Source organism: Sphingomonas sp. (assembly GCF_035944535.1).
Taxonomy (GTDB): domain Bacteria; phylum Pseudomonadota; class Alphaproteobacteria; order Sphingomonadales; family Sphingomonadaceae; genus Sphingomonas_B.
On record NZ_DASZBC010000011.1, the window covers coordinates 112,965 to 166,871 of the forward strand.

Genomic DNA, 53,907 nt, shown 5'->3' on the forward strand with positions numbered 1-53,907 from the left:
GGGTGAGGGCCAGCGAGCCGGACCTGGTGGCTCGGCTGACTGGAGCCGGCTTTTCGACGGGGCCCGGCGGCTATGTCTTGACCATCGGCGGCCGCTTCTAAGCCCCTTTCGCTTGACGCGCCCGGACGCGCGCTCCTATGTGCGCGCCCACGGAAACCTCCGTTGCGGCGATCGTAGCTCAGTTGGTTAGAGCATCGGTTTGTGGTACCGAGGGTCGCGGGTTCAAGTCCCGTCGATCGCCCCATTTTTACCAATCTTTTCGGGATGTTGGACGTGACTGCCTGGGACCTGCCAGACTTTGACGATCATGAAGGCGTGCACCTGTTCCGGGATCGCGCCAGCGGGCTGACGGCCGTCATCGCCGTGCATTCGACCGCGCTGGGACCCGCCGCGGGCGGCGTCCGCTTCTGGCACTATGGCGAAAAGGTCGAGGCGGTCACCGACGCACTGCGCCTGTCGCGGGGCATGAGCTACAAGAATGCGATGGCGGGCCTGCCCCTGGGCGGTGGCAAGGGCGTGATCCTGGCCGACAGGGCTGGCACCAAGACCCAGTCGCTGCTTCAGGCCTTCGGCAAGGCGGTCAACACGCTTGGCGGCGCCTATGTGACGGCCGAAGATGTCGGCATCTCAACCGACGACATGGTCGCCATCTCCAAGGAAACAAAGTTCGTCTCGGGCCTGCCGGTAGCGCAGGGCTCGGCCGGCGGCGATCCGGGGCCGTTCACGGCCTATGGCGTGTTCTTAGGCGTCAAGGCGGCAGTTAAGCGCGCGCTCGGCAAGCAGAGCGTGCAGGGCGTGCATGTCGCGATCCAGGGTGTGGGCAGCGTCGGCGGCGGGCTTGCCAAGCTGCTCGCCGAGGAAGGCGCGAAGCTGACTTTGGCGGATGTGAATGCCGAGCGGGCTGCAGCTCTGGCGCAGCAACTGGGCGGCGAGGCGGTCGCTTCGGACGAAATCCTGCGGGTGCAGGCGGACGTGGTCAGCCCTAATGCCCTGGGCGCGATCCTGACCGAGGACAGCATCGCCGCGCTGCAGGCGCCGATCGTCGCCGGGGGCGCGAACAACCAGTTGGCGACTCCGCAGGACGGCGACCGCATTCATGCCCGCGGCATCCTCTATGCGCCCGATTATGTGATCAACGCGGGCGGCATCATCAATGTGGGCCTGGAATATCTCGGCCGCGGCGATGAGGCCGAAGTGCGGTCGCGTATCCGGCTGATCCCCGACCGGCTCGAGCAGGTCTGGGCGGAGAGCGCGCATACCGGCGATCCCGCCGCACGCGTCGCGGACCGGATCGCGCAGCGGCTGATCGGCCGCGGCTGATTGTTTCGCTGGGGGTAAGGGCAAACCCGTGCTTCCGCAGGCTTGGCCGAGCAGCTAGACAGGCGCCCGCACATGCACGCCTTCGCCAATCCGACCCGCTTCCTGTCGATCGCCCGGCCGCTGACGCCGTGGCTGCTCGCTTTGGGTGCGTTGCTGTGCGGCTATGGCTTCTATGCCGGCCTGGCTCAGTCGCCGCCCGATTATCTGCAGGGCGAAAGCGTGCGGATCATGTACGTCCATGTGCCGGCCGCCTGGCTGGGCATGGGCGGGTGGATGGGCATTGCGATCGCGAGCCTGACCCAACTCGTCTGGCGTCACCCACTCGCCGGCGTCGCTGCGCGCGCGATCGCCGCGCCGGGCGCGCTGTTAACCGCCATCTGCCTGGTCAGCGGATCGATCTGGGGCAGCCTGACCTGGGGCACCTGGTGGCAATGGGACGGGCGTATGACGTCGATGCTCGTCCTGCTCTTCCTCTATTTCGGCTATATCGCGCTGGCGAACTCGAGCGACGAGAAGACCAGCGTCAGCAAGGCGACCGCGATCTTCGGGCTGATCGGAGCGGTCAACGTGCCGATCATCAACCGCTCGGTCGTGTGGTGGAATTCGCTGCACCAGGGCCCGAGCATCACCATGCGCGGATCGAGCATCGCGCCCGAAATATTGTGGCCGCTAGCCTTCACGACGCTCGGCTTCACCCTGTTGTTCGCGGCCGTGGTGCTGATGCGGATGCGTGCCGTGCTCGCCAGCGCCAAAGTCGAGGCGCGGCTGCGGAGGCTCGCCACCGCATGAACCAGTGGCCTTATATAGTTGTCGCCTATGCCCTGACTATTGGCGGCATGGCCGCGCTTGTCCTCGTCAGCTGGCTGCGCATGCGCAAGGCTGAATCGACGGCCGACACCCTCTCTCGTTCGTCCCGAGCGCAGTCGAGGGGCGCGGGTACAAGGTCCGAGCAGGCGCGCCTCGACGTCGCTCGGGACGAGCGGCTGAGTTCATGAAAGCCAAACACCAAAGGCTGACGCTGGCGCTCCTGGCCCTGGCGGCGCTGATCGGCGCGGGGCTGCTCGCGGCCTCGGCGCTGCGCAGCCAGGCGGCCTATTTCTATTCGCCTGCCGACCTGCAGCGCACACCGGTCGAAGCCGGCAAGCACATCCGGCTGGGCGGCATGGTCGCCGACAAGTCGATCGTCCGGGCAGCCGATGGCGTCACCATCGACTTTGTCGTGACCGACGGGCCGGCCGCGACTAGGGTCCGCTTCCGCGGGATTCCGCCCGACCTGTTCAAAGAGAATAGCGGCGTGGTTGCGGAAGGGGCGTTCGGGCCCGACGGCGTGTTCGTTGCCGACACCATCCTCGCCAAGCATGACGAGCGCTACATGCCGCCACAGCTCGAGCAGAAAGGCGGCGAGACGAAGCACAAAACGGAGAGCCTGCGCAAATGATCGCCGAAGCCGGTCTGGCCGCATTGTGGCTGGCGGCGGCGCTCGCGCTGCTGCAGCTGGTGATGGGCGCCGTCGCGCTGACGCCGGGACGGGCGGAGGCAGGTGCGGTCGTGCGGCCGGTTGCGATCGTGCAAGGGCTGCTGACGCTTGCCGCCTTCCTGCTGCTGATCTGGCTATTCGTGATTTCCGACATGTCGGTGAAGCTGGTCGCGAGCCACAGCAATTCGGCCAAGCCATTGCTCTACAAGGTGGCGGGGACCTGGGGGAACCACGAAGGCTCGATGCTTCTCTGGGTGACGATCCTGGGCGTAGCCGGTGCCGCCGTCGCGATCTTCGAGCGGCGCACCTCCGAGCGAATGATGATCGCGACCTTGGCCGCGCAGGCGGCGATCGGGCTAGGCTTTTTCGCCTTCCTGCTCTTCTCGTCCAACCCGTTCGAGCGGCTGATCCCGGCGGCGGCGGACGGCCAGGGACTGAACCCGCTGCTTCAGGACCCTGGCCTCGCCTTCCACCCGCCCACCCTCTATCTCGGTTATGTCGGACTTTCGGTCGCCTTCTCCTTCGCCGTCGGCGCGTTGGTGACGCGCGAAGTGAATGCCGCCTTCGCCCGTGCGATGCGGCCCTGGGTGCTCGCCGCCTGGATATTCCTGACGCTCGGCATCACGGCGGGCAGCTACTGGGCCTATTATGAGCTTGGCTGGGGCGGCTGGTGGTTTTGGGACCCGGTCGAGAATGCCTCGCTGATGCCCTGGCTCGCGGCGACGGCCTTGCTTCATTCGGTAACGGTGCTGGCGACGCGCGACAGCTTGCGGGCCTGGACGGTAATGCTCGCGGTTGTCGCCTTTTCCATGTCTATGGTCGGCACCTTCCTGGTCCGCTCCGGCATCCTGACCAGCGTCCACGCTTTCGCCGTCGACCCGGAGCGGGGCAGCTTCATCCTTGCTCTGCTCGCAATCTATATCGGCGGGGCGCTGGCGCTGTTCGGTCTGCGCATTGCGACGGTGAAGGAAGGGACGCAGTTCGATCCGGTCAGCCGCGAGGGGGCGTTGGTCGCCAACAACCTGCTGCTGTCGGCCATTCTCGGTATCGTCTTCGTCGGCACCCTCTATCCGCTCTTTGCCGAGGCCGTTTCGGGGGAGAAGCTGTCGGTCGGCCCGCCCTATTTCAACAGCGCGGCCGGGCCGATTACCCTGGTGCTGGTGGCTCTGATGGCGGCCGGGCCCTTGATGCGCTGGCGGCGCGACCAGTTCGCAATCGTGATCCGGCGGCTGGCCTTGCCAATCTTCGCGACTGCACTGGTGCTGCTGCTGGTCGTGATCTTCGCGCCCGGTATCGGCATTTTCCCGTTGCTCGGCCTGGTGCTGGCGATCGGCGTCGGCGCGGGCAGCATGGCGCCGCTCTGGGGCCGCAACCTGCGCCGGACGCCGCTCTTCACCTGGGGCATGGTGACAGCGCATCTGGGCATCGCCGTCGCGCTCGCCGGCATGGCCTGCGAGTCTGCTTTCACCAAGGAGGCGCTGGCGGCTGTCCGCATCGGCGAAACGCGCGAGGTCGGACCGTTCAAGGTGCGGCTGGACGCGGTCGAGCCGATCGCCGGGCCGAATTGGACAGCTCTTGAGGCGACCTTGGTCGCCACCCGTGGCAGTTCGACTGTCGTCATGAAGCCGCAGGCGCGTATGTTCCCGAACCCGCCGACCGAGACGAACGAGTCCGCCATTTCCACGCGATGGAATGGGCAGCTCTACACAGTGCTCGGCAAGCAGGATGAGGACGGCCGCTGGCAGCTGCGGCTGTGGTGGAAGCCGTTCGTGACTTTGATCTGGCTCGGGGGTGGCATGATCGCGCTTGGCGGGCTGCTGTCGCTGCTCGGCCGCGTGCGGCGGGAGCGCCGATACCACGACCGGATCGCCTACGCATGAAGCGCTTCTGGCTCTGGGCGCCGCTCGCCGGCTTCGTGATCTTCTTCGCAGTCGTGGCGTTCGGGCTGATCAGCCCCGCCGATCGTAAGATCGCCTCCAAGATGGTCGGCAAGCCCGTACCCGCCTTCGAGCTGCCGCCGGCGGTGCCGGGCCGCGACGGCCTCGCCGCGCGAGACTTCGGCCAGGGCCAGCCCCGGCTGCTCAACATCTTCGCTAGCTGGTGCGTGCCCTGCGTGGCCGAGGCGCCGGTGCTGATGGAGCTGAAGCGGCGCGGTGCGAAGATCGATGCTATCGCGATCCGCGACAAGCCGGAGGACGTCGCTGCATTCCTGGCCCGCAACGGCGATCCCTATGAGCGGATCGGTGCCGACACCGCGTCACGCGTGCAGCTGGCCATGGGCTCGTCGGGCGTGCCGGAGACCTTCGTCGTCGATGGCAAGGGCGTGATCCGCTACCAGCATATCGGCGACATCCGGCCGGAGAATGTGCCGGAGATATTGGCTGAGCTGGAGAAGGCGCGGTGATCCATCACCTTCACCGTTCGCTTCGAGCGCAGTCGAGAAGCCTGCGCCGAGCAAGGTCGAGGGGCGTATCTCGACTTCGCTCGATACGAACGGGACTGATTTGCCTTGCCTTCGTGACGAGCCCCGCACTCGCCGATTCCACCTTACCGGCCGCGGAATACGCGTACACCCAGCTCGCGGACCCGGCGAAGGAGAAGCAGGCGACGGAACTGATGGCGACGATCCGCTGCATCGTCTGCCAGGGCCAGGCGGTGATCGATTCCGACGCGGAGCTTGCCGGCGACATGCGCGCGCTGATCCGGACGCGGATCGAGGCGGGCGAGACGCCGGAGCAGATCAAGGCCTGGCTGATCGAGCGCTACGGCAACTACATTACTTACGCGCCGCCGCTGGAGCCGATCACTTGGCCGCTCTGGATCGCGCCTTTGCTGCTGCTCGGCATTGGCGCCTGGTTGGCGCGCGGGCGCTTCAGGAAGCATCGCTGATGGGCTGGCTGATCGTGATCCTGTTGACGCTCGCGACGGGCGCGGCGCTTTGGAAGTGGGGCAAGCTCCCGCGCTCTGCCTTCGAGCCCGTGGCGGCTGCTCTGCTGCTCGGCCTGGCCGGCTATGCGCTGCAGGGAAAGCCTGAGGTGCCCGGAAAGCCGGTGCAGCCGCGCGCCGAGGCCGTCCAGTTCGACGAAAAGCAGGCTGAGACTCGGGCTCAGATGGGGCAGCGTTTCGGCAGCGGGCCCAATTGGCTGGTTGCGGCCGATGGCGCGATGCGCGCCGGAGTGCCGCAGGCGGCGGTCACTTACATCAAATCGGGTCTCAAGGAGAATCCGCGCGATCCTGACCTGTGGGTGGGGCTTGGCAATGCGCTGATCGTGCACAATGGCGGCATGGTCTCGCCCGCTGCGACCTACGCTTTCCAGCGTGCCGCCGATATCGCGCCCGAGCATCCCGGCCCGCCCTTCTTCATGGGGCTGGCGCTCGCTCAATCCGGTCAGTTCCCGCAGGCCCGCGCAATCTGGTCCGAACTCCTTGCCCGCACCCCTGCCGATGCGCCCTGGCGCGCCGATCTCGAGGAGCGCCTAGCACAACTGCCGAGCTGATCTTCAATAATCGTTATTTCGAGGAGCGCAGCGACGAAGCAATCCACCCGTCACGCGTTGCGCTCGCAATGACGAAGAAAGGGCCTATAGAGAGAACGCCAGAGGGTCGGGCGGCCGCGTCTCCGCGTCAGCGGGGTCGAGGAAAGTCCGGGCTCCACGGAACGACGGTGCCGGGTAACGCCCGGCGGGGGCGACCCCAGGGAAAGTGCCACAGAAAGCAGACCGCCTTCGGCTTCGGCCGGGCAAGGGCGAAAGGGTGGGGTAAGAGCCCACCGCGGTCCCGGCGACGGGAACGGCATGGCAAACCCCACCGGGAGCAAGACCGAATAGGGGCGGCACATGGGCCAGGTTCCGGCTCGTCGCCCGGGTTGGTTGCTGGAGACCGTCAGCAATGGCGGTCCGAGAGGAATGGCCGCACACCCTGAACCTGGTTCAGGGGGACAGAACCCGGCTTACAGACCCTCTGGTACTTTCCCGATCTGAGGGACGAACGTCAGTGCGAGGAGCGCAGCGACGAAGCAATCCAGGCGCCGGCCGATCTATGGATTGCTTCGCTGCGCCCGCAATGACGATGTCAAAGATCAGGCGGGGCGCTTGACCAGCTGACCTTCGACCAGTTCGATCGCATGGTTGATGGCGGACTCGATCGACAGGAAGCTGGTGTCGAGCAGCACCGCATCGTCGGCCTGCTTGAGCGGCGCGGCCGAACGCGTGCTGTCGCGCAGGTCGCGCGCCTTAATGTCGGCGAGCACCCGGTCATAGCTGATCGTTCCGCCGGAGCGGACCAGTTCCTCATGGCGCCGCCGGGCGCGCACTGCCGAGGTCGCGCGCACGAAGAGCTTCGCGTCCGCATGGGGCGCGATCACCGTGCCGATGTCGCGCCCGTCCAGCACGGCGCCGCCCGGCTGGTTCGCGAAACGCTGCTGGCGTTCGATCAGGGCGGCGCGCACCGCCGGATGCGCGGAGACGACCGACGCCGCATTGCCGACCGTCCCGCTTTTCAGACGGAGATCGTCGAGCAGGGCATCGTCGAAATCGCAGGCGGCAAGCGCGTCCGTTTCGCTCGCCGGGTCGCCGCCCCGATCGAGCACAGTCTGTCCGACCGCCCGATAGAGCAGGCCGGTGTCCAGGTGTGGCAGCTTGTAATGGCGGGCGAGCGCGCGGGCGATGGTGCCCTTGCCGCTGGCGGCCGGTCCGTCGACGGCAATGATCATGGCTGGGGCTGCTGCAAGTCCGAGAGAAGCTGAGTGAAGCCGGGAAAGCTGGTGGCCACGGGGCTGATATCGTCGATCTCGACCGGCGCAAGGCTGTTGAGCCCCGCGACCGCAAAGCTCATCGCGATCCGGTGGTCGAGCCGCGACGCAACGGTCGCACCGCCCGCGAGCGGCTCGCCGCCGGAACCTTCCACGATCATGCCGTCGGGCAGTTCCTCGACCCGCGCGCCGATCGCACGCAGGCCCTCGGCCATGGTGGCGATCCGGTCCGACTCCTTGACACGCAGTTCATCGAGACCGCGCATGACTGTGCGGCCGTGAGCGAAGGCGGCTGCTACGAACAGCACCGGAAACTCGTCGATCATCGACGGCGCAAGTTCCGGCGGCACATCGATGCCGGACAGGCTGGAGAAGCAGGCGGTGATGTCGGCCACCGGCTCGCCGCCGACCTCGCGGGCGCTTGCAAAGGCGATCTCTGCGCCCATCATGCGCAGCACTTCGTACAGCCCGGCACGGGTTGGGTTCACGCCGACATTCTCGATGGTCACGGCAGAGCCTGGCACGATGAGCGCGGCGACAATCGGGAAGGCGGCGGAGGAGGGGTCGCCGGGAACCACGATCTGCTGCGGCCGGAGCTCGGCCTCGCCTCGCACCCGAATGTGGCGCTCGCCACTCTCGTTCTGGACCGTCAGCTCGGCCCCGAAGCCGGCGAGCATCCGCTCGCTGTGGTCGCGGGTCGGCACCGGCTCGATCACGCGCGTGATCCCGGGCGCGTTGAGCCCGGCAAGCAGCACCGCGCTCTTCACCTGTGCCGAAGCGACCGGCAGGCGATAGACGATCGGAACCGCCGGGCAGAGGCCGCGGAGCATCAGTGGCAGCCGTCCGCCCGGCGAAGCGGTCACGTCAGCGCCCATCAGCGAGAGCGGCTCGATAACGCGGTTCATGGGCCGGCGGGAGAGGGAGACGTCGCCAGTGAAGGTGGCGGTGATCGGATGGCTGGCGACGAGCCCCATCAGCAGGCGCGTCGAAGTCCCGCTATTGCCCATGTCGAGCGCCTGCTCCGGCTGGAGCAGCCCGCCGACGCCGACGCCCGAAACGGTCCAGATGGCGTCGGCCGATCGCTCGATCTGCGCCCCCATTGCCCGCATGGCGGCGGCGGTGGCGAGCACATCCTCGCCTTCGAGCAGCCCGTCGATCCGGCTTTCGCCGACCGCGAGCGCGGACAGCATCAGCGCGCGGTGGCTGATCGACTTGTCGCCGGGCACACGCGCCGTGCCGCTCAAGGGGCCCGAGCGCGCAAAGCTCATTCGCGTCGGGCTGGCGTGCAAACCGGGCGTTCCTATCTCTGGCAGCGGGAAAGCGCAGGGCTTTTGACAGCGCCCATCTGCTATGGCAAGGCGCGCCCGATTGCGGGGCATCGAGAGCCGATGCGCCGCCGTTTTTCTTTCTACGCCAAAATGCTCGGAGCAAGGCCACAGATGGTGAAGCCTGAATGGGGTTCGAAGCGCAGCTGTCCCAAGTGCGCGACCCGCTTTTACGACCTGACCAAGGACGATCCGGTCCAGTGCATCAACTGCGGCTATTCCTGGCTGCCCGAGCCGGTGCTGAAGTCGAAGCAGCCGCTGCCGTTCGACGCGCCCAAGAAGGAAGAAGCGAAGCCCGAGGACGATGCGGTGCTGGGCGCCGACGAGGATTTGGACATCGATGAAGGCGAGCCCTCGGTCGACGAGGAGGTCGATCTGGGCGGCGACGATGATCTCGGCGTCGACACTGGCGACGACAGCGACGAAAGCTGATTGATTTAGCCGATTGATTTCCGGGCGCCGCCCCGCTAACGGGCGGCGCTCAACCCGCCGGACCAGCCCGGCGGAGCAGGTGTGGGGCCGTAGCTCAGCTGGGAGAGCGTCGCAATGGCATTGCGAAGGTCAGGGGTTCGATCCCCCTCGGCTCCACCATTTCATCAGATCGATTGCCGATCATTGTGCGCAGCGAGTGTGCTCGGCAGCATCGGCGCATCGCGCCAGAGCGGAGGAACATCCCTTTAGGGGTGTCCCTCCGCTCAAGTTGCGGTTGGCCTGCGATTTCTGAGCTGCTAGGCCCAATGCGCACAGCAAGGCGCTCAGAGCCTCGTTGCGGTTGGCCTGCGATTTCTGAGCTGCTAGGCCCCAGCACAAAGCCAGTCGGAATGCGGATTAGTTGCGGTTGGCCTGCGATTTCTGAGCTGCTAGGCCCCCGGCGAGTAGAAACTCGCCCTGCAACTTGTTGCGGTTGGCCTGCGATTTCTGAGCTGCTAGGCCCGCGCAAATGTTCAGGTCGTTGAGGGAAGTGTTGCGGTTGGCCTGCGATTTCTGAGCTGCTAGGCCGCCCTGAACATAGGTCCAGTCCGCGCCTGAGTTGCGGTTGGCCTGCGATTTCTGAGCTGCTAGGCCGGATGTGCTGTCAAGTCTCTGATTTTCGGTGACGAAACAGCACATTCGGTCGAGCAGAATCGCACTTTCGTCTCAAAACATCGCCAGTTGATCCGGATTTTTCCGAGGCTTCTTGCGCCGCTGGCTCGAGAAGCGGACGATGTTTTCATATTGACGGTCCGTGAAGGTGAGGACGTGAACATCACCCTTTTCGGGCAGGTTGCGTTCGATGCGCCTGAGGTGCGTCTGGAAGCTGTCCTGACCGTTGCAGAAGCGCGCATAAACGGAAAACTGGCTCATTTCGAAACCTTCGTCGAGCAGAAACTCGCGGAACCTGGTGGCTTCTCGCGACTGCTTCTTCGTGCCTACAGGCAGGTCGAACATCACGAAGATCCACATCAGCCGATAGCCGCTGAGGTAGCTCGCCGGATCACCGTTCACGCCGCTTCCGCCAGCGTGGAACGCGGCAGGCTCGCCCACTCCATCGGGCCTGGCGGCTCGAACAGCGCCAAGGCAGGGGTTCCGGTTTCGAAGCTGCGGGCGAGCGACTGGGCCAAGCGTGCAGCAGCCAAGGCGACCGGCGAAGCCTCGCCGTCGATACGAAGGTCAAAGGCGATCAGCCGCGCAAAGCGCCTCTTGCTGCCCGGGTCGAGGGCGGTGACGCCTTCCTGCACCATTGCGTGCACGAGCGCGTCGACCAGGGGACGAAAGGGCTCCACCAGATCGTCGGCGAGCGCGAAGGCGTTGCCGCGGTTGGCATGATGGATGCCAATGGTGGGGTGGAGACCCGCGGCGATCACGGCCCGGGCCACCGATGCGCGCATCACGGCATAGCCATAATTGAGCAGCGCATTGGCGCCGGCCTGATCGCGGTCGCGCCGGAACTCTGTGCCCATCAACAGCGGCCAGTAGCGCTTCGCCGCCTGCGCCTCGATATTGTCCGGGTCTCCCGATCGCACGCGGCGCGCGAGGAACAGTAATGCGTCGGCCTCAGCCATGCCGCGCGCCTGCAGCAAGGCGGCTGATTGCGGACTTTCGCCATCACCACCAGCCGCCAGAGTTGCTTAGCAAGCGGGCGCGACGCGTTCCACTGCGCCTGCATGCGCGCACCCTGGGCGTGGTGGCCTTCCAGCGGCAGTGTCACGGCGACGGGGCTGTGATTGGTGCCACAGAACACGATCGGAGCGCCACGCTGGGCCAGCGCCGCGACCAGGTTCGCACTCCAGGTCGTGCCATGAGCGTGGACGATCAGCGCATGAATGTCGTCGAGCGCGATGCGGCCGACCTCCTCGCCTTCGGCCTTCACGACCATGAAGCCGCGATAGAGCGCCAGATGGCGCCCCTCGGTGGCGATGTCGACGATCCGGTCCATGCCCGCTCCCGCCGCAGAGGCTAGGCCATAAGGAGTCCGATGTCAGCGCGGGCCGGGATCGAAAATCCTCCCTAATGGATCAATCCGCACCTGGCGGGCCTTCAGGTTCTTCAGCCCGCCGGCTGACGACAGGATGTATTTAAACGGATCGAGGTCATTCGGCGCTGCGTCACGCGCCTTCAGCGCACCGGCTTCGTTGTGTGCGGCGAGAGCGATTGTGCCGATCGTGGAGAACTTTACGACGCGCACCAACTGGCGTTCGGCGCCGTCCTTTTCGATCGCGAGCATGTCGTTCTGGCGCAGGCTGAGCATCTTCTTGGCGGCGGGGTGGGGCCGGCGATCGGCAGCATCGCGGCGGTGCGCGTCGAACATGGAGACGATATCGGCGACCCAACGGCCATTCGGCAGCCGCCAGACATCGAAGCGGGCATTGGCATCGCCTTTGTACGCCTTGTAGGCACGGCCCTGCTTGTTGCGGATCGGAATGACGTTGAGGGGCTCGCGGACGCGGACCCGCCGCACATTCCTCTCCTTTCCAAACTTGGCGAGGGCCGCCTCGAAATCCTTGCCGGCGCGGCCGTCGGTCGCGCGGTGCAGCTCCGCGCGCAGCACCGGATCGGCGATCCGGTCCGAATTGGAGATATCTGCCGGCTTCAGGCTGGCTAGCGGCACACGGTGGACGACGATCGGCGTCTTGCCGTCGGCCGCTGTCTCGCCCGTCAACCCATAGGCGGTGTCGTTGTGCAGCCTCCCCGCAGTCACGTCTCGCGACTTGGGCGGAAGGCCCTTGCGGCCATGATCCGGCTTATGACTGACGGTGACGCGCTGCAGCTTGTCGTAAAGCTGCTCGCGAAACTTCGGCCCAGGCTGCGGCAGGTCCTCGAACAGGCGATCCAGGTCCTTGTCCTCGGCGCTGGCCGAAGCGCGGGCGATCTCCATCAGCAGACTTCGGGTGGTGACTGCGGTCACTGCCGCATCGATGGCGTGGTGACGGTGATCGAGCCGGTTCTTTGGCGCATTGCTGTGCCGGTTCTCGACGGCGCCGTAATTGTGATCGGGCAGCAGGCTGTTCAGGTCCCAGAGGCGGCGCAGCATCGCCGTCATCCGCCCCGGAATCACATAGACGCTGCCTTCTTCCTTGGTCGGGTAGAGCGAGGCGAGATAGCAGCCGGCCAGGCGCGACAGATATTGAGTGTCGGTGAGCTGGCGGGCGACGAAGCCGCCATCCTTCTCGACCCGCGCCATGGCGTCGGGACCGAAGCGCCACTGTTTCGACTTATGCAGCCGCGCTGCCTGGGCGGAAATAATTCCCCAGCGCTCCGGATCATGGCCCCATTTCTCGTAAGGCGTACGGTTGCCCTTGGCCCTGTTGCAGCTGCGATGCGCCACGACCTTGTTGCCCGCACTATCGTGGAGCGATCGCGAGTAGGGGATGATGTGGTCGATATCGGCCTCGCCACTGAACAGCATCCGCATGCCGATCGGCTCGCCGCAATAGGGGCAGCGGCGATCGATCGGGTTCGCGGGATTGAGCTCTTCCCAGATGCGCATCAGCGCCCGGTTTGCACCGGTATTGCTGACGCCTTCCTCTTCCAGCTTCCGGCCGCGCGATTCCGCCGCCGCCGTATCGCGGCGGATTCGGCGATTATGCTCTTCCTTGTCCTTTTCGTTGAGCTTCAGTTCGCGGGCGAGTTCCACGACGATCTGGTCGGGCCGGCCGTGCACGTCGATGATCGCGTTCACCAGCTTTTCGAGCTGGCGCAGGCCGATATGGACGGTGGGGTTGGTGATCTTGCCCCAGCGCTTCTCCGGAGGATCGGCAGGGTCGAAACTGCCCGGCGGAATTTCCCGCGTCAGCAGTTCGCCGTAGTAGGGCAGGCGCGCAAGGATCTCGCCCGTCCGGTCGTCGCTATGATGCCAGCCGCAGCGCTCCACGGCTTCGGAGTAGGTGCAGACGTCCTTCTTCAGTTCGTCCAGGATGCGGGCAGTGGCAGTCGGCCCCAGGCGGCCAAAGCCCTCGGGAAGATTGGCGCGGCCGACTGCGTCCGCTTGTTCTTTTGACAGCCCCCATTGGCCCACCAGCCAGGCGTGAAGCGCGTCCGGGTCTTCTTCTTCCATCACGCGCTCGACCACCGTCCATTGCTCGTCGCGCGAAAGATGGACCCAGCGATCGCCGAAGCGCTTCCTGTCGGCCATAACGGCATGGACTTCGTCGCCGGCAAGCTGGGTGCGGGTCTCGCTGGCCTTGTTGAAGCTTTGTCCCGGTTCCAGCTTCAACAGCCTGCCAAGGCTGTCGAAGCTCGCCGCCTTCACGCCGCGCAGCTTCAAAATGAGCCTGTCGCGCTCGTCCAGCTTCAGCTTGCGGGACGGCTCGCCTGGCGTGGTGATTTCGAGCTGATTGACCTCCTCATACAACCGCCGCTCCTGGAACAGCGGATGCGCCTTGGCGATCCGGCGTTCGCTGTGGACGAAGGTGCACACGCCGACGTCCTGTTCCTTCAACGGCCGCTGGAAGAAGAGGATGCGATGCAGCGCGGCCTTGGCTTCATAGGTCAGCAGGGCAGGGTGATGCGGCCGCTGCCGCTGCCAGATGGTGTCGAACTCATACTCGACATGCCGGCGCTGCGGGTAGAAGTCATAGCCCTGCGCATCGCTGCCCATCCGCACGCGCTTGGTGTCACGGCCGGCGAGGAATTGCCCCAGCGTCTCGGCGCCGCTCTCCGCCATCGCCTGATCGAGCGCCTTCGCGCCGCTGGCGATCTTGCCGTCCTCACTGTCCTTCGATTTGCGCTCGGCCTTGCGATTCGACTTGAAGCCGCGCCGCTGATTCAGGTGGAAGAGGGCTCGAGCGACTTCGTAGGGGTCTAGCCGCTCATTGAGCGCGCGGGCGCGAAGCTCATAGGGGTCCCGGTCGGCCAGCAACTTCGCTTCGTTTTCCTGGGCGGGAAGTAAGCCATATTGCTTCAGCGCCTTCAGGAAGGCGGCGCGCCGGCGAAGATAGCGATCCCGCCGCCGACGCATCGCCCGGGCCGCACGCCGATCGACCGCCAGCGAGGCCCCTGATTTCGGATCACGCCCATCGCTGAAGATACGGACGCCGATGTCGACGATCTGGCTGCTCTCACCTTCGTCCTCGACCAGGCACCAGCCAATGCTGTTCGTGCCGATGTCGAGCCCTAACCGCCGCATGACCATTCCTCCCCCAACCCGAAGAGCTTACAAGCTGCGCAAGCTTCGGCAATTGACATCTGGTCCGCTCTGGAGCATGGGAGCCGCCTCAGAAATCGCAGGGCCAGCTGTTAACAAGCAGCTTGACTGCACCAAATAAGGGCAGGGCTACGGCCCTGCCTTTTCGTTTCTGGGCGGGATTGGGGCGGCACCCGTTAATCGCCGCCTGGCCGGGTCTACCTGACACGGGACCCTGACGAACGAAAAGGATTGGTACCATGCGTCACCGCGTCGGCGGCCGTAAGCTTCAGCGCACTTCCTCGCACCGCGCTGCCCTGTTTCGCAACATGTCGGCCGCGCTGATCAAGCACGAGCAGATCACCACCACCGTCGCTAAGGCGAAGGAGCTGCGTCCCTATGTGGAGAAGCTCGTCACGCTGGCGAAGAAGGGTGGCCTGTCCAATCGTCGCCTGGCGCATGCGCGGCTGCTCGACGACACGCAGCTGAAGAAGCTCTTCGACGTGCTGGCAAGCCGCTATGCCGATCGCAACGGCGGCTACACCCGCATCATCAAGGCTGGCATCCGCGCTTCGGACGCGGCGCCGATGGCGATCATTGAATTCGTCGACCGCGACGTCTCCGCCAAGGGCCAGGACTCCGGTCCGGTTCAGGGCGACGAGGACTACGCCGAGGCGGCCTGACCTGACTTAGCCCCTCCCCGGAAGGGGAGGGGCTATAATTCAGCGCAGCTCCGCCATCGCCAGCAGCATGGCGAGGCCGGGCAGCATGCCCTTGTGGCTGGCGCCTTTCTCGACATCGATCCACTCGTCGAGCGCATGGGCGCGGCCGCCGCTGCCGCCTGATCCAATCGTAATGCCGGGAATGCCGAGGCTCATCGGCATGTTGGCGTCAGTCGACGAGGTCTGGAACTCGGGCTTCAGCCCGTGCGCGGCCACCGCGGCGCGGGCGACCTGAACCAGTTCGGCACTCTCCGGCGTCTTGCCCGCCGGGCGGTTGCCGATTAGCTTCGGCTCAGCCTTGATCAAGCCTTCCTTGGTCGAGCGAGCGCCATTCTCCGCGGCCACCGAGGCCTGCACGATACCGAGGAAGCGCTGCTCCAGCTTGGCGAGCTCGGCGGCGCTTTCGGAACGCATGTCGAACTCCATCCACACTTCGTGCGGGATCGAGTTGACCGAGGTGCCACCGCCGGTGACACTGGCGGAATAAGTGGTCTTTGGCTCCTTGGGCGGTGCGATCCTGTATAGATCGACAACCGTCTGGCTCATCGCCGTCATCGGGTTGACCAGACCGAACGCGCCATAGCTATGGCCGCCCGGCCCCTTGTAGGTGACGCGATAGCGTTTCGAGCCGGTGCCGCCATTGACGATCCGCGCGCCATCGGTGCCGTCCATCGAGAAGAAGGCCGCGACTCGGTCCTTATATTTTCCCTTGGTGAACAGGTAGCGGATGCCGCGCAGATCACCCGGCCCCTCTTCGCCGACATTGCCGACGAACAATATGTCGCGGCCGGTCTTCACACCCGCCGCCTTCATCGCGCGGACATAGGCGAGGAGAACGGCGAGACTACGCGTGTCGTCGCCAATGCCGGGCGCGTAGAGCCTGGTGCCCTCGCGCCGCACCTTCACGTTCGTCTCTTCGGGGAAGACGGTGTCGAGATGCGCCGCGATGACGATCAGCGGCCGACCGGGAGCGCCGGTGCCGCGCCACAGGCCTATGGCATTGCCTTCCTCGTCAAGCTCGACATCGGCCAGCCCCGCCGTGCGCAGCATCTCGGCATAAGCCTTGGCGCGCTTCTCTTCCTTGAAGGGAGGAGCGGGGATCTCCGTCAGCGTAACGATCTCCTCGACAATGCGGTCATGCTCGCGGTCGAGATGCGCGACCGCGGCCTTGTAAGCGGGGCTCGCCATAACCTTTGGCACCGGAGTTGCGGCCAACGAAGGTGCAGCAGCGCCGAGCAGCAACGCAAGCGCAAGGCGCCGCATCAGACGAAACGCTCCTTCACGGTACGCTCGAGGACGCTGAGCGGCATGGCACCCAGCCGCAGCACATCGTGGAACGCCTTCAAGTCGAAACGGCCGCCCTGCCGCGCCTTGGTCTCGTCGCGCAGGCGCACCCAGACGGTGTGGCCGATCTTGTAGCTGCACGCCTGACCGGGCCGGACGGTGTAGCGGTCGATCTCGCCCTGGCCGCGGCCGCGAGCGATGCCGGTCGTTGCGAGGAAATAGTCGGTCGCCTTCTCGCGGCTCCAGCGCTTCACGTGCAGGCCGGAGTCCACCACCAGGCGCGTGGCGCGGAACAGCAGCGACTGGAGATAGCCGACCTGCCCAAGCGGATCGCCTTCATACACGCCCATCTCGTCCGCGAGCTGCTCGGTGTAGAGCGCCCAGCCTTCCGAATAGCCCGAGAAAAAGCCGCGGCGGCGGATCAGCGGAATCTCGGTCGATTCCAGCGCCAGCATCACCTGCATGTGATGGCCGGGCACCGCCTCGTGATAGGACAGGGTGGCAAGGCCGAACTTCGGCCGGTCGAACGTGTCCCGCAGGTTTATGAAGTAAATGCCGGGGCGTGAGCCATCCAGCGTCGCGTTCTGGTAATAGCCGCCGGGTGCACCCGCCTGGATCGACGGCGGCACACGGCGGACTTCGACCGGCGCCTTGGGCAGGGTCGCGAACACCTCCGGGAGCCGCTTGTACATGGCCGAGACCTGGCCGCGGAGCTGGTTAAGCAGCGCCTCGCGCCCTTCATCGGTGTTCGGATAAAGCTGGTCGGGACGCTTGTTGAGCGCGATCAGCCGGTCGCCGACGCTGCCCTGGCTCATCCCCTGTGCTTTGAGGATGCCGTCGATCCGCGATTCGAGCTGTGCGACCTGGTCGAGGCCCATGCGGTGGATCTCGTCGCCCGTCATGCGGACGGTCGTATAGCCCTCGGCCGCAACGGCGTAATAGGCCTCGCCGTCCGGCAAGCGCCACACGCCGGCGTCGTGCGTCGCCTTGGCGCGGAGTTCCCGCACCAGCCCGCGCTGGCGGTCGAGCGCAGGGAAGACGCGCTCGCGCACGATCCGCTCGGCCTCTTCACCACGCGCGGGGGGCAGGTTCGCTTTGGTCAGCTTTGCACGGTAGGACTGCACCATACGGGTCTGCCCGGGCTCCACATCGCGCACATCGCCGAGCAGCTTGAGCGTCGTGTCGAGGATATAGTCGGGCGCAAACACGCCCTTGGCCGCGTCCTCGCGCTGACGGGTGGTGTCGTTGTCGATCGCCGTTGGAAAGGCGGCCAGGCGAGCGAGCCATGCGTCCGCGTCGGCCGCGTCCTTCACCTGATGCGCATTGTCCAAGAAGTCCGGGACGTCCTGGTAGGCCCCGTTTTGCTGGCTCAAAATATAGGGCGAACCGCCATCGCCATAGCGGAAGCGCTCTCCGGCCAATGTGCGGTCGAGCTGATAGTCAACCACGTCATAGTCGATCTTGGCGGGCGGGCTGAGCTTGGCGCGGTCGATCGCTGCCAGAGCCTGTTTCTCCGCGCGGGTGCGCGCCAGCTGCCGCGCCTGGCCGGCAGCCGAGTTGTCGGCTAGCTTTGAGCGCAGGCCGGCGCGCTCGCCGGTGTCGAGACCCAGGCTGGTCGCCTGTTCGGGGCTGTCGTTCAAACGATCGTAGAAGAAGCGGTCGAGCAAGGTACGCAACCGGGCGTCCTCGGAACCTGCGGTCGTTTGAGCAAGAGCGGGGGCAGCCAGCGTGGTCGCGGCAGCGGCAGAGCTGGAGAGGAGAAAGGCACGACGATCCATCAACTTATTCCCGTGCTGTGAGCTGCTTCGGTCCTGACGCGGAGCATGCCCCGATGCAAGCGCGGCGTCGACGGACGTCCTGCAGGGAGGATGGACGTCAGTCCTCTCCGGCGACAAGCGGGTTGACACTAATGAGAATGATTAGCAATAGCGCGGCCGAAGCCGAAATGATCGGCAGAGCAGGGAGCTTTCATGTCGCGTTTTCTTCTGACCACCGCCTTGTCCCTTGTCGCTGCTGTCCCCACGCTGGCGCAAGATGCACAGCCGGAGCGTAAGCTGGGCGGCGTGGTCGTTACCGACACTGCCATCGATCCGCTGAGCATCGAACGGCCGGCGGACCGCGGCTACAAGGCGGACCGGATCGTCAGCGCGACCCGCACCGACACGCCGGTCGTTGATGTCCCGCAGTCGGTCACCGTCGTCACCAGCGAAGCGATCCGCGACCTGGCGGCAACCAGCATCGGCGATGCAATCCGCTATGTGCCGGGGGTCACCACCGCGCAAGGCGAGGGCAATCGCGAGACGATCGTGTTTCGCGGCAATGCCTCCACCGCCGATTTCTTTGTCGATGGCCTGCGTGACGACATCCAGACCTATCGCGACGTCTACAACATCGAGCGGCTGGAAGTGCTGCGCGGTCCCAATGCGATGATTTTCGGCCGCGGCGGCGTCGGTGGCGTTATCAACCGCGTGACGAAGCAGGCGGACTGGGAGCAGCGCCTCGGCGGCCGTCTCGAGATCGGCAATTATGACGTGTATCGCGGCAGTGTCGATATGGGCACTCCGCTCAGCGACTTCGCCGCCGTGCGACTGAACGCCGTCTATGAGGATAGCAACAGCTTCCGCCGCTACTGGTTCAACGAACGCTGGGGCGTGAACCCCACCGCCGCCTTCCGTTTGGGCGAGGACACGCTCCTCCAGCTTTCCTACGAGCATTTCGAGGATGAGCGGACCAGCGACCGCGGCGTGCCTGCAGCCGGACCGGTTCCAGCCGCCGGAAGCGCCCCGATCGGACCGCTCCGCGGCGTGCGCCGCACCTTCTTCGGCGATCCCGACAACAGCACCAACTTCACGAACACCGATGCCGTGCAGCTTGCGGCCGAGCATCGCTTCGGCGAGGACCTGACGCTCCGCCACCGCACCCGCTATGCCGACCATGTGAAGTTCTACCGCAACGTGTTCACCAGTGCGGTGCGGAATACCAATGCTGGCACGGTCGTCGACTTCCAAGGCTATCAAGTCCGCACGACGCGCGAAAACCTGATCAGCCAGACTGACCTTAATGCCGAGTTCGCGACCGGCGGCGTCAGGCACACTTTGCTGGCCGGCTTCGAGTATAATCATCAGGAGACCGACAATCTGCGGCTGAGCACGGATTTCGATTCCGGCGCCGCGACGGTGCGGACGGTGACGCGGCCGATCGGCGATCCGACCTTCTTCCGCACCGACCTGGTCTTCTCTCCGGTGGCGAGCGATGCGGACAATGTCGGCACACTGAAGGGCTGGGCCGTCTATCTACAGGACCAGATCGAGATCGCGCCCTGGCTGCAGATCGTCGCCGGACTGCGCTACGACAAGATCGACCTCGACTTCACCGATCGGCGTGCCACCGCCACGCAGCGCGACTATGACTTCGATCAGGAGATCTGGAGCCCGCGGCTGGGCGTGATCGTCAAGCCGGCGGAGAATGCGTCTATTTATGCGAGCTATTCCCGCACGGCGCTGCCGCGGTTCGGTGAGCAGTTGGCGAGCCTCAGCCCGTCGAACGCGAACCTCGCCCCAGAGAAGTTCGAGAATCTCGAGCTCGGTGGAAAATGGGACGTTACGCCCGACCTGAATCTCAGCGCCGCGATCTTCGAACTGAAGCGCAAGAACGTGCTGATCCCCGATCCCGCCAATCCCACGCTCAGCATATTGGCAGACGCGCAGCGGACTCGCGGCTTCGAACTGGCGGTGCAGGGGCAGGTGACGCCGCAGCTGCAGGTGACCGGCGCCTATACCTATCTGGACGCGGAGTTCACCAGAGCGACCTCCGCAACGGTGCCGGCAGGCAACCGCATTGCGAACACGCCGCGCCACATCGCCAGCATCTTCGGACGCTATGATGTGACGGAAGATTTAGGACTCGGGCTTGGCGTGGTGCACCAGAGTGCGCGTTTCGCGAACGCCGACAATCTGGTGCGGCTGCCTGGCTACACGCGGGTCGATGGCGCCATCTATTACGACGTCACGCCGCAGGTACGGGTGCAGGCCAATGTCGAGAACATCTTCAACAAGCGCTATTTCGTGAATGCGCACACCAACAACAACATTCAGCCGGGCGCGCCGACGACCCTTAGGGCGGCGGTAAGCTTCAACTTCTAGGGGCAAACACCTAGGCGGCAAATGCGATTGCCTCGCAATAACAGCTGGGTTACGAAGCGGCCATGGCGCTCTACGATGCCAGTGAGATGCGGATCGTCGACGGGATAGCTCCCGTCGTCATCCCTTCACGCTATGGCGAGCGCCGCCGCACCAGCTGGCCGGCATTGGGCGCGATCCTTGGACTTCACCTGATGCTGGTGGCTGTACTCGATCTGTCCGGCGTGCTGCCCGTGCGGCGGGCGCCGTCCGAACTCAAGGTGATCCAGCTTTCGCTGGAAATGGCTCCGCCGCCGGTGGTGAAGGCTGAGCTGCCGCAGGCGCCTAAGCCACAGCCAGAGGTTCAGCCCCAGGCGCAGCCGCAAACGCCAAGGCTCGACGCGCCGCCGCCGATCGTCGCCGCCCCGGTGCCCGCACCGGTGCAAGTGGCCGTCGCTCCGGCGCCGCCTCCGCCCGCGCCGGTGGCGAGCGGCCCGGTTCGGGTCAGCGACCTGGATGCGAAGGCGGTGACGGTGATCGCGCCCAAATATCCGATCGAAAGCCGCCGTAAGCGCGAGCAGGGCACGGTGGTGCTTGCCGTATCGGTGACTCCCGACGGCGGCGTCAGCGAGGTGCGTGTGGCCAAGAGCAGCGGCTTCGAGCGGCTCGACAAGGCAGCGCTCGACGCCGTGCGGCGCTGGCGCTGGTCGCCGACGATGCGCGACGGTGTGCCGGTTGAGGTGCGCGGCACCGTCGACATTCCGTTCATCCTGCAGGGTTGAACATGCTCGCCATTCCCGATGTGCTCGGCGCCGAGGCGGTGGCCCAAGTGCGCGGGATCATCGACGCTGCCGAATGGCAGGATGGAAATGCCACGTCAGGGCACCAGGCAGCTTTGGTCAAGCGGAACGAGCAGCTTCCCGACGACAGCGCTGCGGCGCAGCAGGCGGGGCGGATCGTGCTGGAGGCGCTCGGCCGATCGCCCCTGTTCATCTCCGCGGCCCTGCCGGCGAAGGTGCTGCCGCCGATGTTCAACCGCTACGCAGGCGGCCAGGCCTATGGACCGCATATCGACAATGCGATCCGCACCAGGGGCGAGTTCCGCCTGCGGGCGGACCTGTCCGCGACTTTGTTTCTGACCGATCCGCAGGACTATGACGGCGGGGATCTGATCGTCGAAGGGACGTTCGGCGCTCAGGCGGTGAAGCTGCCGGCGGGGCATATGGTCCTGTACCCGGCTTCGAGCCGTCATCGGGTGGAGCCGGTGACGCGCGGCACGCGAGTCGCGAGCTTCTTCTGGGTCGAAAGCATGGTGCGGGACGGCGAGGCGCGCCGCGCGCTGTTCGAGATGGACCGGAGCATTCAGGTCTTGGGCGCCAGGGTGGGACAGGGCGATACGGCCATCGTCGAGCTGACAGGCGTGTATCACAACCTCTTGAGAAGGTGGGCGAACAGTTGAGCAAGACCAAGTTGCGGAGCCTTTGGTTCAGCGTGCACAAATGGATCGGGCTGCTGCTGGCGCTGCTGATCATCCCGATCAGCCTCAGCGGCGCGATCTTGGTGTACCACGACTGGCTGGACGTGAAGCTGCACCCGGCACGCTACGAGACGAGCGGCCCGGCGACGCTGCCGCCTTCCCGCTACGCCGAAGCCGCGCGAGCCGTGCTTGGCCCCGACCTGCGGATCGCCAGCCTGCGCTATCCGGAAGAGGAGCGCGGCGCCGTCGTCGTCACCGCCGTGCCGTCGACCCCGCCGAAAGGCCAACCGCAGCGGACCAACGTCTATCTCGACGGCGGCGATGCGCGGGTGATCGAGAAAGCCGGCTTCAACGACGGCGCGGTTCGCTTCCTTCACGTGCTGCACGGTAGCCTGATGGTGCCGGGCGTGGGACGGCAGATCGTCGGCTGGATCGGTGTCGCGATGCTCGTCTCCTCGCTGACCGGCCTGTGGCTGTGGTGGCCGCTGTCCGGCAGCTTCACGCGCGGCCTGCGCTGGAACCGTCGCCCGAAGTTCGACACCAATCTCCACCACCAGCTCGGCTTCTGGGTGTGCGTGCCGCTTGCCATGCTGAGCTTCACCGGCGCCTGGATCAGCTTCCCGGCCTTCTTCGGACCCATGGTCGGCGAGAAGGCGCCGCAGCGGCCCGCGCCCTCGGTGCCCCTCGCCAGCCCAGTTCAGGACGTGAACGCGATCGCGATGAAGGCAGGTGCCCAGCCCGTTTCCATCACCTGGCCAACGGCCAAGAACCCGGTGTGGAAAGTGGGGCTGCAGAAGGGCGAGGCGGAGATCGCGGATGCGACGGGGGCGGTCACCCGCAAGCCACCCCGCCCCAAGACGGTCGCGCAGACGATGCGGCGCTGGCATGACGGCGTGGGCCTGGGTCCGGTGTGGCAGCTTGTAATTTTCCTCGGCGGCATCATCCCCGTCGTGCTAGCGATTACCGGCATCACCATGTGGGTGAACAGCCGCAAATGGCGCCGTCAGCCGGCGCGGCGGGTGGCACCCGCGGAATAGCTGTTGCCCGGCGCAGGCCGGGCTCCATGTGCCGTGAAGCTGGGCCCGGCCTTCGCCGGGGAACTAGGCAAGCTCGATCCAGACGGGCGCGTGATCGCTGGTCTTTTCCCAGCTGCGCACCTCTCGGTCCACCTCGGCTCGCTTAAAACGCGGCACGAGCGACGGGCTTAGCAGCAGATGGTCGATGCGCAGGCCTGCGTTGCGGTTGAACGCATTCCGGAAATAGTCCCAGAAAGTGTAGATCGTCTCGTCCGGGTGCTTTGTGCGCAGCGCGTCGGTCCAGCCTTGGGCGAGCAGCCGCGCATAGGCGTCGCGTGCTTCGGGAGCGAACAGGGCATCGTCGAGCCAGCGCTCGGGTTTGTACACGTCGCGATCGGTTGGCATGACGTTGTAATCGCCGGCGAGCACCACCGGCGCGCCGCAACCGATCAATTCCGCCGCATGCTCGATCAGCCGCTCGAACCAGGCGAGCTTGTAATCGAACTTGGGCCCGGGCTTGGGATTGCCGTTGGGCAGATAGAGCCCACCGATCAGCAGGCCATTCACGGCCGCTTCGATATAGCGGCTCTGTGACGGGTCAGGGTCGCCAGGCAGTCCGCGCCGCGTTTCGACCGGCGTGCCGACGCGACTGAGGATCGCGACGCCGTTCCACGATTTCTGCCCGTGCCAGATCGCTTCGTAGCCGGCGGCCGCGATGGCGGCTTCGGGAAACTTCTCGCTGCTCGCCTTCAACTCCTGCAGGCAGACGATGTCCGGCCGCGACTGCTCGAGCCAGCGCAGCAGCACCGGCAGCCGGCCATTGACCCCGTTCACATTGTAGGTGGCGATCTTCATGAGGCGCTAAACGCCCGCCGCGAACTCCCGCAGCATGTTCTTGGCGATAACGAGCTGGAGAATTTGCGACGTGCCTTCGTAGATGCGGTAGATGCGCACGTCGCGATAGAAGCGTTCGGCCAGATATTCCTTCAGATAGCCGGCGCCGCCATGAATTTGGACCACGCGGTCGGCGACACGCCCGCACATCTCGCTGGCGAAGAGCTTGGCGGCGGCGGCCTCAACGATGATGTTCTCGCCCCTGTCGGCCCGGGCGCAGGCGTCCTTCAGCATGCATTCGGCCGCGTAGATCTCGGCTTTCGAGTCCGCGAGCATCGCCTGGATCAGCTGGAAGTTCGCGATCGGCTCGCCGAATGCTTTACGCTCGGTCGCATAGCGCAGGCCGGTGTCGAGAATGCGCTTGGCATAGCCGACACTAGCGCCTGCGACGGAGAGCCGGCCATTGTTGAGGCTGTTCATTGCCGCACGGAAGCCGATCCCTTCTGCACCGCCCAGCAGCGCCTCGCCGCCGACTTGCACATCCTCGAGGATCACGTCGGCAATGGCGGAACCGGCCTGGCCCATCTTGCCGTCCGGGCTGCCGATGCTGACGCCCCGCGCGCTCCGCGGCACGATGAAGGCCGAGACATGCCCGTTCTTCGGCAGCGGCTCGGCATTGGTGCGCGCCATCACCAGGATCATGTCGGCGAAGGGCGCATTGGTGATGTAGCGCTTGGTGCCGTTCAGCACATAGCCGTTGCCTTGTCTGACCGCCCGCGTCTTCATGGCAGCGCTGTCGGAGCCGCTGTCCGGTTCGGTCAGGCCGAAGGCGGCGATCTCCCCCGCGGCCAGGCGCGGCAGCCACTCCGCCTTCTGCTCGTCCGTGCCGAAGTTCGAAATGGCGGAGTTCACCATCCCAACGTTGATCGACAGGATTGAGCGGAAAGCTGGTGCCGCATAGGCCAGCGCCTGCACGAAGCCGATATACTGGCTGATGTTCATGCCGGCGCCGCCATATTCCTCGGGCATGGTGACGCCGAACAGGCCCATGTCGCGCATCTCGGCCAGGATATCGTCAGGCACTCGGCCGAGCGCCTCGAGTTGCTCTTCGGCCGGGATCAGCCGGTCGCGCACGAAGCGGTTCAGCTGGTCGATAAAGGCGTCATAGATGTCGGCGTCCATGCCGCGGCGAGGGGTGTCCAGCATCATGTCTCTCCTGAGCCTCAGGGCTAGTCGCGCTTGACGCGTCCGTAAAGCCACCGCAATCGCTTGCCTGTGAGCGACTTTGCCGCCTGGATCGAAGCGACGTTGGGCGTCACGCCCAAGGATCTGAGCTTTTACGAGCGCGCGACCACGCACAGCAGCCGGGAAGAGGCCGATTATGAGCGGCTCGAATTCCTAGGCGACCGCGTGCTCGGCCTGGCCATGGCAACCTGGATGTATGAACGCTTTCCCGACGAGCCTGAGGGTAAGCTGTCCTGGCGGCTGAACGCCCTCGTTTCGGGCGCCGTGTGCGCCGAGATTGGACGCGAGATGGACCTGAGCGCGCACCTCCGCCTGGGTAAGCAGGCGCGCGACGACGGCGCCGCCGACAGCGACAATGTACTGGGCGACGTGGTCGAGGCGCTTATCGGCGCCATGTATCTGGAACACGGCTTCGATGCCGCCCAGGCGTTCGTTCGCCGCCGCTGGGAGGACCGGCTCGACCATCAGCAGCGCGCGCCCCAGCACCCCAAGTCAGCGCTGCAGGAGTGGGCCGCCGCTCATCGCCGCAAGCCGCCCGTCTATCAGGTCACCGACCGCTCCGGCCCACAGCACAGCCCGCGCTTCACGGTAACCGTTTCAATCCGCAATGCCGGCGAGGCCAGCGCGGAAGGCACGTCCAAGCAGGAGGCGGAAACCGCGGCGGCCAGGGCGTTATTGGAGCAACTAGGCAAGTGACCAATCCCCAATCCCGTTCGTTTGGAGCGAAGTCGAGAAACGGGTGTCCATCCGCTCGGAACGGGCGCTTCTCGGCTTCGCCCGGAGCGAACGGAGTTTAGTGGTGGAGTCTGGGACTAATCATCGCTGCGGCCTGGTCGCAATCGTTGGCGCACCGAACGCCGGCAAGTCGACGCTGGTCAACGCGCTGGTTGGGCAGAAGGTCGCGATCGTCAGCCCCAAGGCGCAGACGACGCGCACGCGGCTGATGGGCGTCGCAATCGAAGGCAAGGCGCAGATCATGCTGGTCGACACGCCCGGCATTTTCGAGCCGCGGCGCCGCCTCGACCGGGCGATGGTGCAGGCGGCCTGGGGCGGTGCGGCGGACGCCGACCTGATCGCGCTGATCGTTGATGCCAAAGCCGGGCTCGGCCCCAAGGTGATGAGCATTGTCGAGGGCCTGAAGAACCGGCCCGAGCCCAAGATCCTGGTGCTCAACAAGGTCGATGTGGCGGCGAAGGACAAGCTCCTCGTCCACGCCCAGCGGCTCACCGACGCGCTCGCCTTCGAGCAGGTGTTCATGGTGAGCGCGGCGACCGGCGACGGCCTCTACGACCTGAAGTGCGCGCTGGCCGAACGGGTGCCGGAGGGGCCTTGGCACTTCCCGGAGGACCAGGTCAGCGACATCACCGACCGCATGCTTGCGGCCGAAGTGACGCGCGAACAGCTCTATCTGCAGCTCCACTCCGAACTGCCTTACGCCAGCGCTGTCGAGACCGAAGCGTATAAGGAGCGCGAGGACGGCTCGGTCGAAATCCACCAGCAGATACTCGTCGCCCGGCCGACCCAGCGCGCCATCGTGCTCGGCAAGGGCGGCGCCCAGATCAGGGCGATCGGCGAGCGTGCGCGCAAGGAATTGGCGGAACAGCTCGGTAAACGCGTCCACCTCTATCTGCACGTCAAGGTGAAGCCCGACTGGGACGAGGATCGCGGCGTCTACCGCGATCTCGGGCTGGACTGGGTAGAGTAGAAGCAGCCCTCACTCGTCATTGCGAGGAGCGCAGCGACGAAGCAATCCAGCGGCGCCAGCATCTGGATTGCTTCGCTCCGCTCGCAATGACGAATTCAGGCTAGGCGGTCCCCCAGCACTTCCTTCACCCAGGCCGGCACCAACTCGGACGCCGGACCCATCCTGCTCTCCGAGAAATAGATACTGCCAGCCGAGGGCTCCAGATTCATCTCCAGCGCCCAAGCGCCGTAATGGCGTGCAGTGCGGACGAAACCGGCGGCCGGATATACCGCGCCCGACGTCCCGATCGAAACGAACAGGTCGCACCGGCCAAGCGCCGCGTCGATCCGCTCCATCTGGTACGGCATTTCGCCGAAGAAGACGATGTCCGGCCGTAGCCTCGGCTTGCCGCAGGCGGGGCAGGGCGGGCGATCGCCCATCGGCGCTTCCCAGCGCCGCCGCGTCCCGCAGGCCGCACACAAGGCCGACTTCAACTCGCCATGCATGTGCAGCAGCCGCGTGGCGCCGGCACGCTCGTGAAGGTCGTCGACATTCTGGGTGACGATCAGCAACTCCCCGGGCCATTCGGCGTCGAGCCGCGCCAGGGCATGGTGCGCCGCGTTGGGCTGAACTTCGCCTAGCTTCGCCCGGCGCGCATCGTAGAAGGCGTGAACCAGGTCCGGATTGCGGGCCAGCGCCTCGGGCGTGCAGACATCCTCAACCCGGTGACCCTCCCACAGCCCGTCGGGGCCGCGGAACGTCGCCAGGCCACTCTCGGCCGACACGCCGGCACCGGTAAGGATCACGATGTTCCGGATGTCGCTCATCGCCGGATCTTAGCCGAAATAGGGATGGCCGCTACGGATGGTTTGTGGACGTCAAGCAGACTCGTCCGCATTGCGGAAGGCGGCGATGGTCCCGCCCCAAAAGATCACAACGAGTGCACACCAGAGAACAACAAGGATCGGTTCTCCTCCATCCATCCAATCACCCGCGTTCTTCGCTTCGAACCCGCCTTGCAGAGCAAAGCAGGCGGACATGCCTCGGAACCAGAAGCCATAAGCGAACGTCACAGCGAACCAGCTATGCCAGTGGGCGATAGCTGCAGCGGGCATCAGAGCCACGAACGCCGCGCGCGAAGGCGGGGCAGCGTTTAGGACCGCCACGCCGGACACGTATAGGAAAAGCGTCAGCCATCCTCCGTAGAGAGCGCCAGCGCTACCTTGCGTGCACGTTCCGACTATCATCGCGAGCGCCCCGTTGAGAGCACCTAATGTAAGCAAGATGATCCCCATCATGCGCTCACCCTCAAGCAGGAGCCGAATCTCAGCAATGGGTCGATTCCAGACATTGTCCGCTCAAGCGTCATTGGCCGCGCATTGGTTCACCCCGGTGCGCGCGCTCAATATCTCCTCGGCGCGGCGGGCGAGGCGTTCGAGTTCCTCGGTCATGCCGGGGCGGCGCAGCAGGCGGGGCTGCGGGTCGATCGCGCACAGCGTGCCGTAGAAGCTGCCGTCCGCCAGCGTCAGCGGGAGCGAGACATAGCTTTGAAAGCCGTAAAGGACCGGCGTCGGGTGGGTGCACCAGTCCCGGTCCTCGCGCACATGGTCGATGACGATCGTGCGCCTGGTCTTGCGGATGTCGTCGCAGATGGTGGTGGAGACATCGAGTTCGCCGCCCGGCGTCATGCCGAAGTCGATCCGGTCGAGCACCTGGCAGGCGACCCAGCGATCCTCGGTCACACAGGCGATCGCCGCGAAGCCCATGCCGGTCAGGTCGCAGAGCTCCTGGAGCAGCTGGTGCAGGTCCGGATCGTTGCCGTGATGGATGATGCGGGCAGCGAGTTCGTCCTTCAAGAGAGCACCCGGGAGTGATTGGTGGCGAGGCGATTACTCTCCGAATGCGGTCCAGTCGGCAAGCCCGTTCAGGTCAGCGCACGACGATCGCGCCTGTCATGCCCAGCGCCGCCTGCAGTATCCGGCCGCTCCTGAGCCGGTAGGTGCCGGGCGACGGCGGTGCGACGAGCCGCACTGTGGTGCGCTGGCCCGGCCGCAGTCGCACGCTGCCGTCGCGCACCTTGCTGCGATCTGCGGACGGCATATCGGCCACCGCGAAGAAGCGAGGCGCGTGGAAGCTGCGGGTGGCGTGCAGGTCGTTGACCAGTTCCAACCGCACCGCCTCGCCACGATTGAGCTCGATGCGGGGAGGGGTGAAGGCGAAGCTGCTCAGCCGCACTTCCACTTCGCGCGCTGTGCCCCAATCAGGCGGAGCGGCAGCCGCCGCGGCGATCAAGGCAAGGTGAAGCATCCCCATCGATGCAGATGAACGCTTCTGCGCCTTGTTCGGCTCCGCAAAATGGCCGAACGTGAAATGATGAGGATCGGGATTTTAGGCGCGGCGGGCCGCATGGGGCGGGCGATCGCGGAAGCGGCACCGGCGATCGGCGCGGAGCTGGGCGGCGGCGTCGACCGCGACGGCGCAGTGTTCGGGCCCTTTGCCGACGCGGCGGAGCTGGCCGTCGGCACAGATGTGCTGATCGACTTTTCAGTGCCGGATGCACTTGCCGCGCACCTCGACATTGCGCGGGTGGATGGCGGCGCGATCGTGATCGGCACCACGGGGCTGACGTCCGAACATCACCGCCTGATCGAGGTCGCCGCGAACGACGTCGCCGTGCTGCAGGCGGCGAATATGTCGCTGGGGGTAAACCTGCTCGCCGCCCTAGTGGAGCAGGCCGCGGCGCGGCTGGGCCCCGATTGGGACATCGAGGTGCTGGAAATGCACCACCGGCACAAGGTGGATGCGCCGAGCGGCACCGCGTTGCTGTTGGGAGAGGCGGCGGCGAAGGGCAGGGGTGTGTCGCTCTGCGCACCCAACCTCGACCGCAACGGCCGGCGTGAGGAAGGCGCGATCGGCTTTGCCAGCCTCCGCGGCGGCTCGGTCGCGGGCGATCACCTGGTCGTGCTCGCCGGGGAAGGCGAGCGGATCGAACTCGGCCACCGCGCCGAAACCCGCGCGATCTTCGCCCGCGGCGCGATCCGGGCCGCGCAATGGCTCGCCGGCAAGCCTGCGGGCCGCTATTCGATGGCCGACGTGCTCGGCCTGTGACCGAAGACGAATTGTTCGAGTTCTTCCGCCGACTGGCGGAGGATAATCCGTCGCCCGAGACCGAGCTGGAGTTCGTCAATCCCTACACGCTGCTCGTTGCCGTCGTGCTGTCGGCGCAGGCGACCGATGCTGGCGTCAACAAGGCGACGCGGCGGCTATTTGCCGTCGCGAGCACGCCCGAACAGATGGTCGCGCTCGGCGAAGAACAGGTGCGCGAGCACATCAAGACCATCGGGCTGTTCAACACCAAGGCGAAGAACGTGATTGCGCTCAGCCAGGCGCTGATCGACGATCAAGGCAGCCAAGTGCCGGCCGATCGCGACGCGCTGGAAAAGCTGCCCGGCGTCGGCCGCAAGACCGCCAATGTGGTGATGAACTGCGCCTTTGGCGCCGAGACGTTCGCGGTCGACACCCACATCTTCCGTGTGTCGAACCGCACTGGCCTGGCTCCGGGCAAGACGCCGCTGGCTGTCGAGCTGCAGCTCGACGCGCAGGTTCCGCAGCCATTCCGGCTCGGCGCGCATCACTGGCTGATTTTGCATGGCCGCTACGTCTGCAAGGCACGGCGGCCGGAATGTTGGCGCTGCATCGTCCGTGACCTGTGCGCCTATGAGCCGAAAACGCCTGCTCCATGTTAGAAGGGCGGCACTGAAGCTCGCCGGAGTCGTTGCCGCTTGAAAGAGGAGATGAAGATGCGTGCAATCCTGATCCTCGGCCCTGCCGCCGCCCTGTCCGCCTGCATGGCGACGCCGGAGCAGCAGGCGCGGACCGAACGCAACGAGGCTGCCGGCGTGCTGTCTCCCGACGGACAAAGCTTCGGCGACGGCGCCCGCCTGGCCGGCCCGGCGCGGACCTGCGTGCCGCTCAACAACATCCGCAACAGCCGAGTGCTGAGCGATCGGGTGATCGACTTCTCCGGGCCTGGCCGCCAGACCTATCGCGTCGTGCTGAACCAGCCCTGCCCGCAGCTCGGCTTCGAACAGCGCTTCACCTATGCGACGTCGCTCAGCCAGCTTTGCGCCCAGGACATCATCACGGTGCTGCAGGGACCGGGCGTGATGCGCGGCGCAAGCTGCGGCCTTGCGCCGTTCCAGCCGATCGACCCGGCGCGCCGCTAGAGGGGTTGGACAGGGCGGCCCGGCCTGCTAAGCGGGCGCCACGCACCCGTAGCTCAGCTGGATAGAGCGTTGCCCTCCGAAGGCAAAGGCCACACGTTCGAATCGTGTCGGGTGCGCCATTCTGATCCTTGAGATCATGGCCATGCTTCCTCACCTCTCCTCCCGTCTTGCCGGACAGATGTCGAGCGACCGGCTGTCCGGGTTCGAGAAGGAACTCGCGGCGGAAAAGGCGTCGTCGCTGGGCCTGGCCGGACGGAGAATGGCAGCAGCCGTCGCCAAATGGCACGAGGCGGGTCACGACGAAGCGGAAGAGCTGCTTTTCGCGGCGGCCCAGGCGGCGCACGCCTTTATGATTCAGCGCGAGCTCTGCGGCATGAGAGACCATCGCGCCGCTTTCGAGGAGTACCAGGTGCCTGCCCCTGTTCTCGCCCGCATGGGAGCAGTGCGGCGGTAGTTCGGTCCGTTTCGGATCGAACTCCTTTTGACGCTTCGGCCACCCCCGCACAGGCTGCTGCAAACGCGTGATTTCAGGGGGGATTCGGATGCGCCGCTTGCCGGTTTACTTGGTGCTGGACGTATCCGGCTCGATGCATGGCGAGCCGATCGAGGCGGTTCGCAACGGCATGCAGATCCTGGCCAGCACGCTGCGCACCGACCCCTATGCGCTAGAGACGGCGTATCTGAGCGTCATCACCTTCGACAGCGAAGCGCGGCAGGTGGTGCCCCTGACCGAGCTGGTCGCTTTTCAGCCGCCGCAGATCGATGCAGGCTCGACGACGTCGCTGGGCGCCGCGCTCAAGCTCACCAAGGAGTGCATCGAGCGGGAGGTACAAAAGACTACCTCCGACGCCAAGGGTGACTGGAAGCCGCTCGTCTTCCTCATGTCCGACGGCGCGCCGACTGACGATTGGCAGAAGGGCCTGGCCGAGTTCAAGCAGGCCAAGGTCGGCATGGTGATTGCCTGCGCGGCAGGTCCGGGGGGCGACGCCGGCGTACTGAAGCAGATCACGGAGAATGTCGTATCGCTCGACACGGCGGACTCGAGCACGATCGGTGCTTTCTTCAAATGGGTATCGGCGAGCATCTCGACCTCTTCAAAGAAGGTCGACCTGAACAAGTCCGATGCCGGCGACATCAGCGAGTTGCCGCCGCCGCCGCCGCAGATCAGCTTGGTCTGAGGGCAGGCGATGCGGAGACTTCCCGTCTATCTGCTGCTCGACACCTCCGGTTCGATGCGCGGCGAGCCGATCGAGGCGGTGAATACTGGCCTCAAGGTGATGATGAGCTCGCTGCGCCAGGATCCCCATGCGCTCGAGACCGTGCACATCGCGATCATCACCTTCGATGCCGAAGCGAAGATCGTAGTGCCCCTGACTGCGCTTGATGAGTTGCAGGTGCCCGAAATCACCACGCCCGAGTCGGGGCCCACCCACCTCGGGCTCGCACTGGAGCTGCTGGTCAAGCAGCTGAAGCAGGACCTGATCCGCTCCACGCCCGAGCGGAAGGGCGACTGGGCGCCGTTCCTGTTCGTCATGACCGACGGCAAGCCCTCCGACACGATGCTGTTCGAGGATCATTGCCCGATCGTGCGGCGGCAGGGCTTCGCCAATATCGTGGGCTGCCTCGCGGGACCGAAAGCGCGGCGGCAAGATCTCGAGCCCCTGTGCGATCACATCGTATCCCTCGACACCATGGACAGCGCCGCCTTCAACTCCTTCTTCAAATGGGTGACGTCCACAATCGCCGGCGGCAGTCGCTCGATGGGCGTGCAGGGCGATGTGCCGCTACCGCCGCCTCCCGCCGAAATCCAGCTGGTGATCTGATGCGACGCCTTCCCGTATTCCTGCTGATCGACGTCTCTGAATCGATGGTCGGCGACAGTCTCTACCAGCTCGAACAGGGGCTGACCGAGATTGCGCGGACGCTGCGCACCAACCCCTATGCGCTTGAGACGGCGCATCTCTCCGTCATCGCCTTTGCCGGCAAGCCGCGCACCCTGGTGCCGCTGACGGAGATTGCGATGTTCCAGCCGCCCGAACTGCCGATCGGCGGCGGCACCGCACTCGGGGCCGCGCTCAATCACCTGATGAAGGAGATCGACCGGCAGGTCGTGCGTACCACGCCGGAACGCAAGGGCGACTGGAAGCCGCTGATCTTCTTGATGACCGACGGCCATCCCACCGACGATGCGGAGGCGGCGATCCGGCGCTGGACAAGTGCCTATGCCTCGCGCGCAAACCTTGTCGCTGTCTCGATCGGAATCTGGAAACGGAGGATGCCCGTCTCGCCGGCCTGTTCTATCAGAACAAATACACGCTCCGCACAACCATGCCGGTCAAGAACAGCTATTTCGAGCTGAGCGACGAGACGGCCTCCGGCGCGAAGATCGCCTCCGCCGATCTGATCGGAGCGCCAACCTGTCCGCATTGCGCCGCCCGCTTCGGCATGGCGATGTGCGGCTGCGGCGGCGTCCACTGCATTGAAGGAGAGGGCGAGGCCGTCTGTCCCTGGTGCGAGCGTGCCGCCACCTACACCGCCGTCGACGATAACTCGCCTGGCCCCGCGATCAATCGGGGGCGGGGATGAGCGGCTACGAGCCTTCGCGTCTCGCACGGAGCGCGGTGGAGACGCTGTTGCACGCGATCGAGAAGGAAGCGGTGCCGGAAACGCATTTGTTCCAGGAGGACGGGATGAACCCGGCCTATCAGCGTGCCTTGGCCGTGCTTCGCGCCTGTGCTGCCAAAAGCCCTGGTGGCGAGGGCGAGCCCGCCGCTTCGAAGCCGGTCCCGAACGCCGATCCGGTGAACGCGGAACCCGAGGTGATCATGTCCAGGTTCGGCAGCGGTCCGCAGGAAGTGAAGCCGTTCGACCTGACGGCACAGCACGGCACGTTTACGCCGCCGCCCCCGCCCGCTGCCGAGGTAGCGCCGCCGGCGTCCGATGAGCCGCAGCCGCAGGTCCAGGCGGAGGCGCCGGTGCTCCGCAAGGACTCGGAGCCGGCTGAGCCTGTCGCGCAACCGGCTCCAGCTTCGCTGCTGACGATCAAGAAGACGGTGGCGCTGAAGAATGCGCGGGCGGGGGAGAGTTATACCGATCGGCTGACTGTCGAGGGCGCGCGCGACGTGCGTCTGGTGAACGCCGGCCGTAGCGGGCTTAGCTTCGACGAAGCCACTTCGATCTTCTCAGGCACTCCAGGTGAGGCTGGGGATCATGAGATTTCGCTGAAGGGCAAGATCGACGGGCGACCGGCCGAGATCACCGCGACGTTGATTGTCGTTGCTGATCCCAAGTCGCTTTGGACTTCGCTGCCGAGCGACGCCACCGATCGATTTCACAAGCCGGATGAGGCGTTTTCTTCCCTAACCGGACCGGCGCTACGCATGATCGGCGCCAGCAAGCGCGGCCGTTCGCATGCCAAGACCGGCGGCTTCCGCGAGGATGATTTCGCCTTTGCGGTGCATGGCGATTGGCATATCGCTGCCGTGGCCGACGGCGCCGGCAGCGCCGCCTATTCGCGCCGTGGATCGAAGCTCGCCGTCGAGACCGTCACGGCCGAGCTGCCGGCGCTGATCGATCAGCAGCTTGGCGAGGACTTTGAGCCGCTTCTGGACCAGGAGGCGGCGGGGGGAATCAAAGACCGGCTCTACAGAACGCTCGTCGCCGCCTCGTTCGATGCGGCCGAGACACTGATTGCTCAGGCCGAGCAGTTGAATGAGAGTGCGTCCAAGCTCTCCACCACGCTCATCGTTGTGATCGCCAGGCGCTTCGGAACGCGCTGGTTCGTCGGCTCCTTCTCTATCGGCGACGGCGGCGCCGGCCTGCTCGATCTGGAGGCGAAGACGGTGCAGCCGCTCACCTCTCCCGATGCCGGCGAGTATGCCGGCCAGACCCGCTTCCTCGCCAAGTCCGAGTTCCTGGACAATGTCGAAGTGATGAAGCGTGTCCACTATGCAGTGGCGGACCGCTTCACCGCGCTCGCCTTGATGAGCGACGGCATCACCGATCCGAAGTTGCCGACGGATAAGGTGTTCGCCGATCCGGCGGCCTGGGCGTCGCTGTGGAATGACGATCTGTGCAAGCAGGTCGATTTCTCCGCGCCCGAGGCAGAGATCGAAAAGCAGTTTCTCGCCTGGCTCGATTTCTGGTCGCCCGGCAATCACGACGACCGCACGCTGGCCGTGCTGCTGCCGAGGGAGAGCTGATCATGGCGATGGTGCGCCTGCAAACGCTCAACGGTCAGACGGTGGAATATGACGACGCCAAGCTGCTCGGCCAGGCGGCATGAAGGACGTCTATATGGGCGCGGACAAGAGCTATGTCGTCGCCTGGTACCGCGACAAGCTGGACCATGCTGGCCAGGAGCGGCTGAAGGCGATCGTGGGTCCCTTCAGAGACGGCATTCAAAAAAGGGAAGGCGGAGATTACTGGCGCGACCTTTTCTGCTGGCCCTCCGCGATCGTGCAGGATGGGCAGAAGACCGGCGTCGTCGCGCCGGTTTACGGCCAAGGCTTCTTCTTCAAGCACGGCTCAGTGCAGGGCGATGTGCTCGGCATCAGGGGCAAGGAGAAGGAGGGCAAGTGGTTCGCGTCCGCCTCCAACCGGGCCAAGTATCTCGCGGCGGAAGAGAAGGGGACCTGGCTCAGCTATCTGCAGGTGGCGCTGTCGATCAGCCGCAGCGTCCGGCGCTTGCACGCAGCGGGGCTTGCCCACTCCGACCTTTCATACAAGAACGTGCTGGTCGATCCGCTGACTGGCAAGGCGTGCATCATCGACATCGACGGGCTGGTGGTGCCAGGCAAATATCCGCCCGACGTGGTCGGCACACCCGACTTCATCGCGCCCGAAGTGATCGCCACCCAGCATCTGCCGAAGACCGATCCCAACCGAAAGCTGCCGTCCACCGCCACCGACCGGCACGCGCTGGCCGTCCTGATCTACATGTATCTGTTCTACCGCCACCCATTACGCGGCGGGAAGGTCCATGACATGGATGCAACCAGGGACGAGGAGCTGACAATGGGCTCCAAGGTGCTGTTCGTCGAGCATCCGACCGATGCCAGCAACCGGGTCAAGGCCGCCGATCTGAAGCCCGCTCAGCTCCCCTGGGGCGATCCGGCGAAAATGCCCTACACGATCGCCGGTCCCTTGCTTGCCGAGCTCTTCCGCCGCGCCTTCATAGACGGGCTGCACAATCCGGCTGCGCGGCCGACGGCGGCGGATTGGGAAACGGCGCTCGTCCGCACCATCGACATGGTTCAGCCCTGCTCCGCCAAATGCGACATGGGCTGGTATGTGTTCGACAATACCACGCGACCGAAATGCCCTTATTGCGGCACCGCCTATAAAGGTCAGCTCCCGGTGCTGAACTTCTATTCGAGCCGCGGCGGCACCGACTTCCGCGCCGACAATCACCGGCTGATGGTGTGGGATGGCCAGTCGCTCTTTCCTTGGCACGTCAACCGGCTGCATTTCCCCAATGAGCATCTGAAGCCGGAGCATCGCAAGCGGGCCGGCTATTTCCAGAAACACCAGGGCGACTGGTATCTGGTGAACGAGAATATGCCGACCATGTACGATGCTAGCGCGAATCAGGACGTGCCGATCGGCAAGAACATCAAGCTGACCGACGGCGCCAAAATCCTCCTCGGACGCGAGGAAGGCGGACGGCTGATCCACGTCCAACTGGTGAGCGGTTAGCCTCCACAAATTCGTCATTCCCGCGAAAGCAGGAACCAAGCTAGGTTCTGGGTCCCCGCTTTCGCGGGGATGACGAGAGAGGATGCATGAGCATGGAGCGAGTGACCGGCGGCTGCCAGTGCGGCCGGGTGCGCTATGAAGTCGGCATAGACAATGACGAGGCTTATCTCTGTCATTGCCGCATGTGCCAGAAGGCGACCGGCGGGCTTGCGGCGGCGTTCAAGAATGTTGCGCAGGCGGAGCTTCGCTGGCTGGGCGCGGAGCCCGACTGGTATCGTAGCTCGCCGATCGCCGAGCGGCCCTTTTGCGCGCAGTGCGGCACGCCGCTCGGCTTCCGCTATCCGGACAGCCCAAAAATGGACCTGACGCTTGGCAGTTTCGATGAGCCTGGCCGTTTCCGCCCGACCAGCCATTTCGGCGCCGAGAGCATGCATGAAGCCTGGCTCGACACCTCGGAGCTGAAGCGGATGCGCAGCGACGAATATCAGCCGCTGGTGGATAGGTGGGCGAAGGCGGGGGCGGCCCTGCCGCTATAGGGCGGATCGCTTCTCGACTTCGCTCGAAGCGAACGGATAGGGAGGCGGGATGAAGCCCACCACTCACTTCTTTACTGCGCCCGACGGCGTGCGGCTCGCCTGGCATGAGTTGGGCGAGGGGAGGCCGGTGGTGCTGATCCACGGCTATATCTCCTCCGCGGACATGAACTGGATCCGCTTCGGCCACGCGGCGAAAGTGGCGAAAGCCGGCTTCCGCGTGATCATGCCGGACCTGCGGGGTCACGGCGCGAGCGACAAGCCGCACGATCCGGATTTCTACACGCCCGACGTGCTGACCACGGACGTCTTCGCGCTGATCGAGCATCTGGGCCTGAACGACTATGATCTCGGCGGCTACTCGCTCGGCGCGCGCACCGTCTCCCGCATGCTGGCGCGAGGCGCGGCGCCCACACGCGCGATCTTGTCCGGCATGGGCCTGGAAGGGCTGACCCAGACCTCCCGCCGCGCCGGCCATTTCCGCCATGTGCTGACCAATCTCGGCAGCTTTCAGCCAGGCAGCGAAGGCTATAACGTTCAGGCCTTCCTCAAATCGACCAAGGGCGACGCCGTCGCCCTGCTCAACATCCTCAACAGCTTCACCGACACGCCGGAAGAGGTGATCCATTCGCTCGACCTGCCGGTGCTGGTGCTGTGCGGCGAGGAGGATGACGACAATGGCTCCGCCGCCGCTCTGGCGGAGGCGCTGCCCCAAGGAAAACTGGTGCTCGTGCCGGGCGGGCATATGAGCGCGGTCCTCAAGCCTGAGTTGGGCGACGCGCTTGCAAAGTGGCTCGCTCGCTAATCACTGGCCGTCATTGCGAGCGGAGCGAAGCAATCGAGGTTCGGGGCCTCGACTTCTGGATTGCTTCGTCGCTTCGCTCCTCGCAATGACGAGAGAGAATGAAAGAGGATGGCTATGAAAAGGACCATGATTTCGGCACTTGCCATGACGGCGGCGCTGGCCGGCGGCGCGGCGGTCGCGCAGAATGCGGCAGCGCCCAGCAAGGCGGATGCGGACGCGTTCGTCGCCAAGGCCGAGAAGGAGCTGGCCGAGTTCGGCGTGGAGTCCGCGCGCGTCGGCTGGATCAACAACACCTATATCACTGATGACACCGACGCGCTTTCGGCCAAATACGGCGCTGTCGGCACCGAAATGTCGGTCAAGTTCGCCAAGCAGGCGGCGCAGTTCCAGAATGTGCCGGGCCTGTCCTACGACACCAAGCGCAAGCTCGACATTCTGCGGGGCGGGCTGGTGCTGCCGGCGCCGACCACGCCGGGCGCCGCAACCGAGCTTAATGAGATCGCGACGCGGCTGAACTCGACCTACGGCAAGGGCAAGGGCACGCGTAAGGGGCAGCCGATCAGCGGCAGCGACATCGAGGCCGCGATGGGCGACAGCCGCGATCCCGCCGAGCTCAAGGAGATGTGGGTCAGCTGGCACGAAAATGTCGGCAAGCCGATGCGCACCGATTACCAGCGCATGGTCGCGATCGCGAACCAGGGTGCGAAGGAGCTCGGCTATCCCGACGTCGGCGCGATGTGGCGCTCGCAGTACGACATGTCGCCCCAGGAGTTCGCAGCGCTGACCGACAAGCTCTGGGCACAGGTCAAGCCGCTCTACGACGAGCTCCACTGCTACACGCGCACCAAGCTCAACCAGAAATATGGCGACGCGGTCCAAGCGAAGACCGGGCCAATCCGCGCCGACCTGCTCGGCAATATGTGGGCGCAGGAATGGGGCAATATCTATGATGTGGTCGCGCCGGCAGGCGCCGGCGATCTCGGCTACGACGTCGAGGCACTGCTCAAGACCAAGGGTTACGATCCGCTTAAGATGGTAAAGACGGGTGAGGGCTTCTTCTCCTCACTCGGTTTCGCACCGCTGCCCGAAAGCTTCTGGCAGCGCTCCATGTTCGTGAAGCCGGCCGACCGCGAAGTGGTCTGCCACGCCTCGGCCTGGGACGTGGACAATAAGGAAGACCTGCGCATCAAGATGTGCATCAAGGTCAATGCCGACGACTTCACCACCATCCACCACGAACTCGGCCACAATTACTATCAGCGGGCCTATAACAAGCAGCCCTATCTGTATCTGAACGGCGCCAATGACGGCTTTCACGAGGCGGTGGGCGATACGGTCGCCCTGTCGATCACGCCCGATTATCTGGTACAGATCGGACTGCTCGACCGGGCCCAGGTGCCGAGCTCCGACAAGGACATCGGCCTGCTGCTCCGCCAGGCGATGGACAAGGTCGCGTTTCTGCCGTTCGGGCTGCTCGTCGACAAATGGCGCTGGGGTGTGTTCTCAGGCCAGATCCAGCCTGCCAACTACAACAAGGCCTGGACCGACCTGCGGCTGCAATATCAGGGGATCACGCCGCCGGTCGCGCGCACCGAGGCGAGCTTCGATCCGGGCGCCAAATATCACGTGCCCGGCAACACGCCCTACACCCGCTACTTCCTTGCACGGCTGCTGCAGTTCCAGTTCTATGAAGCCGCGTGCAAGCAGGCCGGCTGGAAAGGGCCGCTCCACCGCTGTTCCTTCTACGGTAACAAGCAAGTCGGCCAGCGGCTGAACGCGATGCTGGAGATGGGCTCGTCCAAGCCATGGCCAGACGCACTCCAGGCCTTCACCGGCAGCCGCGAGATGTCAGGCGACGCGATGGTCGCTTATTTCCGTCCGCTGATGACCTGGCTCAAGGCGCAGAACAAGGGCCAGAAGTGCGGTTGGTGATCGGCCTGTGACCCGCTCGTCCTGAGCGGAGCACGAAGTGCGTAGTCGAAGGGCGCGAGCTCCGGACTACGCCCCTCGACTTCGCTCGGGACGAGCGTTTCATCGCTTCAGGGCAGCCGTTCCGGCACCATTTGCTCGTCGGCGATCATCGCTTCCATTTGGGCGCTGGAGTCGGTGCCGTCTGTCTGGTGCGCGGCCAAGCCGGTGTCCTGCTCCACCCCGCTCCCCCGGCGGCGACGCGCTAGGGTGAACAGGGACGCGGCGACGCCGCCCAGGATCGCGGCGGCCGCCCAGGGCCGCATTTGCGCTTCGAGCGCCAGGCTCTGCTTTCTCACATACATCTCCCGATTCGAGTGGGTGTCGCCATCGCGGCGGGGCTTGAAGAGGTTGTCGTTGGTGCCGGAGCGCGGCGGCTTATCCGTGGTCTGCGAGCCGAAACCGATCATCTCCATCACCTTGTCGGTCATGCCGGGCGCGAGATTGCCCATCTTGCTGACCAGATAGCCGCCGCCGCCGACCGTCAGCTCGCGCTTGCGGTTCTCTGCCGCAAACAGGATCGCGCGCGCGACCAGTTCCGGATCATAGACGATCGGCGGGATGCGCGCGGGCTCACCCAGCTTGTTGCGGGCATGCTCCGGATAAGGCGTGTCAATGCCGTTCGGCTTGATGAGGGTGACGGAGACCGGCGCACCCGCCTCCTCCAACTCCATACGAAGCGCGTCGGTGAAGCCGCGCACCGCGTGCTTCATCGCCGAATAGACGCCCTGATAGATCATCGCCCGCTCGGACAAGACCGAGCCGATGTTGATCAGCGCGCCGCCGCGCTGCTTCAGCTGTTCGGCCGCATAGAGCGACGCCTCGACCAGGCCGAAATAGCCGACGTCGAAGATGCGGCGATGCTCATCCATCGTCGTTTCCTCGAGCCGGCCATAGAGCGCCACCGCCGCATCATTGACCCAGGTGTCGAACGGGCCGAACCTGTCCTGACAAAACGCGCCGATTTTCGCGGCCGCACCGGGGCCCGCGATGTCGATGTCCAGCGCCGCCGCCCGGCCGCCGCGCAGTCTGATCTGCTCGGCAGCTTCCTCGAGCGCCTGCTTGTTCCGCGCGACCAGGACGACCCGCGCGCCCGCTTCGGCGGCACGGCGGGCGGCGGCAAGCCCGATCCCGCTCGATGCCCCCGTGATAACGATCGTCTGTTCGGCAATCGGCTTCAATCGGCCAGGCATAGATACTCCTCCGGCTGTGTGGCCGGGGAACGCCTCACGAGCGGTTCTTCTCCGTCAGCGGAACGGCGGCTCGTTGAACGCGCGGAGCTTGCGGCTGTGGAGCTTGGGTCCTTCGCGGCGCAGTTCGGCGCATGCCTCGATGCCGATCCGCATATGTTCGTTGATCGCGCGTTCGTAGAAGCGATTGGCCTGGCCCGGCAGCTTCAGCTCGCCGTGCAGCGGCTTGTCCGACACGCAGAGCAAAGTGCCATACGGCACGCGGAAGCGGTAGCCTTGGGCAGCGATCGTCGCCGACTCCATGTCCACGCCCACCGCGCGGGAGAGCGAGAAGCGCAGCGCGGATTGCGAGTAGCGCAACTCCCAGTTGCGGTCGTCGGTGGTGACGATCGTGCCGGTGCGCAGGCGTCGTTTCAGCACCTCCGCGCTCTCGCCCGAGACGGTCTCGGCGGCACGCTGCAGCGCTTGCTGCACTTCGGCGATAGCCGGCACGGGGATTTCCGGCGGCAGCACATCGTCGAGCACATGGTCGTCGCGCAGATAGGCGTGAGCCAGCACATAGTCGCCGATCCGCTGGCTGGGGCGCAGGCCGCCGCAGTGACCGATCATCAGCCAGGCTTCGGGCCGGAGCACGGCCAGGTGGTCGGTGATCGTTTTCGCATTGGAAGGGCCGACTCCGATATTGACCAGGCTGATGCCAGTGCGGTCGGGCGCCATCAGATGCCAGGCCGGCATCTGGTGCCGGCGCCAGGCGAAGTCGGCGACCGCCTTATCGGGGTCGACGGTATCCGGCGTCATGAACAATCCGCCGGGGCCTGAGAGAGCGGTGAAGCGCTCGTCCTCGCTCAGCGTGGCCGCCGCCCACTGGACGAACTCGTCGACATAGCGGTGATAGTTGGTGAACAGCACATAGCGCTGCACATGCTCGGGCGGCGTACCCGTGTAGTGGCGCAGGCGGGCAAGCGAGAAGTCGGTACGCAGCCCATCGAACAGCGCCAAAGGCCTGGGCAGTTCGCCATCGGCAGCGGGAATTCCGTCCGCGATCTCATCGCCGATATGGGCGAGCTCCGTTGCCGGAAACCAGCGCGCCAGTTCGGCCGGGGACACGCCTTCCAGCGTCAGATCGTGACCGGGATCCAAGACATAGGGAAAGGGGATTTCCTGGCGGCTGCGCGTCACCTCGACAGTCACGCCATAGCCTTCGATCAGCAAGTCAAGCTGCTCGGCCAGATATTCGGCGAAGATGCGCGGTCGGGTAACCGTCGTCGCATAGGTGCCCGGTGCGACCAGCCGGCCGAAGGAGCGCAAGGGGGCAGGGGTTGGCCCGCCGCCGCGATAGCGAACGCGCAGCTCGGGGTAGCAGAACAGCCCGTCGCGGCGTTCCTTGCGGTCGGGCCTGGTGCCATCGACCACGAAGGCCGAGATGGCGGATTGGAGCGCCGCGACGGCCTCGTCATAGTGGCGCGCGAGTTCCTCGATCAGCGCGCCCGAGCTTTGTTCGATCTTTTTGTCTGTCATGGCAGGCCGTTAACGGCCCGCCATGACATCGACAAGTCAGGCGTTTTCTTCGGTCTTGGCCGAACCGGTCACCTTGTCGCGCAGGTTGCCGGCCGTCTCCATCACCTTGTCGCGGTTGACATAGGCGGCGGCTGCAGCGGCGACGCTGCCCAGCACGGCGGCGGCGGTGCCCGGATTGTTCTTCACGGCGTCTAGACCGCCCTGGAAGAGTGCGGTGGCGCGCTCGGCCAGCGACTCGTTGCTCTCGTTGGTCTTGTTGTCCTGATTGTTCGCCATACTAACCTCCATCAGAATGTGCGGGCGTAACAACCGACCGAAGCGCGTTCGCGTTCCGCTCAGCCGAGCTGCGACAGCATATGCTCGGCCGAGCTCACGTTGAATTCGCCCGGCTGTTCGACATTCAGCTCCTTCACCACGCCATCGTCGACGATCATTGAGAAACGCTGGCCGCGCGTGCCCATGCCGAACTTGCTCGAGTCCATGTCGAGCCCGATGGCCTTCACGAAATGACCATTGCCGTCGGACAGCATGGTGACCTTACCCTCGGCGCCCGAATGCTTCGCCCAAGCCGCCATGACGAAGGCGTCGTTGACGGCGGTGCAAGCTACTTCGTCTACGCCGCGCGCCCTGAACTCGTCGATCTTCTCGACGAACCCGGGCAGATGCCGCGCCGAGCAGGTCGGCGTGAAGGCGCCGGGCACGGAGAAAAGCGCCACCTTGCGGCCGCGAAAATATTCGTCCGACTGGATCGCGTCGGGGCCGTTCTCGGTCGCCTTGATGAAGGTCACGCTGGGCAGCCGCTCGCCAACCTGGATGGTCATCGTCTGTTTCCTCCGAAAGGCCCTGAGTCGGGCGTCGGCATGCCTCGTGTCCGCGCCGGACGAAGGCGTCAAGGCATTGGGCTTTGTGGCCGCCGCGCCTATAGGTTTGAAATGGATGTGCCATTCCTCACGGGACAGCTGCTGCTCGCCATGCCGGGCATCGGCGATCCGCGCTTCGAGCATGCCGTGATCGCCGTCTGCATGCATGACGAGCGCGGCGCGCTGGGGATCGGCATCGGCCGGCTCGCGCCCCGGCTCGGCCTGCATACCTTGCTCGAACAGTTCGAGATCCCGGTCGGTAACGCGCCCGACGCGCCGGTTCATCTTGGCGGGCCGGTGGAGCCGCAGCGGGGGTTCGTGCTGCATTCGCTCGACTGGGGCGGGCAGGACACGATGGAAGTCGATGGCCGGTTCGCGCTCACCAACACGGTCGACGTGCTGCGCGCGATTGCCGAAGGCAGGGGGCCGAGCCGCTGGCTGGTCGCGCTCGGCTATGCCGGTTGGGGTGAGGGGCAGCTTGACGAGGAGATGACGCGCCATGGCTGGTTCACGACGCAGGCAACCGAGGCGCTGCTGTTCGACACGCCGGTCGAACAGCGTTGGGCCGACGCGTTCAAGAGCGCGGGCGTGGACCCGCGGCTGCTGAGCGCCAGCGCCGGGCAGGCCTAGCCGATCAGGAAGAGCAGGGCGACGCCAAGGCCGATCACGATGACGATAGCGCGCAGGGACTTGGGACTGATCACGCTTGCCAGCCGCCCGCCCGCAGCACCGCCGATCATTGCTCCAGCCGCCATCACCGCCGCAGCACTCCACACCAGTTTGTCGGAAGCAAGGAAAAGCGCGGCAGCGGAGAGGTTGGCGCCCAGCGCCAGTGCCTGCTTCAACCCGTTCAGGCGGGTAAGGCTGTCGTCGATAGTGAGCCCGAGTACGGCGAGAAAAATCACGCTCAGACCCGCCCCGAAATAGCCGCCATAAACGGCCGCCAGCAGCACCGGGATGACCGCCCAGCCAAGCCCCAGCACGCCGGACCGGCGTTGCAGCAGGGCACGAAGTCTGTCCTGAACCGCCAGCAAGCCGCAACCCCCGAGCAGCAGCCAAGGAACGAGCGCCTCAAACTGCCTCTCGCTGCTCGCCAGGATGAGGAGCCCACCGGCCAGTCCGCCGATCAGGGCCGCGGGGATGAGCAGGAGCAGCCGGCCGCCCTGAACCTTCAAGTCGCGCGCCTGCCCGATCACGCCGCCGACATAGCCGGGGAAAAGGGCAACGGTGTTGGTGACGTTGGCGGAGAGCGGCGGAAGGCCTGCAGCGATTAGTGCTGGGAAGGTCAGGATTGATCCGCCCCCCGCCAACGCATTCACCGCGCCCGCGCCCAGGGCGGCGAGTAAGAGCAGGGCGAGTTCAGTGTTGTTCACGAACTCACTCCTCCGTCATTCCCGCGAAAGCGGGAACCCAGATGGCACCGGAGTCGTAGAAGAGCTGGGTTCCCGCTTCCGCGGGGATGACGAGAAGAGCTTCACGCAGCCCGACGCAGCTCCAGCCGGCCGAAGATCTCGACCAGCGCGTCCGTCAGTTCCGCCATCATCTCCGCCGTATGGCTGGGGCCGGGCGTAAAGCGCAGGCGCTCGGTGCCACGGGGCACGGTCGGATAATTGATCGGCTGCACGTACACGCCGTATTCGGCGAGCAGAATGTCGCTGATCCGCTTGGCCTTGACCGGATCGCCGATCATCAGCGGCACGATGTGCGTCGTCGACGGCATGACCGGCAGCCCCGCGTCCGAGAACATGCGCTTCAGCGTCGCGGCGGCCGCCTGCTGGCCCTCGCGCTCGACGGAACTCGCCTTCAGGTGCCTAACGCTGGCGAGGACGCCCGCGACCAGCACCGGCGACAGGCTGGTCGTGAAGATGAAGCCCGGTGCATAGGAGCGGATCACGTCCACGATCACCTGGTCGGCGGCGATATAGCCGCCCATCACGCCGAACGCTTTCCCCAGCGTGCCTTCGATGATGGTCAGCCGGTCGGCAACCTCGTCCCGCTCCGAAATGCCGCCGCCGCGGGCGCCGTACATGCCGACCGCATGGACTTCGTCGAGATAGGTGAGCGCGCCGTACTTGTCCGCCAGGTCGCAGATCGCCGCGATCGGCGCCACGTCGCCGTCCATCGAATAGACGCTCTCGAACGCGATCAGCTTCGGCGTCTCCGGGTCCTCGGCGGCGAGCAGTTCTTCCAGATGCGCTACGTCATTGTGCCGCCACACCCGCTTCTCGCAGCCTGAGTTGCGGATGCCGGCGATCATCGAGGCGTGGTTGAGTTCGTCCGAAAAGATCACGCAGCCCGGCAGGATCTTGGCGAGCGTCGACAGCGTCGCTTCGTTCGACACATAGCCGGAGGTGAACAGCAAAGCCGCTTCCTTGCCGTGCAGGTCGGCAAGCTCCGCCTCCAGATCGACATGATAATGGGTGTTGCCGCCGATGTTGCGCGTGCCGCCGGAGCCGGCGCCGACATCGTGCAGCGCTTCCTCCATCGCCGCGATGACCTTGGGGTGCTGGCCCATGGCGAGATAGTCGTTCGAGCACCAGACGGTGATCGGCTTCGGACCATTATGCCCGGCAAAGCAGCGCGCGTTCGGGAACATGCCTTTGTTGCGCAAAATGTCGATGAACACCCGATACCGACCCTCGGCATGCAGCCGATCGATCGCCTGGGTGAAGATGCGATTATAGTCCAAAGCCCGTGCTCAAAAGCTGCCCGTCCGCTAGGGGCCGTTTACCTTCCTGCGGACGGGCAAGCCAGTGAGAACAACTCGCAATAAGGCTTAGGCGATCGCAGCCTTCCGCTGACGCCGCGAGGCGGCGCCGGCCATTGCGAAGCCGCCGATCATCATCGCCCAGGTGGCAGGCTCCGGAACCGCATTGACGACGTCGGCGGTGCCCTGCAGGTCATCGATCCGGAACGCGGTTGGCGCACCGAAATCCTGAATGCGGAAGTCGAGATTGTTGACGCCCGCGACGAAGCCCGAGTTGATGGTGAAGGACACCAGGCTCGAGAAGCCGTTTATGTCGATCCCGGTGTCAACGCCGTTCAGGAAGATGCGCCCGGCATTGTCGCTGCCGCCGCGGCCGGTGATCACGGCCGTGTTCGGGTTCAGCCCGCTGAGCGTAAAGCTCAGCCGATAGAAGGTCTCGTTGCTGCCCGGGCCGCCATTGCCTGAAAGAGAAATCCAGCGCGAGTTCGCGTCGTCGGCGACATAGCAGCAGTTGAAGGTGACAGCCTGTTGGCCTGCAAACCCCGGTGAAGTCGACGACAGGATCGAATAATGCGGGTCGACCGTGCCGTTGCCGCCGACCAGCGCCACATTGTTGGCGTCGGTGCCTGTGTTGAACAACCCCTGGATCGTGGCACCTGCTACAGGCGCCGTGGCAAGAACAGCCGCTAATGGTAACAGAATGAAAGCTTTCATTTTCAACTCCCCTGTAAGTGCAACCCAGCCGTTTCTGTTCTGCGCGACTGCATGGCGCATTTTCGCGCCTGGCGCTATTTACTTGATCCGCTCTGGCAGTCCCGGTGAGCGAGCTGACACCGGATCAAAGGAGGTGCCGCTTGGCCGGCCCTGTCAAAGCTGATGAGCCGGGCGATGCTGCCGGTCTAAAGCTCGACGATCCGTTTCAGGCCGAAAGCGGCGAGAGCGGGGGCAAGCGCCTGAACCCGCTCGTCGAGGCGGGTGAAGACTGCCGTGCCGGGTTCCGGCGCTTTCGGCCAGTCCTGCTCCTTGGTCAGGAACGCGATTCGGCGGGCAATCCCTTCCGCCCCGTCGACATAGGAGAAAGGCCCGGCTGCGCTCAGTTCCGGCTCCACCAGGCGGAAATGGGTGCAAGCGAGCACGACGGTATCGAGCCGGTCGCCGCCGGGCTGATCGGTGAGGCCGCGCAATATGCGCGCATAGGCCGCCGGATCAGTGACCTCGCCGCGCAGCTTTGCCTCCGCCAGATCGACCAACTCGGCCGAGCCATGGCGGAGCACCAGGCAGTCGCCGGCGAACTCGGCCGCCAGCCGGTCGACATAGGGCTGGCGGATCGTCGCTTCCGTGCCAAGCACGCCGATGACGCGAGTTTTCGACACGGCCGCGGCCGGCTTGATCGCGGGCACAGTGCCCACCACGGGCAGGTCGAGCGCGCTGCGGACCTGGGCAAGCGCGATAGTCGACGCCGTGTTGCAGGCGATCACCACCAGCCGCGGCCGATAGCGTTCGACCAGCCGGCCGAGCAGCGCCGGCACGCGCGCCGCGATCTCGGCTTCCGACTTGGTGCCGTAAGGGTAGCCGGCGCTGTCGGCCGCATAGACGATCGGCGCATTCGGCAGCAGGCGACGGGTGGCCTCGAGCACCGACAACCCACCCACGCCGGAGTCGAAAAAGAGCAGGGGTCGGGTGTCGGTCATGGCCAGTCCATATCGATGCCGATTGGGCTTTGTCAGCACCGGAACCATGGTTATGCAGGAACCATGGGGGCGCAGACCGTCGACGTGCTTTGGGAAATGCCTGCGCTGGCGCTGGCGCTCGGCTATCTGCTCGGGTCTATCCCGTTCGGGCTGATCCTGACCCGCTTCGCAGGCGCCGGCGACCTGCGCGCGATCGGTTCCGGCAATATCGGCGCGACCAATGTGCTGCGCACGGGCCGCAAGGGCCTCGCCGTCGCGACCCTGCTGCTCGACGCGCTCAAGGGCGCGGCGGCGGTATGGATCGGGCAGGAACTGGCGCCGGGCGGAGACCTGCTCGGCGGTGCCGGCGCCTTTTTCGGTCATTGCTATCCGGTGTGGCTTCGTTTCCGCGGCGGCAAGGGCGTCGCGACCTTCGGCGGCATAGCCTTCGGCTTCGCTTGGGCGATCGGCCTCATCTACCTCGCCGTCTGGATCGGCATGCTCGCAGCGACTCGCTTTTCGTCGGTGGGCGGCTTGGCCGCTGCAGCCACGGCTCCAGTCACTGCCTTTCTTTTCGGCAAGACCCAGGTCGGAATCCTCTTCCTCGCGCTCGCCCTCATCGTCTTCTGGAAGCACCGCGAGAATCTCGTCCGCCTTCGCGCGGGCACGGAGCCGAAGGTCGGCCGCTCCCGTGGCTGACCGGGAACCGGATCGGCACGCGGCCAAGCTTCGGCTGTTGCGCACGCCCAATATCGGGCCGGTCAGCTATCGCCAGCTGCTCGCCCGCTTCGGCACGGCGGAAGCGGCGCTCGAAGCCTTGCCGATGCTGGCAGCGCGCGGTGGGCGACGCGACGTTCGTCTCGCCGATCCGCGCCAGGTGGAGCAGGAACTGCGCACCATAGAGCGGCTGGGCGCGCGGCCGCTCTTCGTCGACGAGCCCGCCTATCCAGCGTTGCTGCGGGCGACCGAAAGCGCGCCGCCGATGCTGATCGTGCGTGGCGACCTGTCGCTGCTGTCGCGGCAAGCCATCGCGATCGTCGGCGCCCGCAACGCCTCCGCCGCCGCCTGCCGCTTCGCTCGCGGTCTGGCGCGCGAACTTGCGACCGAAGGTGCGGTCGTGGTTTCCGGCCTCGCCCGCGGCATCGATACGGCCGCCCATGTCGGGGCACTCGGCAATCGTACCATCGGCGTGATCGCGAGCGGGATCGACGTCAGCTATCCGCCTGAAAATGCCGAGCTGCAGGAGAAGATCGCGACCGACGAGCTGCTGGTCGCCGAACAGCCGCCCGGCACCGATCCGCTCGCCCGGCACTTCCCGTCACGCAACCGGATCATCGCAGGCCTGTCGCTCGGTACTGTCGTAGTGGAGGCGGCGCCCAAGTCCGGTTCGCTGATCACCGCGCGGATTGCCGCCGAGCTTGGCCGGGAGGTGATGGCGGTGCCCGGCTCGCCGCTGGACCCGCGCGCGCAAGGCTGCAACCTCCTGATCCGCGAAGGCGCGACGCTGATTCAGAACGCCGCCGACGTGCTGGAACAGATCCGCCCGATCGATGCGCGCGCCGTCGCGCAGCCGGTGGACCGGTTCGAGCCAGCCTTTGAAGACGTTTCCGAGACCGAGCTGCGCGCGGTCATAGACCTGCTCGGTCCCACACCGGTGCAGGTCGACGAAGTGATCCGCCTCTCGGGCCTCCCAAGCCCGGTGGTGCAGAGCGCCCTGCTCGAACTGGAACTCGCCGGCCGCCTCGAACGCCATGCCGGCGGCAAGGTCAGTCTTCTCGGCTAGGGCTTGCGGCGGACCGGCACTGGTACGTTGCAGATATCGACGCCGCCTGCGGGAATGTTGAAGAACGCGTCTCTCCGATTGGCGCGCGCATCGGCATAGGCGGCGAAGGCCGCGCTGGTCTCGTCAAGATATTGCCAGCGCGGCACATCGGTCACTTCGGTGCCGAGGCGAATGGAGCGGATCGGCACACGCTGCTCCGCCTTCTCGTAGAAGCCGAGATTGCCGGTGCCGCGTGGCAGCGACGTCAGCGCTTCGATGCCTTCGAGCACCCGGCCGACCGTGGCGATATTGCGGTCGAGATGACGCGGCGCATGGCCGGTGACGGTATAGAGTTCGGCGCCGCTGCCCGTGTCAGGCGCGAGACCCCGACCGACGCCCAGCATGCCATAGCAATGGACCAGCCAGGCGGACTTGCCGTCGCTCGCGACCGGCCAACCGCCGCTATGGCCAACCTTGGTGGCATAGGCATCGCGATAGGGAAGGGCGCGCATCCAAACCGAGCCCAAGCCGCGCCAATATTCGGCGGGCGGCGGCGCGACGACCCCCTGGGGCAGCGGCTTCTTCTCGGTCGCATCGCCCCATTGCACGACATAATTGTCTTGCACGCGATTGACGCTGGTCCCGTCCCACCAGCGGGCCTTCGCCAGCGCGCGAATATTGGCGACGTGAACTGGCGCCCAGTCTGGCGCCAGCCGCATCGTCACGCGCGCACCGTTGACCAATTCCAGCACCAGCAAGTCCAACGGCGAAATGTCGCGCCAAGCCGCGTCAGGAGCGGCGGCAACGATCTCGCCGGGCGATTTTGGCGTAACCGCAGGTGAGTGAGCAGCCGCTTGCAGTAAGAGAAGTGTCGTCAGCATGGCGCCACGCATCGCACGGAGCGAGCCGGCAGAACAGAGGCCTAGCCGTCAAGCCCTCGCAGTTCCCCGAAACCAGCCGGTAATCGCAAGCCGGTTGGGAGTCGCGAAGTTCGGCACATAGGAGACATGGTGATCCTGCGGCACGCGGAAGATGTTGAGCGCATTGAAGCGGGGTCGATAGCCCGCGACGATGTCGCCTTCCTTGTCGAAGAAGTTCAGATAGCCGCCCCAATCCGGCCGCCATATGCCCGGACACAGGTTCAGCACATAAGCGACGAGCCAATCCTGTGCTTCGTTGATGTCCTGGTGGAACGAAAGAAACTGGCCCGGGCCGAAATGGGTGGCCTGGGCGTCGCACCACGTGATCTGGGGAAGGCCTGTCACTTCTCGGATCAGGTCGAGAAAGGGCGGCGCGTTCATCGCGCGGATCACGTCGTCGAGCGGAGAGCCGCCCGACCAGCCATCCTTCAGCGCGTCGTACATCTGATATTGGCCGTAAACAAAGGCGAAATGCCCCTCCCGCATCGCCTGGTTCAGCTTACCGAAAATGGTCTGCATTTCCTGCTGCCCGAGGCGGGCGACATCTTCCTTGCGCAGCTTGTGCGGGCCATCGTCCTTCGCCTGCCACGATAGGCCCCAGGGCGCGCGCTCCATCAGAGTTCTGGTCAGTTGTTCGGCCGATTGCTGCGTCAGCAGGTCGCGGATCTGCAACCGTTTCTGCTCGGCGAAGCGCGCCGCGAGGTCGGCGGCGTCGAGCGAAGGATTGAGGGTAAAGAGCGGTGTCGACACGGTCATCGCCACTCCCTAGCCGCGCCACTAGGCGCCGTCAGCCGCAATCGGTCGCGCGACAAGCATTGCCCCGGCCGGAACCACAGGATAGGGGCAGCGCTTCAGCAGGCATGCGGAGCGGTGGCCGAGTGGTCGAAGGCGCTCGCCTGGAAAGTGAGTATACGGCAAAACCGTATCGAGGGTTCGAATCCCTCCCGCTCCGCCACCTGACAAGCCGGTGCAATCTTAGGCTATCCGGAAATCCTCGATATTCTGGCTCTACGCCGTCCAAGCCGCGTCCAGCCCGATCCAGTACAAACCGGATCATGCTCGGGGGTCTTCCGGGGGTATCGGAGCGGGAGTCTCGGGGGTATGCTGACCTATGCGGCGTTCAGGAAGACTAAGCCGCTGCCAAGGACCAGACGGTTGCGGACGGGGGCTGTACCTGTCCGTTACGTAAGTCTGGCAACGCTCCTCGCGCTTGAAGTACCACTTCGAACGCAGGGAGCGCATGCTGGTGTTCGGCTCCTAACTGGAGATCGGCCTCGCGGCCGCTCTCGAGGCGCGTGACAGCGCCAAGCGTCTGCTGAAGGAAGGGCGCGACCCCGGCTGGGAGCGCAAAAGGGGAGCGCCTGGCGAACAGCGCCAAGCACGATCACCTATTTGAAACGGTCGCTCGCCGCTGGTATGAGCTGCAGAAACCTCGTTGGAAGCCCGTTCAAGCCGGCGCCTGCTGGATCTTGGCAACCAGAAGCGCGAAATCTCTGTTCGATCGACTGCGTCGCCCCTTATCACGATCGCGGTGAGACAATCCTTCATCTTTTTGATGCCTGAGGTTTGGTAGGAAGTGCTGAAGACTGTCGCTGCAGCACTGGGCGATGACCTTCGAATCATGTTCGAATGCGGCCGAGCGGCCAGACCCGCACGAACATCCGGAGCAACAAGGGATTAGTTTCGATCAGCCCCGAATAGCTAGGCTCCACCTTGCGCCTTATCGACCTCGGCCATGCCGCGTTCACCCAATCGATCGAACACGAATTCACCCCCCGGCCGCTTGCCATCAAGAGTGAGCGGGAGGCCAGGCAGAAAGGTCTCATTCCCATCGGGTAGAATGGTTCGGTGCAAGGCGCCGGACGCAAGGAGATGAGGATCCTCGAAAAGATCCTCCGGCCGGCTGATCGGTGCGAAGGGAAGACCGGAACCTTCAAGCCGTTGCATGATTTCGGCGCGCGTCATCTCGCCGAACATCGCGCGGATAGTCGGCAGGATGCGGTTCCTCGCTTGGACTCTCTCGTTGTTCTTGCGGAGGCTTTCGTCTGCCCATAACTCATCGAGACCGAACAGAGCGCAGAATTTCTCCCATAGCGCATCTGTCACGACTCCGACGAAAACTGGTTCGTCGCGGGTCTCGAACACGTCGTAGATCGCCCAGGCGGAGATGCGAGCAGGCATGGGCTGCGCGGCCTGGCCCGTGACCGCCTTCTGCGCCATGTGCTGGCCGACCAGCCAAACGGTGGTTTCAAAAAGGGCGGCCTGAATCTTCTGGCCGCGCCCGGTGCGATGACGCTCCTCCAGCGCCGCGAGAATGCCGATTACGCCGAACATGCCACCGGTTGCGTCGATCACACTGGTGCCCGCTCGCAACGGACGTCCGGGCGGACCGGTCATATAGGCCAGCCCGCCCATCATCTGCGCCACCTCATCGAGCGCCGTGCGGTTCTCGTAAGGACCCGGCAGAAAGCCTTTCAGCGTGCAATAGATGAGCCCCGGGTTTGCTGCCGCGAGCGTCTCATAGTCGAGGCCGAGCCGGTCTAGCGCGCCGGGACGAAAGTTCTCAATCAGGATGTCCGCCGCGCACACGAGGCGTTTCGCTTCGGCTAGTCCTTCCGCGCTCTTCAGGTTGAGAAAGACGCTGTCCTTGTGCCGATTGTACATCGGGAAATAGCCGGCGCCCGAGCCGATCAGGTTGCGGGTATGGTCGCCTCCTTCGGGCTCGACCCGCGTCACCTCCGCGCCCAGCGCCGCCAGTACTGCGCCCGCCGCAGGGCCCATCACCATGTGCGTGAACTCGACCACCTTCAGGCCCGCGAGGGGCGCCGCGCTCATGCCGCAGACCTTTGTTCCAAGCCCATTGGCAGGCCGGCGTCCGGTGTGAAACCGTAAAGCGGCTCGCCGGGAAGAGCTTTGGCCAGGATTGCGCGCACCTTTATCAGCCGCTCCAAGTCGATACCGGTTTCGTAGCCCATGGCGTGTAGCATGAAGGCGAGATCCTCCGTGACGATGTTTCCGGATGCGCCCGGCGCATAGGGGCAGCCGCCCAAGCCACCGAGCGAGGCGTCCAAGGTGGTGATGCCTTCCTCCAATCCGGCCAGTGCATTGGCGAGGCCCAGCCCCCGCGTATTGTGAAGGTGAAGCGTGGTGAGCCGGTCGCCGACCGCGCTCCGCACCTTGCGCACCAGCCGCCTCAC

The 53,907-nt window shown here is 65.4% G+C and carries 59 protein-coding genes, 4 tRNA genes, 1 other RNA gene and 1 CRISPR repeat array (2 of these 65 running past the window's edge); of the genes, 38 read left to right on the forward strand and 26 right to left on the reverse strand.

The annotated features are described in order from the left end of the window. From gspN to rnpB, 11 genes are all read left to right on the forward strand, one after another. Positions 1 to 101 carry the final stretch of a type II secretion system protein N gene (gspN, locus tag VGT77_RS11900; protein ID WP_327462825.1) on the forward strand. The gene continues 610 nt to the left of window position 1, outside the view, so 101 of the gene's 711 nt are visible here — the last part of the coding sequence; its start codon lies beyond the left edge, outside the window; its stop codon occupies positions 99 to 101. Between the two features lie 66 nt (positions 102 to 167). Then, a tRNA-His gene (locus VGT77_RS11905) sits at positions 168 to 244 on the forward strand. Positions 245 to 264: 20 nt separating this feature from the next. Next, positions 265 to 1,320: a Glu/Leu/Phe/Val family dehydrogenase gene (locus VGT77_RS11910; protein WP_327462827.1), complete on the forward strand. Its 1,056-nt coding sequence runs from the start codon at positions 265 to 267 to the stop codon at positions 1,318 to 1,320. Positions 1,321 to 1,392: 72 nt separating this feature from the next. Next, complete coding sequence (ccmC, locus tag VGT77_RS11915; protein ID WP_327462829.1) at positions 1,393 to 2,109, forward strand: heme ABC transporter permease CcmC; 717 nt, start codon at positions 1,393 to 1,395, stop codon at positions 2,107 to 2,109. After that, positions 2,106 to 2,315 (forward strand): hypothetical protein, encoded by a 210-nt coding sequence (locus VGT77_RS11920; protein ID WP_327462831.1) that lies wholly within the window; start codon positions 2,106 to 2,108, stop codon positions 2,313 to 2,315. The genes ccmC and VGT77_RS11920 overlap by 4 nt, the downstream gene beginning before the upstream one ends. Next, on the forward strand, positions 2,312 to 2,758 hold the full coding sequence (gene ccmE / locus VGT77_RS11925) for a cytochrome c maturation protein CcmE (protein WP_327462833.1): 447 nt from the start codon (positions 2,312 to 2,314) through the stop codon (positions 2,756 to 2,758). Before VGT77_RS11920 ends, ccmE begins: the two co-directional genes overlap by 4 nt. Next, positions 2,755 to 4,677 (forward strand): heme lyase CcmF/NrfE family subunit, encoded by a 1,923-nt coding sequence (locus VGT77_RS11930; protein WP_327462835.1) that lies wholly within the window; start codon positions 2,755 to 2,757, stop codon positions 4,675 to 4,677. Before ccmE ends, VGT77_RS11930 begins: the two co-directional genes overlap by 4 nt. After that, on the forward strand, positions 4,674 to 5,201 hold the full coding sequence (locus tag VGT77_RS11935; protein WP_327462837.1) for a DsbE family thiol:disulfide interchange protein: 528 nt from the start codon (positions 4,674 to 4,676) through the stop codon (positions 5,199 to 5,201). Before VGT77_RS11930 ends, VGT77_RS11935 begins: the two co-directional genes overlap by 4 nt. Before the next feature lie 113 nt (positions 5,202 to 5,314). Next, positions 5,315 to 5,686 (forward strand): cytochrome c-type biogenesis protein, encoded by a 372-nt coding sequence (locus VGT77_RS11940; RefSeq protein ID WP_327462838.1) that lies wholly within the window; start codon positions 5,315 to 5,317, stop codon positions 5,684 to 5,686. Further along, a complete protein-coding gene (locus VGT77_RS11945; protein ID WP_327462840.1) occupies positions 5,686 to 6,294 on the forward strand; it encodes a tetratricopeptide repeat protein in 609 nt (202 codons plus the stop codon). Before VGT77_RS11940 ends, VGT77_RS11945 begins: the two co-directional genes overlap by 1 nt. 98 nt (positions 6,295 to 6,392) lie before the next feature. Continuing rightward, positions 6,393 to 6,765, forward strand: an RNA gene (gene rnpB / locus VGT77_RS11950) — RNase P RNA component class A. 110 nt (positions 6,766 to 6,875) lie between these two features. On the opposite strand, the gene cmk is transcribed toward rnpB, so the two are convergent. Together cmk and aroA are read right to left on the reverse strand one after the other, a co-directional pair. Next, positions 6,876 to 7,508, reverse strand: coding sequence for a (d)CMP kinase (cmk, locus tag VGT77_RS11955; protein WP_327462842.1), 633 nt, complete (start codon positions 7,506 to 7,508; stop codon positions 6,876 to 6,878). After that, positions 7,505 to 8,815 carry a 3-phosphoshikimate 1-carboxyvinyltransferase gene (gene aroA, locus VGT77_RS11960; protein WP_327462844.1) on the reverse strand — a complete coding sequence of 437 codons (1,311 nt, stop codon included), beginning with the start codon at positions 8,813 to 8,815 and terminating at the stop codon, positions 7,505 to 7,507. Before aroA ends, cmk begins: the two co-directional genes overlap by 4 nt. A gap of 171 nt (positions 8,816 to 8,986) precedes the next feature. On the opposite strand from aroA, the gene VGT77_RS11965 reads away from it, so the two are divergent. Next, on the forward strand, positions 8,987 to 9,304 hold the full coding sequence (locus VGT77_RS11965; protein WP_327462846.1) for a TIGR02300 family protein: 318 nt from the start codon (positions 8,987 to 8,989) through the stop codon (positions 9,302 to 9,304). 83 nt (positions 9,305 to 9,387) lie between these two features. After that, positions 9,388 to 9,463: transfer RNA gene (locus VGT77_RS11970), tRNA-Ala, on the forward strand. Positions 9,464 to 9,571: 108 nt separating this feature from the next. Next, positions 9,572 to 9,938: a CRISPR direct-repeat array (repeat unit 37 nt; unit sequence GTTGCGGTTGGCCTGCGATTTCTGAGCTGCTAGGCCC). 71 nt (positions 9,939 to 10,009) lie between these two features. Here the strand turns inward: VGT77_RS11970 and cas2 are convergent. From cas2 to cas9, 4 genes are read right to left on the reverse strand one after another with little or no spacing between them, the layout of a single operon-like run. Beyond that, complete coding sequence (gene cas2, locus VGT77_RS11975) at positions 10,010 to 10,357, reverse strand: CRISPR-associated endonuclease Cas2 (protein WP_327462848.1); 348 nt, start codon at positions 10,355 to 10,357, stop codon at positions 10,010 to 10,012. Further along, positions 10,354 to 10,914, reverse strand: a complete 561-nt coding sequence (gene cas1 / locus VGT77_RS11980) for a type II CRISPR-associated endonuclease Cas1 (protein WP_327462850.1) — start codon at positions 10,912 to 10,914, stop codon at positions 10,354 to 10,356. The genes cas2 and cas1 overlap by 4 nt, the downstream gene beginning before the upstream one ends. After that, the gene (locus VGT77_RS11985) at positions 10,812 to 11,288 is read right to left on the reverse strand and encodes a CRISPR-associated endonuclease Cas1 (protein ID WP_327462852.1); all 477 of its coding nucleotides are present in this window, start codon (positions 11,286 to 11,288) and stop codon (positions 10,812 to 10,814) included. The genes cas1 and VGT77_RS11985 overlap by 103 nt, the downstream gene beginning before the upstream one ends. A gap of 42 nt (positions 11,289 to 11,330) precedes the next feature. Further along, the gene (gene cas9, locus VGT77_RS11990; RefSeq protein ID WP_327462854.1) at positions 11,331 to 14,477 is read right to left on the reverse strand and encodes a type II CRISPR RNA-guided endonuclease Cas9; all 3,147 of its coding nucleotides are present in this window, start codon (positions 14,475 to 14,477) and stop codon (positions 11,331 to 11,333) included. A 257-nt stretch (positions 14,478 to 14,734) separates the two neighbouring features. Between cas9 and rplQ the strand changes: the two genes are divergently transcribed. Beyond that, entirely contained in the window at positions 14,735 to 15,157 is a 423-nt protein-coding gene (rplQ, locus tag VGT77_RS11995; RefSeq protein WP_327462856.1) for a 50S ribosomal protein L17, read from the forward strand. A 39-nt stretch (positions 15,158 to 15,196) separates the two neighbouring features. Here the strand turns inward: rplQ and VGT77_RS12000 are convergent, their stop codons facing one another. After that, positions 15,197 to 16,459, reverse strand: a complete 1,263-nt coding sequence (locus tag VGT77_RS12000) for a M20/M25/M40 family metallo-hydrolase (RefSeq protein WP_327462858.1) — start codon at positions 16,457 to 16,459, stop codon at positions 15,197 to 15,199. Next, the gene (locus VGT77_RS12005; RefSeq protein ID WP_327462860.1) at positions 16,459 to 18,258 is read right to left on the reverse strand and encodes a DUF885 domain-containing protein; all 1,800 of its coding nucleotides are present in this window, start codon (positions 18,256 to 18,258) and stop codon (positions 16,459 to 16,461) included. Before VGT77_RS12005 ends, VGT77_RS12000 begins: the two co-directional genes overlap by 1 nt. Positions 18,259 to 18,450: 192 nt before the next feature. Between VGT77_RS12005 and VGT77_RS12010 the strand changes: the two genes are divergently transcribed. The 4 genes from VGT77_RS12010 (at position 18,451) to VGT77_RS12025 (ending at position 23,112) form a co-directional block, all read left to right on the forward strand. After that, positions 18,451 to 20,622, forward strand: a complete 2,172-nt coding sequence (locus VGT77_RS12010) for a TonB-dependent siderophore receptor (protein ID WP_327462862.1) — start codon at positions 18,451 to 18,453, stop codon at positions 20,620 to 20,622. A 62-nt stretch (positions 20,623 to 20,684) separates the two neighbouring features. Then, on the forward strand, positions 20,685 to 21,380 hold the full coding sequence (locus tag VGT77_RS12015; protein ID WP_327462864.1) for an energy transducer TonB: 696 nt from the start codon (positions 20,685 to 20,687) through the stop codon (positions 21,378 to 21,380). Positions 21,381 to 21,382: 2 nt separating this feature from the next. Beyond that, on the forward strand, positions 21,383 to 22,057 hold the full coding sequence (locus tag VGT77_RS12020) for a Fe2+-dependent dioxygenase (protein ID WP_327462866.1): 675 nt from the start codon (positions 21,383 to 21,385) through the stop codon (positions 22,055 to 22,057). Further along, positions 22,054 to 23,112 (forward strand): PepSY-associated TM helix domain-containing protein, encoded by a 1,059-nt coding sequence (locus tag VGT77_RS12025; RefSeq protein WP_327462868.1) that lies wholly within the window; start codon positions 22,054 to 22,056, stop codon positions 23,110 to 23,112. Before VGT77_RS12020 ends, VGT77_RS12025 begins: the two co-directional genes overlap by 4 nt. Before the next feature lie 63 nt (positions 23,113 to 23,175). Here the strand turns inward: VGT77_RS12025 and xth are convergent, their stop codons facing one another. Both xth and VGT77_RS12035 read right to left on the reverse strand, forming a co-directional pair. Further along, a complete protein-coding gene (gene xth / locus VGT77_RS12030) occupies positions 23,176 to 23,946 on the reverse strand; it encodes an exodeoxyribonuclease III (RefSeq protein WP_327462870.1) in 771 nt (256 codons plus the stop codon). Positions 23,947 to 23,952: 6 nt separating this feature from the next. Beyond that, entirely contained in the window at positions 23,953 to 25,134 is a 1,182-nt protein-coding gene (locus tag VGT77_RS12035; RefSeq protein ID WP_327462872.1) for an acyl-CoA dehydrogenase family protein, read from the reverse strand. A 66-nt stretch (positions 25,135 to 25,200) separates the two neighbouring features. On the opposite strand from VGT77_RS12035, the gene rnc reads away from it, so the two are divergent. Both rnc and era read left to right on the forward strand, forming a co-directional pair. After that, positions 25,201 to 25,866 (forward strand): ribonuclease III, encoded by a 666-nt coding sequence (rnc, locus tag VGT77_RS12040; protein WP_414713395.1) that lies wholly within the window; start codon positions 25,201 to 25,203, stop codon positions 25,864 to 25,866. A 100-nt stretch (positions 25,867 to 25,966) separates the two neighbouring features. Further along, positions 25,967 to 26,875, forward strand: coding sequence for a GTPase Era (gene era, locus VGT77_RS12045; RefSeq protein ID WP_327462970.1), 909 nt, complete (start codon positions 25,967 to 25,969; stop codon positions 26,873 to 26,875). A 95-nt stretch (positions 26,876 to 26,970) separates the two neighbouring features. On the opposite strand, the gene VGT77_RS12050 is transcribed toward era, so the two are convergent. The 4 genes from VGT77_RS12050 to VGT77_RS12065 form a co-directional block, all read right to left on the reverse strand. Further along, entirely contained in the window at positions 26,971 to 27,681 is a 711-nt protein-coding gene (locus VGT77_RS12050) for an NAD-dependent deacylase (protein ID WP_327462876.1), read from the reverse strand. Between the two features lie 51 nt (positions 27,682 to 27,732). Further along, a complete protein-coding gene (locus tag VGT77_RS12055; RefSeq protein ID WP_327462877.1) occupies positions 27,733 to 28,152 on the reverse strand; it encodes a hypothetical protein in 420 nt (139 codons plus the stop codon). Positions 28,153 to 28,212: 60 nt separating this feature from the next. Then, positions 28,213 to 28,710, reverse strand: a complete 498-nt coding sequence (locus VGT77_RS12060) for a GAF domain-containing protein (protein WP_327462879.1) — start codon at positions 28,708 to 28,710, stop codon at positions 28,213 to 28,215. A gap of 73 nt (positions 28,711 to 28,783) precedes the next feature. Then, positions 28,784 to 29,167 carry a cupredoxin domain-containing protein gene (locus tag VGT77_RS12065; RefSeq protein WP_327462881.1) on the reverse strand — a complete coding sequence of 128 codons (384 nt, stop codon included), beginning with the start codon at positions 29,165 to 29,167 and terminating at the stop codon, positions 28,784 to 28,786. 57 nt (positions 29,168 to 29,224) lie between these two features. Here VGT77_RS12065 and dapB point away from each other — a divergent pair, with 57 nt between their 5' ends. From dapB to VGT77_RS12135, 14 genes are all read left to right on the forward strand, one after another. Continuing rightward, positions 29,225 to 29,962, forward strand: coding sequence for a 4-hydroxy-tetrahydrodipicolinate reductase (gene dapB, locus VGT77_RS12070; protein WP_327462972.1), 738 nt, complete (start codon positions 29,225 to 29,227; stop codon positions 29,960 to 29,962). Continuing rightward, the gene (nth, locus tag VGT77_RS12075) at positions 29,959 to 30,600 is read left to right on the forward strand and encodes an endonuclease III (protein ID WP_327462883.1); all 642 of its coding nucleotides are present in this window, start codon (positions 29,959 to 29,961) and stop codon (positions 30,598 to 30,600) included. Before dapB ends, nth begins: the two co-directional genes overlap by 4 nt. A gap of 54 nt (positions 30,601 to 30,654) precedes the next feature. Then, entirely contained in the window at positions 30,655 to 31,080 is a 426-nt protein-coding gene (locus VGT77_RS12080; RefSeq protein ID WP_327462885.1) for a hypothetical protein, read from the forward strand. A 42-nt stretch (positions 31,081 to 31,122) separates the two neighbouring features. Further along, a tRNA-Arg gene (locus VGT77_RS12085) sits at positions 31,123 to 31,199 on the forward strand. 17 nt (positions 31,200 to 31,216) lie between these two features. Next, a complete protein-coding gene (locus VGT77_RS12090) occupies positions 31,217 to 31,534 on the forward strand; it encodes a DUF6665 family protein (protein WP_327462887.1) in 318 nt (105 codons plus the stop codon). 88 nt (positions 31,535 to 31,622) lie between these two features. Further along, positions 31,623 to 32,258, forward strand: coding sequence for a vWA domain-containing protein (locus VGT77_RS12095; protein WP_327462889.1), 636 nt, complete (start codon positions 31,623 to 31,625; stop codon positions 32,256 to 32,258). A gap of 9 nt (positions 32,259 to 32,267) precedes the next feature. After that, positions 32,268 to 32,903, forward strand: coding sequence for a vWA domain-containing protein (locus tag VGT77_RS12100; protein WP_327462891.1), 636 nt, complete (start codon positions 32,268 to 32,270; stop codon positions 32,901 to 32,903). Next, a complete protein-coding gene (locus tag VGT77_RS12105) occupies positions 32,903 to 33,439 on the forward strand; it encodes a VWA domain-containing protein (protein ID WP_327462893.1) in 537 nt (178 codons plus the stop codon). The genes VGT77_RS12100 and VGT77_RS12105 overlap by 1 nt, the downstream gene beginning before the upstream one ends. Then, on the forward strand, positions 33,409 to 33,666 hold the full coding sequence (locus tag VGT77_RS12110) for a TerY-C metal binding domain-containing protein (RefSeq protein ID WP_327462895.1): 258 nt from the start codon (positions 33,409 to 33,411) through the stop codon (positions 33,664 to 33,666). Before VGT77_RS12105 ends, VGT77_RS12110 begins: the two co-directional genes overlap by 31 nt. Then, positions 33,663 to 35,282 (forward strand): PP2C family serine/threonine-protein phosphatase, encoded by a 1,620-nt coding sequence (locus VGT77_RS12115; RefSeq protein ID WP_327462897.1) that lies wholly within the window; start codon positions 33,663 to 33,665, stop codon positions 35,280 to 35,282. The genes VGT77_RS12110 and VGT77_RS12115 overlap by 4 nt, the downstream gene beginning before the upstream one ends. A gap of 79 nt (positions 35,283 to 35,361) precedes the next feature. Next, a complete protein-coding gene (locus VGT77_RS12120) occupies positions 35,362 to 36,777 on the forward strand; it encodes a helix-hairpin-helix domain-containing protein (protein WP_327462899.1) in 1,416 nt (471 codons plus the stop codon). A gap of 86 nt (positions 36,778 to 36,863) precedes the next feature. Then, positions 36,864 to 37,313 carry a GFA family protein gene (locus VGT77_RS12125; RefSeq protein ID WP_414713396.1) on the forward strand — a complete coding sequence of 150 codons (450 nt, stop codon included), beginning with the start codon at positions 36,864 to 36,866 and terminating at the stop codon, positions 37,311 to 37,313. A 49-nt stretch (positions 37,314 to 37,362) separates the two neighbouring features. Continuing rightward, entirely contained in the window at positions 37,363 to 38,115 is a 753-nt protein-coding gene (locus tag VGT77_RS12130; RefSeq protein WP_327462901.1) for an alpha/beta fold hydrolase, read from the forward strand. 114 nt (positions 38,116 to 38,229) lie between these two features. Continuing rightward, on the forward strand, positions 38,230 to 40,047 hold the full coding sequence (locus VGT77_RS12135) for a M2 family metallopeptidase (protein ID WP_414713397.1): 1,818 nt from the start codon (positions 38,230 to 38,232) through the stop codon (positions 40,045 to 40,047). A 107-nt stretch (positions 40,048 to 40,154) separates the two neighbouring features. Here VGT77_RS12135 and VGT77_RS12140 read toward each other — a convergent pair whose 3' ends face one another. The 4 genes from VGT77_RS12140 to VGT77_RS12155 are packed head-to-tail and all read right to left on the reverse strand — an operon-like array spanning position 40,155 to position 43,612. Next, positions 40,155 to 41,276, reverse strand: a complete 1,122-nt coding sequence (locus VGT77_RS12140) for an SDR family oxidoreductase (protein ID WP_327462903.1) — start codon at positions 41,274 to 41,276, stop codon at positions 40,155 to 40,157. 54 nt (positions 41,277 to 41,330) lie between these two features. Further along, on the reverse strand, positions 41,331 to 42,791 hold the full coding sequence (locus tag VGT77_RS12145; protein ID WP_414713398.1) for an AMP nucleosidase: 1,461 nt from the start codon (positions 42,789 to 42,791) through the stop codon (positions 41,331 to 41,333). 36 nt (positions 42,792 to 42,827) lie between these two features. Then, positions 42,828 to 43,067 (reverse strand): hypothetical protein, encoded by a 240-nt coding sequence (locus VGT77_RS12150; protein ID WP_327462905.1) that lies wholly within the window; start codon positions 43,065 to 43,067, stop codon positions 42,828 to 42,830. 59 nt (positions 43,068 to 43,126) lie between these two features. After that, entirely contained in the window at positions 43,127 to 43,612 is a 486-nt protein-coding gene (locus VGT77_RS12155) for a peroxiredoxin (protein WP_327462907.1), read from the reverse strand. Between the two features lie 111 nt (positions 43,613 to 43,723). Here VGT77_RS12155 and VGT77_RS12160 point away from each other — a divergent pair, with 111 nt between their 5' ends. Further along, positions 43,724 to 44,281 (forward strand): YqgE/AlgH family protein, encoded by a 558-nt coding sequence (locus VGT77_RS12160; RefSeq protein ID WP_327462909.1) that lies wholly within the window; start codon positions 43,724 to 43,726, stop codon positions 44,279 to 44,281. Here VGT77_RS12160 and VGT77_RS12165 read toward each other — a convergent pair. From VGT77_RS12165 to murI, 4 genes are all read right to left on the reverse strand, one after another. After that, positions 44,278 to 45,024, reverse strand: a complete 747-nt coding sequence (locus VGT77_RS12165; protein ID WP_327462910.1) for a sulfite exporter TauE/SafE family protein — start codon at positions 45,022 to 45,024, stop codon at positions 44,278 to 44,280. The two genes, VGT77_RS12160 and VGT77_RS12165, sit on opposite strands and share 4 nt — an antisense overlap. 101 nt (positions 45,025 to 45,125) lie before the next feature. After that, positions 45,126 to 46,340 (reverse strand): 5-aminolevulinate synthase, encoded by a 1,215-nt coding sequence (hemA, locus tag VGT77_RS12170; RefSeq protein WP_327462912.1) that lies wholly within the window; start codon positions 46,338 to 46,340, stop codon positions 45,126 to 45,128. An 87-nt stretch (positions 46,341 to 46,427) separates the two neighbouring features. Beyond that, complete coding sequence (locus tag VGT77_RS12175; RefSeq protein WP_327462914.1) at positions 46,428 to 47,072, reverse strand: PEPxxWA-CTERM sorting domain-containing protein; 645 nt, start codon at positions 47,070 to 47,072, stop codon at positions 46,428 to 46,430. Positions 47,073 to 47,257: 185 nt separating this feature from the next. Beyond that, positions 47,258 to 48,049, reverse strand: a complete 792-nt coding sequence (murI, locus tag VGT77_RS12180; RefSeq protein ID WP_327462916.1) for a glutamate racemase — start codon at positions 48,047 to 48,049, stop codon at positions 47,258 to 47,260. 63 nt (positions 48,050 to 48,112) lie between these two features. Here murI and plsY point away from each other — a divergent pair, with 63 nt between their 5' ends. Both plsY and dprA read left to right on the forward strand, forming a co-directional pair. Further along, positions 48,113 to 48,727 (forward strand): glycerol-3-phosphate 1-O-acyltransferase PlsY, encoded by a 615-nt coding sequence (gene plsY, locus VGT77_RS12185; RefSeq protein ID WP_327462918.1) that lies wholly within the window; start codon positions 48,113 to 48,115, stop codon positions 48,725 to 48,727. Beyond that, positions 48,720 to 49,811, forward strand: coding sequence for a DNA-processing protein DprA (gene dprA, locus VGT77_RS12190; RefSeq protein ID WP_327462919.1), 1,092 nt, complete (start codon positions 48,720 to 48,722; stop codon positions 49,809 to 49,811). Before plsY ends, dprA begins: the two co-directional genes overlap by 8 nt. Here the strand turns inward: dprA and VGT77_RS12195 are convergent. Together VGT77_RS12195 and VGT77_RS12200 are read right to left on the reverse strand one after the other, a co-directional pair. Next, positions 49,808 to 50,671 (reverse strand): peptidylprolyl isomerase, encoded by an 864-nt coding sequence (locus VGT77_RS12195; protein WP_327462921.1) that lies wholly within the window; start codon positions 50,669 to 50,671, stop codon positions 49,808 to 49,810. The two genes, dprA and VGT77_RS12195, sit on opposite strands and share 4 nt — an antisense overlap. 48 nt (positions 50,672 to 50,719) lie before the next feature. Next, positions 50,720 to 51,466 carry a 2OG-Fe(II) oxygenase gene (locus VGT77_RS12200; protein WP_327462923.1) on the reverse strand — a complete coding sequence of 249 codons (747 nt, stop codon included), beginning with the start codon at positions 51,464 to 51,466 and terminating at the stop codon, positions 50,720 to 50,722. Positions 51,467 to 51,574: 108 nt separating this feature from the next. Here VGT77_RS12200 and VGT77_RS12205 point away from each other — a divergent pair. Next, positions 51,575 to 51,665, forward strand: a tRNA-Ser gene (locus VGT77_RS12205). A 746-nt stretch (positions 51,666 to 52,411) separates the two neighbouring features. Here the strand turns inward: VGT77_RS12205 and VGT77_RS12210 are convergent. Together VGT77_RS12210 and VGT77_RS12215 are read right to left on the reverse strand one after the other, a co-directional pair. Beyond that, entirely contained in the window at positions 52,412 to 53,545 is a 1,134-nt protein-coding gene (locus VGT77_RS12210; protein ID WP_327462925.1) for a CoA transferase, read from the reverse strand. Then, positions 53,542 to 53,907, reverse strand: partial view of a hydroxymethylglutaryl-CoA lyase gene (locus tag VGT77_RS12215; RefSeq protein ID WP_327462927.1) — the final stretch only. It continues 552 nt past the right edge of the window; the window shows 366 of its 918 coding nt (coding positions 553-918); the start codon falls outside the window, past its right edge — the gene reads right to left on this strand; the stop codon is at positions 53,542 to 53,544. Before VGT77_RS12215 ends, VGT77_RS12210 begins: the two co-directional genes overlap by 4 nt.

What these genes read in the sequence shown, in the direction of transcription:
- aroA (WP_327462844.1), bottom strand. Translation starts at nt 8,815, where the DNA reads ATGAGCTTTGCGCGCTCGGGCCCCTTGAGCGGCACGGCGCGTGTGCCC.
- VGT77_RS12035 (WP_327462872.1), bottom strand. Translation starts at nt 25,134, where the DNA reads ATGATGCTGGACACCCCTCGCCGCGGCATGGACGCCGACATCTATGAC.
- VGT77_RS11985 (WP_327462852.1), bottom strand. Translation starts at nt 11,288, where the DNA reads ATGGACCGGATCGTCGACATCGCCACCGAGGGGCGCCATCTGGCGCTC.
- VGT77_RS12105 (WP_327462893.1), top strand. Translation starts at nt 32,903, where the DNA reads ATGCGACGCCTTCCCGTATTCCTGCTGATCGACGTCTCTGAATCGATG.
- VGT77_RS12010 (WP_327462862.1), top strand. Translation starts at nt 18,451, where the DNA reads ATGTCGCGTTTTCTTCTGACCACCGCCTTGTCCCTTGTCGCTGCTGTC.
- VGT77_RS12110 (WP_327462895.1), top strand. Translation starts at nt 33,409, where the DNA reads ATGCCGGTCAAGAACAGCTATTTCGAGCTGAGCGACGAGACGGCCTCC.
- dapB (WP_327462972.1), top strand. Translation starts at nt 29,225, where the DNA reads ATGATGAGGATCGGGATTTTAGGCGCGGCGGGCCGCATGGGGCGGGCG.
- VGT77_RS12210 (WP_327462925.1), bottom strand. Translation starts at nt 53,545, where the DNA reads ATGAGCGCGGCGCCCCTCGCGGGCCTGAAGGTGGTCGAGTTCACGCAC.
- VGT77_RS12090 (WP_327462887.1), top strand. Translation starts at nt 31,217, where the DNA reads ATGGCCATGCTTCCTCACCTCTCCTCCCGTCTTGCCGGACAGATGTCG.
- VGT77_RS12000 (WP_327462858.1), bottom strand. Translation starts at nt 16,459, where the DNA reads ATGCGGCGCCTTGCGCTTGCGTTGCTGCTCGGCGCTGCTGCACCTTCG.
- rplQ (WP_327462856.1), top strand. Translation starts at nt 14,735, where the DNA reads ATGCGTCACCGCGTCGGCGGCCGTAAGCTTCAGCGCACTTCCTCGCAC.
- VGT77_RS11945 (WP_327462840.1), top strand. Translation starts at nt 5,686, where the DNA reads ATGGGCTGGCTGATCGTGATCCTGTTGACGCTCGCGACGGGCGCGGCG.
- VGT77_RS12015 (WP_327462864.1), top strand. Translation starts at nt 20,685, where the DNA reads ATGGCGCTCTACGATGCCAGTGAGATGCGGATCGTCGACGGGATAGCT.
- VGT77_RS12120 (WP_327462899.1), top strand. Translation starts at nt 35,362, where the DNA reads ATGAAGGACGTCTATATGGGCGCGGACAAGAGCTATGTCGTCGCCTGG.
- VGT77_RS12200 (WP_327462923.1), bottom strand. Translation starts at nt 51,466, where the DNA reads ATGACCGTGTCGACACCGCTCTTTACCCTCAATCCTTCGCTCGACGCC.
- VGT77_RS12125 (WP_414713396.1), top strand. Translation starts at nt 36,864, where the DNA reads ATGAGCATGGAGCGAGTGACCGGCGGCTGCCAGTGCGGCCGGGTGCGC.
- VGT77_RS12155 (WP_327462907.1), bottom strand. Translation starts at nt 43,612, where the DNA reads ATGACCATCCAGGTTGGCGAGCGGCTGCCCAGCGTGACCTTCATCAAG.
- VGT77_RS12195 (WP_327462921.1), bottom strand. Translation starts at nt 50,671, where the DNA reads ATGCTGACGACACTTCTCTTACTGCAAGCGGCTGCTCACTCACCTGCG.
- ccmE (WP_327462833.1), top strand. Translation starts at nt 2,312, where the DNA reads ATGAAAGCCAAACACCAAAGGCTGACGCTGGCGCTCCTGGCCCTGGCG.
- xth (WP_327462870.1), bottom strand. Translation starts at nt 23,946, where the DNA reads ATGAAGATCGCCACCTACAATGTGAACGGGGTCAATGGCCGGCTGCCG.
- VGT77_RS12130 (WP_327462901.1), top strand. Translation starts at nt 37,363, where the DNA reads ATGAAGCCCACCACTCACTTCTTTACTGCGCCCGACGGCGTGCGGCTC.
- cas1 (WP_327462850.1), bottom strand. Translation starts at nt 10,914, where the DNA reads ATGGCTGAGGCCGACGCATTACTGTTCCTCGCGCGCCGCGTGCGATCG.
- VGT77_RS12095 (WP_327462889.1), top strand. Translation starts at nt 31,623, where the DNA reads ATGCGCCGCTTGCCGGTTTACTTGGTGCTGGACGTATCCGGCTCGATG.
- cas9 (WP_327462854.1), bottom strand. Translation starts at nt 14,477, where the DNA reads ATGCGGCGGTTAGGGCTCGACATCGGCACGAACAGCATTGGCTGGTGC.
- VGT77_RS11920 (WP_327462831.1), top strand. Translation starts at nt 2,106, where the DNA reads ATGAACCAGTGGCCTTATATAGTTGTCGCCTATGCCCTGACTATTGGC.
- VGT77_RS12175 (WP_327462914.1), bottom strand. Translation starts at nt 47,072, where the DNA reads ATGAAAGCTTTCATTCTGTTACCATTAGCGGCTGTTCTTGCCACGGCG.
- ccmC (WP_327462829.1), top strand. Translation starts at nt 1,393, where the DNA reads ATGCACGCCTTCGCCAATCCGACCCGCTTCCTGTCGATCGCCCGGCCG.
- VGT77_RS12160 (WP_327462909.1), top strand. Translation starts at nt 43,724, where the DNA reads ATGGATGTGCCATTCCTCACGGGACAGCTGCTGCTCGCCATGCCGGGC.
- VGT77_RS12100 (WP_327462891.1), top strand. Translation starts at nt 32,268, where the DNA reads ATGCGGAGACTTCCCGTCTATCTGCTGCTCGACACCTCCGGTTCGATG.
- VGT77_RS11935 (WP_327462837.1), top strand. Translation starts at nt 4,674, where the DNA reads ATGAAGCGCTTCTGGCTCTGGGCGCCGCTCGCCGGCTTCGTGATCTTC.
- VGT77_RS11910 (WP_327462827.1), top strand. Translation starts at nt 265, where the DNA reads ATGTTGGACGTGACTGCCTGGGACCTGCCAGACTTTGACGATCATGAA.
- VGT77_RS12140 (WP_327462903.1), bottom strand. Translation starts at nt 41,276, where the DNA reads ATGCCTGGCCGATTGAAGCCGATTGCCGAACAGACGATCGTTATCACG.
- VGT77_RS12020 (WP_327462866.1), top strand. Translation starts at nt 21,383, where the DNA reads ATGCTCGCCATTCCCGATGTGCTCGGCGCCGAGGCGGTGGCCCAAGTG.
- plsY (WP_327462918.1), top strand. Translation starts at nt 48,113, where the DNA reads ATGGGGGCGCAGACCGTCGACGTGCTTTGGGAAATGCCTGCGCTGGCG.
- VGT77_RS12150 (WP_327462905.1), bottom strand. Translation starts at nt 43,067, where the DNA reads ATGGCGAACAATCAGGACAACAAGACCAACGAGAGCAACGAGTCGCTG.
- VGT77_RS11965 (WP_327462846.1), top strand. Translation starts at nt 8,987, where the DNA reads ATGGTGAAGCCTGAATGGGGTTCGAAGCGCAGCTGTCCCAAGTGCGCG.
- VGT77_RS12055 (WP_327462877.1), bottom strand. Translation starts at nt 28,152, where the DNA reads ATGATGGGGATCATCTTGCTTACATTAGGTGCTCTCAACGGGGCGCTC.
- VGT77_RS12145 (WP_414713398.1), bottom strand. Translation starts at nt 42,791, where the DNA reads ATGACAGACAAAAAGATCGAACAAAGCTCGGGCGCGCTGATCGAGGAA.
- VGT77_RS12050 (WP_327462876.1), bottom strand. Translation starts at nt 27,681, where the DNA reads ATGAGCGACATCCGGAACATCGTGATCCTTACCGGTGCCGGCGTGTCG.
- VGT77_RS11930 (WP_327462835.1), top strand. Translation starts at nt 2,755, where the DNA reads ATGATCGCCGAAGCCGGTCTGGCCGCATTGTGGCTGGCGGCGGCGCTC.
- cmk (WP_327462842.1), bottom strand. Translation starts at nt 7,508, where the DNA reads ATGATCATTGCCGTCGACGGACCGGCCGCCAGCGGCAAGGGCACCATC.
- VGT77_RS12135 (WP_414713397.1), top strand. Translation starts at nt 38,230, where the DNA reads ATGAAAAGGACCATGATTTCGGCACTTGCCATGACGGCGGCGCTGGCC.
- murI (WP_327462916.1), bottom strand. Translation starts at nt 48,049, where the DNA reads ATGACCGACACCCGACCCCTGCTCTTTTTCGACTCCGGCGTGGGTGGG.
- VGT77_RS12115 (WP_327462897.1), top strand. Translation starts at nt 33,663, where the DNA reads ATGAGCGGCTACGAGCCTTCGCGTCTCGCACGGAGCGCGGTGGAGACG.
- VGT77_RS12005 (WP_327462860.1), bottom strand. Translation starts at nt 18,258, where the DNA reads ATGGATCGTCGTGCCTTTCTCCTCTCCAGCTCTGCCGCTGCCGCGACC.
- VGT77_RS12065 (WP_327462881.1), bottom strand. Translation starts at nt 29,167, where the DNA reads ATGGGGATGCTTCACCTTGCCTTGATCGCCGCGGCGGCTGCCGCTCCG.
- VGT77_RS12080 (WP_327462885.1), top strand. Translation starts at nt 30,655, where the DNA reads ATGCGTGCAATCCTGATCCTCGGCCCTGCCGCCGCCCTGTCCGCCTGC.